Below are 57,671 nucleotides of genomic sequence, written 5' to 3' on the forward strand. Positions count from 1 at the left end.
AACGGTCAAAGTTCGGTTTTTTCGCATGATAAACAGCATTTCCCTTTTCTTCGTTACGGCAGCCAAATCCGTCTAAGATGATAAGTGCCACAGGCGACTTACTCATAGTGACCAGCCTCCAGCAATTGTAAAAATGAATCGGGTTTCAGGCTTGCACCGCCAACCAACGCACCGTCTATATCAGGCTGTGCCATGTACTCTTTAATATTCTCAGGTTTTACACTGCCACCGTACTGAATGCGGATGGCTGCAGCTGCTTCATTTGAAAATTTGTCGGCAACAACTGAGCGGATATGTGCACAAACTTCATTTGCATCTTGAGCAGATGAAGATTTTCCTGTTCCAATCGCCCAAATCGGCTCATAAGCAATAACGGCTTGTTTCAATTGATCGTCAGATAAACCTGCCAGGCCTTTTTCAATCTGGCTGCCTACGAAATCATTCGTTTCGCCAGCTTCCCTTTGCTCAAGTGTTTCACCGCAGCAAACGATCGGGGTCAACTGGTGGGCAAAAGCGGCATGAGCTTTTTTATTAACGGCTTCATCCGTTTCGTTGAACATTTCCCGGCGCTCAGAATGACCAAGTATGACGTAGGATACACCAAGATCAGCCAATGCGATTGGGCTGATTTCTCCTGTGAAAGCACCGCTTTCTTCAAAGTGCATGTTCTGCGCCCCGAGTTTCACATCGGTTCCTTTTGCTGCTTGAACCAGCTGATCCAAAAATAAAGCTGGAGCACATACAACCGTATCAATTACATCTTGCTTCGGAATCAAATTGCTCACTTCTTCTAAAAAGGCAGTCGCTTCAGATAGTGTTTTATTCATTTTCCAGTTTCCTGCAATAATCGGTTTACGCATTTGGTTTCTCATCCCTTCTAAAGTTGAAGTATGTAACGGATTGATCTTATTTATCGTTCAAGGCCACAACGCCAGGCAACTCTTTGCCTTCCATGAACTCAAGAGATGCACCGCCGCCAGTTGAAATATGGGACATCTTTTCTGCCAAGCCAAACTTTTCTGCAGCTGCGGCTGAATCTCCTCCGCCTACAATGCTGTACGTATCTTTTGCTTCCGCCAATGCTTCAGCAACCGTTCTCGTTCCATTCGCAAATTTATCGAACTCGAATACACCCATTGGTCCATTCCAAATGACAAGCTTAGAACTTTTGATTACATCCGCAAATAAATCACTTGTTTTTGGACCGATATCAAGTGCCATTTTATCATTTGGAATAGCATCGATATCGACATTCTCTGTCTCTGCATCAGGTGAAAATTCAGCCGTTACGACTGCATCGATAGGCAAATGAAGTTTTACGCCCTTTTCTTTTGCACTTTCGATGAAAGATTTGGCCAATTCTATTTTGTCTTCTTCCAATAAAGAATTACCGATTTCATGACCTTGCGCTTTAATGAATGTATAACCAAGACCACCACCAATGATCAAGTGATCGACTTTTTCCAAAAGGTTTTCGATGACGCCTATCTTATCCTTTACTTTTGCTCCGCCAATTATCGCTGTAAAAGGACGTTCCGGGTTCGATAGGGCCTTTCCTAGTACAGAAAGCTCTTTTTCCATCAGCAATCCGGCAACGGCTGGGAGATGGTGCGCTATTCCTTCAGTTGAAGCATGTGCACGATGCGCAGCCCCGAATGCATCGTTAACATAAACATCAGCCAGTGCAGCAAATGACTTCGCCAATTCTTGATCGTTCTTCTCTTCTCCTGGATAGAAACGAACGTTTTCCAACAACAGGATTTCGCCATTTTGCATGTTACCAATGATTGATTGCACGGTCTCTCCGTAAGCTTCTTCTGCCTTTTTCACGTCTTTGCCACTAAGTTCGCTTAATCTTTTTGCAACAGGTGCCAGACGTAATTCTTCAACGACTTGTCCTTTAGGACGGCCAAGGTGGCTGGCTAAGATGACTTTAGCTCCCTGTTCCGTCAGATAGGAAATCGTCGGCAGTGCTGCTTTGATTCTAGTATCGTCCGAAATCTTTCCGTCCTGCATCGGCACATTGAAATCAACACGGCAAAATACGCGTTTCCCCTTTAATTCAATATCTTTAATCGACTTTTTATTCATAATCCAAGAACCTCCTTAGATATTGTTATCATATTTTTGATTCTTTTAGCCAAAAAGGGAGAGGGCAAATTTCCCAACTCCCCTTTTCTCTTTTTCATTATAGTCGGTTTGCAGGAAATTATCCAAAAACAAGAAATGTAAACGCTTGACTGATTAATGACTTACTAATAATATCATCTTCTGCCAAGTTTTTTTAGAGGTGTGATAAAAAAAACCTCACCTTGGTGAGGTTTTTTTTATTATTCTAATTACAATCCTTTTTTAGCCAAATAGTCGATCAAATCAACAACACGGCTAGAATATCCAGTTTCATTATCATACCAAGATAACACTTTAACCATGTTCCCTTCCATTACCATTGTGGAAAGGGCATCAATTGTAGATGATGATGGGCTACCGTTATAGTCAGTTGATACTAGCGGAAGTTCGCTGTACTCAAGGATTCCTTTCAATTCGCCTTCAGAAGCCTTTTTGAATGCTGCATTAACTTCTTCAACTGTTGTGTCTTTTTCAAGCTCTGCAACAAGGTCGACAACAGACACGTTTGGAGTAGGTACGCGCATTGCCATACCATTCAATTTCCCTTTAAGTTCAGGAAGGACAAGTGCAACAGCTTTTGCTGCCCCAGTTGTTGTAGGAATGATATTCTCGGCGGCTGCCCGTGCACGACGGTAATCTTTATGAGGCAAATCAAGGATTTGCTGATCATTTGTATAAGAGTGAACAGTAGTCATCATACCGCGTTTGATTCCGAATTGTTCATGAAGCACTTTAGCAAAAGGAGCCAAGCAGTTCGTTGTACAAGAAGCATTAGAGATAACATGGTGGTTTGCTGCATCATATTTGTCTTCATTTACACCCATTACAATCGTGATATCTTCATCAGATGCAGGAGCAGAGATGATTACTTTTTTCGCGCCAGCTTCTAAATGCTTAGCTGCATCCGCACGTTTTGTGAAACGTCCTGTAGATTCTACAACTACTTCTACTCCCAGTTCACCCCATGCTAATTGTGCAGGATCACGTTCGGCCAATACTTTTACTTTGTGACCATCAACAACAAGGTAATCCCCATCAACTGTTACTTTTTCATTAAGAGATCCATGAATTGTATCGTATTGAAGAAGGTGCGCTAACATATTAGCATCCGTTAAGTCGTTAATAGCAACAATCTCTACCCCAGGATTACTCAATGCCGCACGAAATACATTACGTCCAATACGTCCAAAACCATTAATACCAACTTTTACTGCCATGAAAAATTCCTCCTTTTAAGTTCGCAATTATATTAAGGGGTGTAATTCCCCTGAATTAACTCTTGTGCCGCTGCTTCATCCGTGATCAAAACGGTTGATGAAGGTGCGCCTTTCATGTAGGAACGGATAGCCTTTGCTTTAGTTTTGCCACCTGCCACAGTTATCACTCGCTTTTCAGGACTAAGGTCATCTAACTGGATGCCGACTGTCAAAACTTTATGAACAACTTTGCCGTTTTCATCGTAATAATAACCGAATGCCTCTCCTACAGCATTTCCATCTAACAGCTTCTTTAACATTTCTGGCGAAGAATTTCTTCTCTCTGCCATCGCCATGGCATCACCGATTCCATGAATGATCATATCGGCAGATTTAATTTGGGATATCACTTCTTTAATTGCAGGTTCCTTCTGAAACGAAGCATATACCTCACCGCTTAATTGATCGGGTACATATAACACTCTGTATGAGGCCTGTGCCTTCTGTGCCATTTTTTCGACAATCGTATTGGCCTGATTCTGCACCGCTTCACCAATTCCCCCGCGGGCAGGGACAAATATCAATTTCTTCGACGCTTCATCAGGTGACAACGAATTAGCCACTTCCGCCATTGTCGATCCGCCAGTAACCGCAATGATATTCTTTGAGTTCCATTCCCGTTTCATACGGTTTGCACAAGCTTTACCCAATTCTTTTTTCACCCATGGGGTCTCATCACAATTTCCTGAGACAATAATGACCTCATCCACTTGTAACAAATCCTGCAATTGCCGTTCCATTATGTCTATACCCATTACTTCACGCATTATTCCTTCCAACTTATCCAGGATTTCAATCCCTTCATCAGTCAGCGTCATGCCAGAGCTGAATATGTTAACCAGGTTCTGACTTTTCAGAAAATCAACCTCGCCTCTTAGCGTCCGTTCTGTCAAATTAAGGCTCACGGACAGACTGCGCCTTCCAACCGGCTGCATCATTTTGATATAACGCAGGATATCATATCTTTTTTGCATAACCAGAAGGAAATCTGGTAATAATTTTCTTTGTACCTCGAGTAATGTACGCATATTTAAAACTCCTAAAAAGTTAAGTTGGACATTTAATGTCCCGCGTAGTCATTTTCTGTCCCACTTAAAACAAAAAAATATTCCTGCTACATATTTTATTCTAGCAGGAACGGAATGTTTCTTCAAATGATTTGAAAAATTATTTTTCCAAAAGCCTATTTAGAGCTGATTTATCAACATTTCCGTATTGAACGATATCATCTTTCCATTCTACGACAGGAATCATCAGCCCGAATTTCTCTAGCAAATCATCATCCGTATGGATATCGATTTCCTTATAGCCTATGCCCGACTCCGCTTTCACTTCTTCAAGTACCTGCTTGGCCTTATCACATAACGGGCATTTATCCCTACTATATAAAACAAACGCATTTGATTCCAAACCACTCATCCTTTTCAATCATATCTTTTTCGTTTAGATGAAGAAGGGATCCCTAATTGTTCCCGGTATTTGGCAACGGTTCGGCGTGCCAGGATAATTCCATGCTCCTCTTTCAACCGTTCTGCCAGGTCTTGATCCGAAAGCGGCTTTTGTTTATTTTCCCCATTGATGGCTGCCTGCAGGCTCTTTTTTGCTTGCATGCCCGACATATCTTCATCAAGGCCGACTGACTGCAAAGAAGTAGTGAAAAATATCCGCATCTCTATCGTGCCAAATGGTGTCTGCACGTATTTCCCTTTAACCGCCCGGCTAACTGTGGACTCATGTATACCAAGTTCGTCAGCTATTTCTTTCATCGTCATCGGCTTCAAATAGTTCAGGCCATGATGAAAACACGCCGGCTGTTTTTCGACGATGCACTGAATGACCTTCAATATAGTTTCTTTTCTTTGTTGGATCCCTCTGGAGATCCATTGGTATTCCTGCCACTTATCCTGGATAAACCGTTGAACTCCCTGATCCTTATGGCTCTTCATTCGGTTTAAATACCCTTTATCCACATTAAGGTTGGGTGTGTTACCATCATAATTCCCGACAAGCAGCATGCCATCCCGAACTTCCACGACCACATCCGGCACTATATAAGAAGGCTTTTCCTGAAAAAAGAGCGAAGCCGGACGCGGGTTCAACGTCTGGACATAATCAAAGACCTCTTGAATCTCCTTCATTGTAACACCGATTTTCTTACTTAGGTCCTTCCAGCGCTTTTCAGCAAAATCGAGGAAATGATTTTCTATGATCGATTCTGCCAGCAGGTTCCCCCCTTCTGCTATCACTTGAAGCAAAAGGCATTCCTGAAGGTTTCTCGCTCCAATGCCATGCGGCTCGAGCTCCTGTAAAATCGAGAGACTCTCTTCCAGAACGTCCGGAGATATGCCTGGGACGCATATATCATTCAGCTGAGTCCTCAAGTAACCGTTTTCATCAAGGTTATGAATTAATAGCAGCATTGCCTTCTGCTGCTCACCCGAAAACTGCTGGTGATTCACCTGGGACATGATATGCTGTTCAAGCGATAAAGTATCTTCACTGATCTGTTCAATCCAATAGTTGGCATCATACGTATTTTTAAGAGTCCGTTTACCCTTTTTCCGGTCAAAAGTTGGCTGAAATAAAGAAGATGTTGGCTGATCTATGGACAGTAATGGATTCTCCACCATTTTATTTTCTAAAAAAGCCGATAGCTCCTGCGAGGAGTATTGCAGCAATGTAATAGCTTGCATAAGCTCCTGGGTCATTGCCATCTTTAATGTTTGCTGTTGAAAAAGTCCTGCTTTCATATTCATACTCATCGATTCATCCCTCCCCCACTCCATTTTACATTATCAGGAGAAAATTCTACACAAAAACCCATGAAAACGCTTACGATTTTTTTCTGAATAGTTTATTTGTTTTAAATACTATATGTTAGAAATGCAAATTTAACAACTACTTTTATTGAAAAATCACCATTTTTCAATAGTGTGGGCCAATATTTTCAAGATAGGAAATGCATTACAGGATTCGATGGAATATTACGGAAATCGAGTGAATTCACCAAAAATCTTAGGGAATCGCTTAAAAATGCCCAATAAAAAATCCCCCACTTTATTAAGCAGAAGATTGGTAATGCCCTCGGCAGGAATCGAACCTGCATTTCAAGCTTCGGAGGCTTGCGTTCTATCCGTTGCACTACGAGGGCGTGATAGAAAATATTTTTCAACAGACTTCATTATATGATAGAATCCCCTTCTTTGCAAGGGGTATCAGGTTTAAAACTTTGTCTTTTGGGTATTATGGGTAATGTGGAAATTCATCCCTGCGCGGCATAAATATAAACTAATCTATCGGGAAGGAGCCTTAGCCAGAAAATTGTCGAACAAATTATCCAATATAGGGTTTGTTTTGTTTGACCTAAATTGACCAAAAAGTGTATCATACATACATAAAGAATTTAAATGATTCTCTTAATCGAAGGAGGAAATGAACATGAATTTAATTCCTACAGTTATCGAACAAACAAGTCGTGGGGAGCGTGCCTACGATATTTACTCCCGTTTATTAAAAGACCGGATCATTATGCTAGGAAGTGCAATTGACGATAATGTTTCCAATTCCATTGTTGCTCAATTACTATTTTTAGAAGCGGAAAATCCTGAAAAAGATATCACTCTATACATCAACAGCCCTGGCGGAAGCATCACTTCCGGTATGGCCATTTACGATACTATGCAATATATCAAACCTAATGTATCAACAGTATGCATCGGTATGGCCGCTTCCATGGGCGCTTTCCTATTGGCCGCTGGCGAAAAAGGCAAACGTTATGCGTTGCCAAACAGTGAAGTCATGATTCACCAACCGCTTGGAGGAGCTCAAGGTCAAGCTACGGAAATTGAAATTGCTGCCCGCCGTATCCTTCACTTGAAAGATAAACTGAACCAAATCCTGGCAGAACGTACTGGTCAACCTATTGAAGTCCTTCAAAGAGATACGGAACGTGATAACTTCATGACTTCCGAAAGAGCTCTTGAATATGGCTTGATTGACAAAGTCATCACGCGCAGCATCCTTGATGACAAAAAAGACTCTAAATAATTATGCAACAAAAGGCTCCGGAGATCGCCTCAAGCGACTTCCGGAGCCTTTTTTAGATGATAAAAGAAAAGGATGCACTTTTAGGCATCCCTATCATTTAACCCTCTTGCTGAACGAACTCTTCCAATGCCTCTAACGCTTCTTTTTCATCGCGTCCTTCGACGATTAACTTCACGGACACGCCAGAACTGATGGCAAGGCTCATTAACCCCATTATACTTTTTGCATTCACTTTCTTTCCTTCTTTTTCAAGAAAAACATCTGAATGAAAGCGGTTAGCTTCTTGTACAAAAAGAGCCGCCGGCCGCGCTTGCAAACCCGTCTTCAATTTTACCTCAACTTGTTTTTCCACCATCTTGATCTCCCCTGTTAGCTTTATTTTTTCGCAGCAATAGCCTCTCCCCCACGGAGCCTGTCAGCTATTTCATCAATCTTTCGTAATCGGTGATTAATCCCGGACTTACTGATGGTTCCACCGGATACCATTTCCCCAAGTTCCTTTAAGGTTATATCCTGAAACGCTATCCTGAGTTCCGCAATTTCCCGAAGCTTATCCGGTAAAATGCTCAGTCCTACCGTATCCTCGATATAATGGATATTTTCAACCTGGCGCAATGAAGCCCCGATCGTTTTGTTCAAATTGGCTGTTTCACAATTCACAAGCCGATTCACTGAATTACGCATATCACGGACAATCCGTACATCCTCGAACCTTAATAAAGCTGAATGGGCGCCAACTATACTTAAAAACTCGGCAATTTTTTCGGCTTCTTTCAAATAAATGATATACCCTTTCTTGCGTTCAAGCGTCTTGGCCTTCAAGCCAAACTTATTCATTAGCTCACACAGGGCATCATTGTGCTCTTTATAAAGTGAGAAAATCTCGAGGTGATAGGAAGACGTTTCCGGATTATTTACCGAACCCCCCGCAAGAAATGCACCTCTCAGGTAAGAACGCTTACAGCATTTCTTCCCAACTATAGTATCGGATATATCATGGAGAATTTCAAAGCCATCGCCTAAAATTTCCAAATCGGTTAAAACCCGCTGCCCTCCGGATGACATCCTGACAATATATACATTATTCTTTTTAAGCTTCATCTTTTTACGGACCAACAGCTCGACCTGGACCTCATAACTTTTTTTCAGCAGCGTATAGATCCTTCTGGCAATCGCAGCATTCTCAGTTTGAATATCCACAACAAGCTTCCGATTAGAAAATGAAAGGGATCCGTTCATCCGGATAAGCGCACATAATTCCGCTTTTCCGCAGCAATCCTTTCCCTCTAATGTAGTAAGCTCTTTTTTCGTTTCTGAAGCAAAAGACATCCATTTCACCCCCAATCGAACGCAGGTAATCTATTTTTATCAATCAAAAACCGTCCCCGATTATATCTACGGTATTATGGGGCTTTTAGTTTCATTTACAAGCATATTATAAAGCAAATCCGCCACTTTTTTCGTGTCATGGCGTATTACATTCCCCTCATAGCTAAAAATGCGTTCTTGTATGATTTCAAGACCCATCCGTTTTAAACTTTCCACATCATACATGACCGGTTTGGCATATTCAGCTTGATAGCGTTGCTGAATCTCGTTTGGTATTTCCTCATTATTAACAAGTATCCTGTCAATATATGCATTTCCCATATGGTCATATATCGCTTTTATATGATCGCTCGCATTATAATCCAGCGTCTCGCCGGCTTGTGTCATCAAATTGCAAATGTACACCTTCTTAGCCTTGGAACGGGCAACCTCTTCTCCTAGGCCAGGGACAAGTAAGTTAGGCAGAATGCTAGTATATAGGCTTCCCGGACCTATGACAATAAGATCTGCCTGCTTGATTTCCTGGAGAGTTTCACTGAGCGGCTTTATATGATGAGGAGACAGAAAAACTTTTTTTATTTTCTTTCCTGAGAAGGGGATCTTGGATTCTCCTGTAACAATCGTTCCGTCATCCATCTCCGCATGGAGAACCACACTTTGGTTGGCAGCCGGGAGCACTTTACCGCGGACATTAAGGAATTTACTCATTTCCTGGATCGCATGTACGAAATCACCGGTCAACGAGGTCATTGCCGCCAGTATCAAATTCCCCAGCGAATGCCCGGACAGCTCATTTTTACTCTGAAAGCGATGTTGAAACATTTGTTCAACAAGGGGCTCTACATCCGATAACGCAGCCAGCACGTTACGGATATCGCCCGGAGCCGGGATGTCCATATCCTCGCGAAGACGGCCTGAACTGCCACCATCATCGGCTACCGTAACGATTGCCGTAATATCCACTGGATGCTTCTTTAACCCTCTCAACAAAACGGGAAGGCCGGTTCCCCCTCCAACGATCACAACCTTAGGTTGTTTCTTATTATTTAACATCTGCTTTCCCCTTACTTTTTTCGATATCGCGATGTGATACTTGAACCCTGTAATCCTTTTTGAAGTGGTTTGAAATATACTCCGTCAACGCCACTGAACGGTGCTGACCGCCTGTACATCCAATTGCGACAACAAGCTGTGCCTTCCCTTCACGTTTATAATATGGAAGCATGAATGCAAGCAGATCGGTCACTTTTTCCAAGAATTTTTGCGTCTCACTCCATTTTAAAACGTAACTCGAAACTTCTTGTTCCAAGCCAGTCCTTGGCCTCATATGGTCAATATAATATGGATTTGGCAGGAAACGTACATCAAACACAAGGTCGGCATCTATGGGCAGGCCATGCTTGAACCCGAACGACATGACATTGACTGTAAACCCGACACTTTTATCGGCAGAAAATTCCGAAGCGATCTTCTCCCTCAATTCGCGCGGTTTCAGTTGGGAAGTATTAAAGATCAATTGAGCCCTTCCCTTCAATTCGTCCAAAAGTTCCCGTTCCATTTTAATGCCTTCCAATGGCCGGCCTAATGGAGCAAGGGGGTGGGTCCTTCTCGTTTCCTTATATCTGCGTACCAAGGAATCATCATCAGCATCAAGAAAAAGGATTCTTGGTGATACTGCCGCTGTATCCGTTAAATTATCCAGTGCAAGAAATAAGGAATCAAAAAACTCCCTCCCCCTCAAATCCATGACAAGGGCCACTTTATTCATCTTATTCCCGGAGTCCTTCATTAACTCCAAAAACTTTGGCAATAGCGTGGGCGGCAAATTATCGACGCAAAAAAAGCCGAGGTCTTCAAAACTTTGAACCGCCACTGTCTTACCTGCTCCGGACATTCCGGTAATGATGACCAATTGCGTTTCACTCATCTGCCCTGTACTCATAGTTTCTCCGCCCCCATGTATATCTTTTTTTATATTTAAAATTAACCTGGATCCAATCGGTAAGAAAGCAGCTTGAATTCAGGCGTATAGGTAAATGTTCCATAGATGATCCCACTTCCATGAACCATATAGTCCAGAATGTGAAAATCACCTTCAGCCATCAGCAGCTTTTTAACATCTTCAACCGGATGCCAGCTAAGTTCCCCTTCTTCACAAACATCCACATTTACACCATCGGAATCCGTTGCAAAGAAAGTGAACATCATCCATTCTGACAAAACTTTATCCCCGTCCTTCATAATGAAGGTGAAAATACCTTTGATGGAAGGGTTTTTTAAATAAACGCCCGTTTCTTCGCGATATTCCCTAATGCAAGCATCGCGTACAGATTCCCCAGGTTCCATCTTGCCGCCTGGCGCTACCCACCATCCGCGTCTAGGCTTTTTCAATAAGAGGATTTGATTATCTTTTATCAATACACAGTTTGTGACACGTTGCACGTTCTTCACCTCAATTGGCTCTGCTCGACTATAGAAACCTTCCCCCCATGTTGAAGAGATTCAGTTTATATCCTTAAACCGCCGCTAGATATCCATTTGGCGATTTACAAATGCTAATAGTTCAAACAAGTTGTATTTTTCATCTTCTTACCATTATGAATGATTATGTTTAGTATATCTTATCATTATACTATTTTTGAAATGAGCTAACAATAAAGTAAACTTCCTGCATTGGGGGAATATTCATTCGCAAGGAATCACATAGGTAAGCCTTTATCCTGCTTAACTCCTATTCTTCTCCACTTTCGCTGCCTAAATGCAAAGGGCTTGCTTACTTCACATTAAAAACCATTTAAAAATGACCTAAAAATTGGAACCAAAGATATAGTCTCAAAGCAGGAAAACAAAAAAAAGACACAGAAACTCAATCTGTGTCCTAAACGTTTATAATTAAAGGGGGTCAACTTCTACCCATACTATACCCAATTATTATTTCACGCGTGTTACAACGTCGTTAAAACGGAATTACGATTGCATATTCTTGAAATCATGCCTTTGGCTGCAATTTTTCTTGAAGTTCCTCAACAAAATGCTGAGCGGATTGAGCTGCAATGCTTCCATCGCCTGTAGCCGTAACGATTTGGCGCAATGTTTTTTCACGAACGTCACCAGCAGCAAAAATGCCAGGGACGCGTGTTTCCATCCGATCATTCGTTTCAATATATCCTGTGGAATTCAAGATGCCCAAGTTCTCAAATGGTTTTGTTAGCGGAAGCATTCCGATATAAATGAATACACCGTCTGCGTCCATCACTGTCTCTTCTCCGTTTTCAGTGGAAACTAGAGTGACACCGCCGACTTTGCCGCCTTCTTCATTGATTTCCTTCAAAGTATGGTTCCAGATGAAGTTAATTTTCTCATTGGCAAATGCACGATCTTGAAGAATCTTTTGAGCACGAAGTTCGTCACGTCTGTGAACGATCGTCACCTTTGAAGCAAAACGGGTTAAGTACACACCCTCTTCAACAGCAGAGTCTCCGCCGCCGATAACGAACAGTTCTTTTTGCTTGAAGAAAGCACCATCACAAACTGCACAATACGATACACCGCGGCCGCCCAATTCTTTTTCGCCAGGAACGCCGATTTTCTTGTATTCGGCACCAGATGAAATGATGATTGAACGTGCTTTGAATTCCTTGGAACCGGCTTTGATCGTTTTATACTCTTCACCGTCAATGATTTCCTTAACATCCCCATAGGCATACTCCGCACCGAATTTCTTTGCATGGTCAAACATTTTCGTTGAAAGTTCAGGTCCGAGTATAGTGTCGAATCCAGGATAATTTTCTACTTCCTCAGTATTGGCCATTTGCCCGCCCGGTACTCCGCGTTCTAACATCAATGTTGAAAGGTTCGCACGTGATGTATAGACAGCCGCCGTCATCCCTGCAGGACCAGCTCCAATAATAACAACGTCATAAATTTTTTCAGACATGTTTTCACTCCTCCATATTCCATAACAAATGGAACCTTCACTACGGTTAGTGTTCCCTACCTATTATCCTATATAACAAATAATTTTTCGTCCAAATATCTGCTCATCCCAATAAGTTTTGAACCAACTTTACGTACTTCGATAAGGTGGACACCGATATGAAATGTTTGTCTGCGATTGCCTGTTTGCTCGCCTTCTCATTTTTAAGCTGATTCCACACGTACTCCACAGCGGATGCCCAGCCTGCTGGATTATTTAACTTCTGCTCGGATTTCACCGCTTCGATGAAGACGGAAAACCACATTAAATAGAGCCCGGCTTCGTTTAATTGTATCGGTTGGAAATGACGATATAATAACTCAGCTGTGCGATCGGCAAAATCAATCGGTGTTAATTGGCGATCCTTAGCTGGAACTTGAACAAGTTCAGCATAATCACGTTCCAAATCAGTGAAATTCTGATTTAGGTTGAGGACCTGGTTTTTCAATAGCTTCTGTTTATGAACCGAATGTTTCAGAAGGAAAATGGCAAACAGCCTTTCTTCGATGAATTCACTTTCCAGCCTTTTCATAATAGAAGGAAAATGATGTTCAAAACCATCTGAAGTTGTATTCATATCTCCCCAAGGCTCCATGCCTTCCTTTTCCGGGTTCATTTCCACGACCTTTTTCCATGCCTTTTGGGCAGCCTGTTCATGGCCTAAATGGTAAGCGGAAATGGTAAGCCAATAGTAGAAGGTTCCATCTCCCTCGAACCCTTGCTTTTGGAGTCCTTTCAGCCATCTATATGCAGAAGAATAGTTTCCGATCAAAGCGAAGGTCGCTCCAAGCTTGAAACGATGTTCGGATAGCATCGGCCGAATTTTCTCCAGCATCTGTATGAGTTCTTCAACCTTTGCTTCATCCTGTTGATAATGATGAAAAACAACAAGGTTACAAAGCGCATGCAGGTTTCCTGGGCTTTTTTCCAGTACCTCATCAAGTGTTTCAAACGCTTCATCTACCTGACCTAGATAGAAATAGGCAAGTGCCAGGTTATTATAAGCGGACCAGTAATCCTCGTACTCGGCAATCGTTTCTTTCAGGACTTCGATTGCCTTCGGGAAATTGCCTGATTCCAGGTACTCACGGGCTTGTTCCTGTTTGGTAATGAGCCCATCATGCTTAAAGGGGTTTTCTTCTGACTCATCCGACTCAAAAGTTATCAGTTCAAGCAGATCCTCTGCATCATCGCTGAACTCCCCGTCTTCTTCTTTATCAAGATAAGCACTGGCGTGACGATAAGCCTCCTTGAACATGCCTAAGTGGGCATAATTATTCGCCAGGAAGTAATGACATTCCGACATATAGGGATCCATCACATCCAAGATGTTCTCCAATAGGTTGTTTGAATAATTATATTCACCGATTTCCGAGCAGGTGATTGCCAATTGACAGGCTATCATCGGTTCAGCAGGTTCAAGTTCCAGCGCACGCTCCAGGTATTTTTTTGATTTAGGTAATTCTCGTCTATGATAAGCTTTTAAACCCTTGGTGAAATAATACTCACCTGTCGGGTGAAAAGTTAGAATTTTTGCCTGTTGGCCAAATTTAGAGTCTTTACTCATGTAATCCTCCATCTACAAGTTGATTAACCATAGTATTATAACATATTGGAGAAAATTTGCCGAACAATTCAAGAAAATGGAAAACGGTAATTACCATGCTTTCTTTAAGAAAAAATCGAATGACATCCCTAGCCAAATGGGGATTCTCTTTCATACTGATGGGCCCGAACAAAGCAACACCTTCAAATCTCAGGTATGGCTTTCACCAAAATTAGCAGCAGAAGTTGATTGGAGAGGAAGGTGCGAGACTCCTGCGGGAAAAGCGCGTCTAGGGGAGACCCCGCAGGCACAAGCCGAGGAGGCTCCCGAACCGCCCGCGGAAAGCGAGTGCCTGGAGCGGAAATCAACGTCCAAATTGTACAAGCCATAAAAAAACTGAAGACAAACCTGATTTTCATCGAGTTTGTCTTCAGTCTGAGCCCTCCTATTGACGGAGGGCAATCACCATTCATTCGGTTTCTTTCGGTTCGTCCTTATCGGCATGTCTAGCCTTCAATACATCAAGCACTGATTGGAAAGGCAACTCCTGCTCCCGAAGAAGAACGAATAAGTGATAGAGGAGATCGGCACTTTCCATCGAAAGTTCCTCTGCATCACGGTTCTTAGCTGCAATGATCACTTCTGCCGCTTCTTCACCGACTTTTTTCAGGATCTTATCTACGCCCTTATCGAATAGGTAGGTAGTATATGAACCTTCAGGCATTTCCGATTTTCTTTTTTCAATCAACCTTTCCAATTCCGTCAAGAAAGTCACATTCGCCTTCACGTCTTGTCCAGCTTCACTGTTTTGGTAAATCGTTTCACTAAAACAGCTTGTTGCCCCTGTATGGCATGCAGGACCTGCAGGAACGACCCGAACGACTAATGCATCTTGATCACAGTCATACTTCATCTCGATGATTTTCTGGGTATTGCCGCTGGTCGCCCCTTTATGCCATAATTCATTGCGCGAACGGCTGAAGAAGACCGTTTCACCTTTTTCAATCGACAATTGCAGCGATTCTTGGTTCATGTAAGCAAGTGTCAGCACTTCGCCGGTTCCTGCATCTTGAATAATTGCCGGTATCAGGCCTTTTTCGTCGTATTTAATAGTTTCAAGATTCATCGTACAACCACTCCTTGTTGTTTGAGAAACGCTTTGACTTCTTTGACGGATGTTTCTTTATAATGAAAAATCGATGCGGCTAATGCTGCGTCGGCTTTACCTTCTTGGAAGGCTTCCTCGAAATGCTCGGCGTTACCAGCCCCGCCCGAGGCGATGACCGGCACTGAAACGGCTTCAGATACCGCTTTTGTCAAAGCGATATTAAACCCTTTTTTCTCGCCGTCACAATCCATGCTTGTCAATAAAATTTCACCCGCACCGCGGATTACGGTTTCTTTTGCCCACTCGACCACTTCCCATTCAGTCGGTTTCCGACCGCCGTGGGTATATACGCGCCATGACCCAAGCTCTTCATCATATCGGGCGTCTATGGCAACAACGATACATTGGGAACCAAAATAATCAGCACCTTCATTTATTAAATCAGGGCGCAGGATGGCTGCTGTATTTAAGGATACCTTATCGGCACCTGCCCGTAAGATCTTCTTCATATCCGCCAATGAATTAATGCCGCCGCCCACCGTGAACGGGATTGCCAAGCTGCCCGCTACCACTTGAACGACGTCGACTATCGTTTCCCTGCCTTCATGTGATGCGGAAATATCCAGGAAGACAAGCTCATCGGCACCTTCTTGATCGTAAAAGGCTGCAAGTTCGACCGGATCTCCAGCATCCCTAAGGGACACAAATTGTATCCCTTTGACTACGCGACCATCCTTTACATCGAGACATGGAATAATTCGTTTAGTGAGCATTTAACCACGCACCTTTTCTAGTGCTTCTTCTACAGTAAAGCGATTGGTATAAAGTGCCTTGCCAATGATTGCCCCTGCAATGCCGTGGGCTTCATACTCTTTGAGGGTGATAAGGTCTTCGAGGGAACTAATGCCTCCCGAAGCGATCACATTTTTACCAGTTGCCTCCGCCATGGCCAATATGCCTTTCACATTCGGACCTGAAAGCATGCCATCCGTCGCGATATCGGTCACGATAAAGGTCTCTGCACCAGCATCGGCCAGTAATTTGCCAAGATCTATCGCAAGGGTTCCAGAAGTTTGAAGCCAACCATGAGTGGCAACCTTGCCATCTTTCGCATCAATCCCGATTGCGATGTGGCTTCCATATTTCCTTATCATATCTTTAGTGAAATCAGGGTCTGAAACGGCCGTACTGCCTAAAATGACCCGTTCCACTCCATTATCCAGGTAATGGGCTATATCCCGTTCCGTACGGATGCCGCCGCCGATTTGAATGCGGGCCCCTAACTCACTTGCAGCTTTTATTACGTATGAATCATTGATGCGCACTCCCTCTTTGGCTCCGTCAAGGTCGACCATATGTATCCAATCGGCTCCTTGATCCGCAAAGCTTTTAGCCATATCGAAGGGGGAATCGCCATAAACGGTTTCCTGATTGTAATCTCCCTGGATTAAGCGGACGCACTTGCCTCCGCGCATATCAATCGCCGGGTAAATAGTAAAGTTGCTCATGCTTCTTCCTTCCCTTCCACTAATGACAGATAATTTCTCAAGAGTGACATGCCCATCTTCCCGCTTTTTTCCGGATGGAACTGCATGCCGAAAACATTCCCTTTACCGACGATCGCCGGCACTTCCACATCATACGTCGCCGAAGCGGTAACGAATGATTCATCCGTATCGACGTAGTAAGAATGGACGAAATAAACATGGTCCTCTTCCAGTCCCTCATTCACTGGTGACGCCTGTTTAAATTCAAGACAATTCCAGCCCATGTGCGGCACTTTATAAACCTGGTCATCCGCATCCACTCCCTTAAAACGAACGACTTTACCTGGGATGAGGGATAATCCCTTTGCAGGTCCATTTTCCTCACTTTCATCAAAGAGAAGCTGCATACCAAGGCAGATGCCTAAAAGATAACCTCCATCGGCTACATATTCCTTCAGGAATTCATCAAGCTTTTGTTTTTCCAAGAGACTCATGGCATCCCTGAAAGAGCCCACGCCGGGAAGAATGATCCCATTCGACTTTGAAAGTTCTTTTGGGTCATCGGAAATGAAAGAATCGGCACCAAGGCGCTCCAGCCCTTTACTTACGGAAAATAAATTCCCCATGCCATAATCGACGATCCCGATCATTTACAACATTCCTTTCGTCGAAGGGATGCCTTTGACACGCGGATCGATGGTCGTAGCTTCATCCAACGCTCGTCCAAGCGCTTTGAATATCGCTTCGATCATATGGTGTGTGTTGTGTCCGTAATGAACGACTACATGCAGGTTCATCCTGGCTTCAAGAGCGAATTTCCAAAGAAACTCGTGCACCAGTTCAGTATCGAAAGTACCGACCTTTTGCGAAGGAAACTCAGCCCGGAACTCCAGGTGCGGACGATTGCTTAAATCGATGACAACCTGGGCGAGTGCTTCATCCATAGGTACGAAAGCATTTCCGTAACGCTTTATCCCGCGCTTGTCTCCAAGGGCTTCCAATAACGTCTGCCCCAAGCAAATGCCAATATCTTCAGTTGTATGATGATCGTCCACGTCTGTATCCCCGTTTGCTTCTACAGTCAAATCAAACTTCCCGTGTTTCGTGAACAAATCCAGCATATGCGTCATAAACGGAACGCCCGTCTTAATGGAGGAATTACCTTCCCCATCCACACCAAACTTCAAACTTATTTCCGTTTCATTCGTCTTTCGCTCCACACTAGCAAAACGTTCCATTACAACTCCTCCTAAACGGGGTATGACCCCTTTTCCCAAGATGTAAAAGCATGTCAAAATTCTTTATATCAGATTGCACTTATTTTAATAATTCAGGACTTTTTCCGGATTCATTCACAGCACGTGATTCAATGGCACGTGCATGAGCCTCGAGTCCTTCCATCCGGGCAAATGCTGCGATTTTTTCTGCATTTTTGCGGAAGGCCGTTTCACTATACATGATGATGCTCGATTTCTTTTGGAAATCATCCACATTCAGCGGACTGGAAAAACGGGCGGTTCCATTGGTAGGCAACACATGATTGGGACCTGCAAAGTAATCCCCGACGGGCTCCGAACTAAAGCGGCCAATGAAGATTGCCCCGGCATGGCGAATTTTAGCCATGATTTCAAGTCCATCCTTGGCCACAATTTCCAAATGTTCCGGTGCAAGTTCATTAATCGCTTCAACCGCTTCTGCCATATTCCCGCATACAACGATCCGTCCGTAATCCCTTATGGATGCTGCAGCAATATCATGGCGTGGAAGTAACGCCACCTGCTTGGTCACTTCTGCTGCCACTTCCTCTGCCAGAGACGTTGACGTCGTCACCAAAACACTGCATGCTCGGGCATCATGCTCCGCCTGTGATAGCAAGTCTGCCGCAACTTCTGCAGCGATGGCCGATTCGTCCGCCAATATCGCTATTTCACTTGGACCTGCTATCATATCAATGGCAACATCCCCGAAAACTTCGCGCTTCGCTAACGCCACATAAATATTTCCCGGACCCACTATTTTATCCACTTTCTTAATTGTTTCCGTCCCATAAGCGAGAGCAGCTATAGCCTGGGCCCCGCCAACTTTATAGATTTCCTTAACCCCGGCAATTTTGGCAGCTGCCAAAACCGCTGGCGATAATTTCCCATCTTTTCCTGGAGGGGAAACCATGACGATCCGTTCCACCCCCGCGGCCTTCGCAGGCAACACATTCATCAATACTGACGAAGGATATGCCGCTGTGCCACCAGGTACATAAACACCTACAGCATCAAGCGGTGTCAATTTTTGTCCTAGCATCGTTCCTGTATCATCAGTCGTAAACCATGAATTTCGAATTTGTTTCTCGTGAAACATTCGAATATTATTTGCAGCTTCTTGAATAATATCAAGCTGCTCAGCAGTCAAGGCCGCCGTCGCTTCTTCCAATTCCTGTTCCGATACAAGTAATTCCCCTGGACTGACACCATCGAAACGTTCGGTATAGGTATGTAAAGCGGCGTTTCCGCTTTTCCTGACATCATAAATAATATCCTGAACCGCTTTTCTTTGGTCGGCAGTACCTGCCTCAACCGAGCGTTTCAGTGAAATCCCTTCAGCAAACCGTTCTATTTTCATACCTTCACCTCATTAGCGATTCTTTACTATTCAATAATTTCTGCTAGCCGTTCCACGATTTCGGTAATCCTTGCTTCTTTAATTCGATAGCTGACAGGGTTTGCTACCAGCCTCGAAGTCACATTGGCGATTTTTGCATATTCCACAAGCCCGTTTTCCTTCAATGTCCGCCCCGTTGAAACGATATCGACGATTCGTTCAGCTAAACCGATTAACGGTGCTAACTCAATAGACCCATTCAACTTTATAATCTCGACTTGCTCCCCCTGCTCGCGAAAATAACTGGAAGCAACGTTCGGGTATTTACTCGCTATTTTGGGGGCGATGTCACTTATTTTCGTACCAGGCAATCCAGCTACTGCCAAGTAGCAGGCACTGATTTTCAAATCAAGTAACTCATAGACATCACGTTCTTCTTCCAACATGACATCCTTCCCTGCAATGCCAATGTCAGCGACGCCGTGTTCCACATATGTTACGACATCCATCGGTTTTGCTAAAATGAACCGCAGATTCTCCTCTTCCACTTCAAGGATCAATTTCCGGGAATCATCAAACTCGGGAGGGAGACGAAAACCGGCCCTTCTTAACAGCTCTGCCGCTTCTTCAAATATTCTCCCTTTCGGCATGGCAATCGTTAAAAAGCTATTATTCATCTTTTCCATTCCCCCCATTCCCTACGAATAAATGAACTTCAGAAAATGTCCGTGTAAAAGCATCGACATTTTGGACGACCGTAATATCTTGAATCGTTACCAATTTCCCTTCGGAGCGTTTTTTTCTTGCAAATTGAATTGCTTCCAATCTCCGTTCGGGACTGAATAAAATGCATTCTGGCGCGACAGGCTGGATCGGCTCCCCAAGAGCTTCTGCAAGACGATCCACCCGGATTGCAAAACCTGTGGCCGAAGCATTCCAGCCGAACTTCGCAAGCAGATTATCATACCGGCCGCCATTGCCGATTGGCGAACCCACTTGCCCGGCATACACCTCAAATAAAGTTCCCGTGTAATAACTCATATGACTGACCAATGTCAAGTCGAAGCTCACATATTGTTCAACGTCAAATTCTTTCAGCTGCGCAGACAATCCCTTCAGTTCAGCCAAAGAATCTTGCCCTTTATTATTTTCCACCAACCCTAGCGCCTTGCTCAGGGTTCCTTCACTGCCCCTTAATGAGGTAAATTCGATAAGCCGTTGTTTATCAATTGATGAAAGCGGCAGTGATTTAACATGCTCGCGATAACCGACATAATTTTTTTCGTACAAAAACTTCCTTAATATAGAGGCTCTTTCCTCCGTACCTAGAATGCTTAAGAAAAATTCTTGCAGAAATCCGATATGTCCAATGGAAATCTTAAATTCCTGGAGCCCTGCAGCCTTTAGTGCATCCGCAAGCAGGGCAATCATTTCAGCATCGGCACTTATAGACTTATTTCCGATACATTCGATGCCAATCTGTTCGAATTCTGCCGGCCTGCCTCCTTCACGCTGCTGTGCGCGGTATACATTCGCGGAATAGGCCAGGCGAAGCGGAATTTGCTGTTTTAGCAGTTTGGATGCTGCGACCCGTGCAATGGGAGCTGTCATCTCGGGACGGAGTACGAGCGTATGCCCCTGGGAATCAAGAAGTTTAAACAACTGTTGATCCAAGATTGCCGAAGCATCGCCAATTGTTTCATAATATTCCAAAGCAGGCGTTTCAATAAATTGATAGCCCCACTTCTTGATTTCATCACTCATTTTATTTCTTGCCGATACTTTCGTTTCATACAGCACCGGCAATGTATCTCTCATGCCTAACGGTTTTTCAAACATAAATGGCTTTGTCACGACTGCACATCCTTTGGAAATTTTGATTACTATCTATATCCAATCGGTCCGCCTATAGGCAAAAACCGATACACCCATTCCTAATTATGTTTATCCTTTATCTTTCCAAGGTTTCACGCTTAAATCCAAATTTCGGATAACATATAAAAATAGTAACAAATAAACTGACATAATAATATAAATAATCACAATAATCGATCAATACACTTTAGTTCGCTAATATGGTAGTAGGTTGAAGTTATTAATAGTTTACCCCTGCCCCCACCTTACGTCAAGGGAAATATGCCTAATCTCATTACTTCAATACCATGGCGGTCTTGGATATTCTTCATGATCGGTTAAAGTCCAAACGGAAGGAGTTGTACCTTTCCACCCGAATATTCCTTCCTATTTTTAGCCATTCACCGTTATTAATGTATACCTTTTGGTTTAGCTGTTTTATAATGTTTAGGAGTTTGGTAATATTAGAAAATTTTAGGGGGATATGGGAATGAAGAAATATTTTTCGTTTTTTTTGGCATTTATCGTTCTTTTTTCACTGGGTTTAAGCGGAACGAAGGGTTTTGCGGCAACTAAGATCAACCAGGATGAGCTTAATGCATACCTTTCTGAAGTTAGAATGACGCAAGAAGAATTGGAAGAGTATTTATCCTATTACGACTTATCATTGAATGAACTGAAATCGGTAGAAGAGTTGCGTGATACATTGGGACCGGCCGTCACACCTGAGACCATCCAGAATCTACTTAAACAATATGAAATGACAGAAGCTGAACTTACGGAATTATTAATAGAATACGGCGAACTGGAAGAGGGGGATTCGATCATCGATACCTTCCATTTCATTTACGATATTGAGGATATCATCGATTTAGAAATGGATTATGATGAGGAAGAGATGGAATATGATGACGAAGAGATCATCGATTTAATGGATGGTCTCTTTACTGAGATCGGCCTTACTGACGAAGAGCTCGATAGATTCATGAACCACCTTTTGCCTATCGTCGAAGACCCTTCTTTTGAAGCTCGTTTAATGGCGATCTCCGATAGGATGGATCAACTCGAGGATTTTGAAACAATTGATGAATTATCTGCAGAACAAGTGGCAGAATTGCTTTCTATATATAAGGATCTTCAAAGCTTGCTGCAAATTCAATTCAAATTCGCCTTAATTCAGGATGGTGTCACGACAAACCTATCCCTTGAGGCTTTATTCCAACTTAAGGAATTGACGAATGCCAGTTTACTAGTTTCCATTTATGATTTAAACGGCAATTTTTTGCTCGATTTTACATTGACAGGTGAAATGATCGGTTCCGATTTAGTGAAGGAAACCGGTAATGACATTAAACAATCCACTGAGGTCATTTCTAAAGTGGTTGAGGTAAAAAAGGAAAAGAAAAAACCCACAAAACCTGATCATAAAACGGAAAAAGGCGGAGTGCTTCCTAAAACGGCTGGTAATTACTTATTCGGCGCTTTAATCGGTTTAGCGTTAATGGTTATCGCTTTCGGATTAATCAGAAAAGCGAGACTCACTAATTAAGATGAGCAAAAATAGGCAATCCAGGCATAAGAAAAAAACGTTACTTATCACTGCTGTCTGCATTTTAACCTTAGGTTTTTATTTTACAACGACAAATGCCTATACGCTGTTAAAAGGCTATGCCCTATATAAATGGAATAAATCTGACACAACGGAAGCGACGGCTAAGCTACCCGAACCGAAGCCTAAAGCTGATATTCCCGATGGGCTTGAACTATATGAAGAACGACCGGAGACAGGTGATTTGATGGGTGAGCTTTATATTCCGAAAATCGAGGCAACACTCCCAATTTATCACGGAACGGACGAAGATGAACTCGAAAAGGGCGTCGGCCATTATGCGGGGTCCGTCCTCCCCGGTGAAAAGGATAATTCCGTTTTATCCGGTCACCGAGATACAATTTTCAGAGATCTAGGTGATGTCGGCGAGGGTGACTTGCTGATTGCCAAGACAGAAGCCGGTACGTTTACATATAAAGTGAGGAAGGTTCGTATCGTCGATGCAGATGACCGTACCGTGATCGTTCCCAAGCCTAAAGCCACACTTACAGTAACAACCTGCTATCCTTTTTCATATATTGGCAGTGCACCGGAACGATACGTATTGGTTGCCGATTTATTGAAATCGGAGCTAGGTAAATGAGATGCAGGGCTGAAGTTGTTCAGCCCCCTTTCATAAATCTTCAATAGATGATAGGAGGACAAACTCAACATGGAAAAACAGGCACAGCAAAGGTTTTTTCAAATTTTAAAAGAAACGTATGAAGCAACGGTGAACCAGGAAAATGTATCAATCAACGAAGTGATGGAGCATCTTAAGAATGAACTGACTCCGTTATACCCAAAATGCCATTTAAAAGGACTTGCCGCATATATGGGCAAGTCCTTTTTTTCATTCATAGGGAAGTTTGCTGCTCTCTCTCAAGCATTTCCTCTTTGGTATATATGATTTTCATTGGATTTCCCCCGACGAAAGCTCCCTCCGGAACATCCTTATGGACAAGCGTCCCCGCAGAGACAATCGCCCCATTACCAATTGAAAGTCCTGGAAGAATGGTCGAATTGGCTCCAATCAATACTTCATCACCAATGACTACATCTCCTAAACGATATTCATGAATCAAATATTCATGAGCAAGAATCGTCGTATTATAGCCAATGACAGTATTCATTCCAACCGATATTTTTTCCGGAAACATCACATCCGGCATGACCATCAAGGCAAACGAAGTATGCTTTCCTACTTTCATATGTAAAAAAGTCCTGTATAGCCAATTCTTCATGCCCAGAAAAGGCGTATAACGCGCTAGCTGTATCACAACAAAATTCTTTACGACTTTCCAGAATGGAACGGTCTTATATACATGCCATAGTGAATTTGCCCCTTCAACTGGATGGCGGGACGTGCGTCTCATTTTCTAGCCTCCGTGAGTTTTTCAACCTCAACGATATTCAATAAATCCGCCATCTGCTCAAGCATATAATCAGGGTGAAAACTTTCCAAGAATTCACGGCCTTTAATGGACCATGAGACCCCTGCCGTTTTTGTGCCTGTATTTTTACCGCCCATGATATCATGATAACTGTCGCCAATCATGATCGCTTCTTCAGGAACCGAACCGAGTTGATTTAAAGCTTTTACCAAAGGCTCTGGGTCCGGCTTCGCCTTTTCCACTTCATCCAGTGTGACCACCACTTCAAAGAATTGATCCAGTTTGCTTAAACACAGGCCCTTTTCAACGACATCACGCTTCTTTGTCGTAACGACTGCCAATTTATAACCGCTCTGCTTCAACGTTTGAACGGTTTCGAACACCCCGTCAAATTGTGTGACAAGCAAATCATGATTCCTCCAATTATGCTCCCGATAGTAAGCGATCATATCATCCACACGTTTTGGATCAATGGAGGAGAAAGTATCGACCAAAGTCGGTCCGATAAATGGAATGATATCTTCCCGTTTGAACTTTCCAGGACAAAAGTGGTTTAAAGTTTCAGTAAAAGAGGCAATGATCAATTCATTTGTATTGATCAACGTCCCATCAAGATCAAATAATAATGTAGTTATGTTACTGTTCATATACAGCTTCCTTTCTCTGTACCCTGTCAGTCCGATTCCATATATACGCAACGGCCATCGTTAAAACAATGGCAGTGAGTAGCCGAATAAGCAACAATGGCAAGACCGGAATCCCCAGCGGAATAAAAATCAGTGTGTCTTCTACAACAGCATGGCAGGCAACTAAAAAGATGAACGCAATCGTCATATCCTTCTTCGATACATTATCTTCTTTAGCGGCTTGGATCATTACGCCTGCCCCATATGCCAAACCGAGAGTCAGACCTGTAACGAAAGGCATGGAAGCATTCGGCTTCATCCCCAGGACCTTCATGAAGGGAGCAAGGGCTTTCGAGAAGGCTTCCAGCCATTTTAAATCTTTCATGATTTGAACCGCCACCATGAGCGGAATAACGATGACCGCCAGCTGACCGATTCCGGAAAGTGCCTGGATGACCCCATGTAAAAGGATTGCACCCGCTCCGTTAATCTCTGCAGCCTCCCCGATAGCCGCTCCTTGGGCCATTTCAGATCCGCCCTGCCAAACAAGATTGATGACGATAGCTGATAAAAGTGCAAGTCCGATCCGTACCGTTAGGATGATCCACAGCTTGACACCGGTTTTCATTGCCACACCTGACTCGATCAATAAATTATGTGAAAAAGATAGCATCATAGCGATAATAAAAACTTCTTTCACAGTCAAATCAAGTGTTAATATGCCAGCGATCGCCGCGTATAAATTCAGGAAATTCCCTAACACAAGCGGAATTGCCGCATCCCCTGGAAGGCCGATGAGATTCATCAAAGGCGCTATCAAGTTAATGATGAATGGCAATACAGGCGTATATTGAAGCACAGTGACGATCAAAGTGACTGGAAATATCACTTTCCCCAAAGACCAAGTTGTATTCAAGCCTGAAAGAAGTCCCTTTTTAATCGAATCTACTATCACTATGCCCTCTCCCTTTACACATATTCCCTATGCATCTAAATACCGTTTGTTTGCATGCCCGCTGACCCTTCTATAGACCACCAAAGCAATGGCTACAACTACCAACACAATCGAGATCACTTGTGCGATACGCAGTGACTCCGTCAGCATCAAACTATCCGTCCGCAATCCTTCAATGTAAAAACGGCCGATGGAATACCATAATACATAGGTTAAAAATAGTTCCCCCCTGCGCAAGTTCACTTTCCGTAAAATTAAGAGGATGATGACACCGGCGATGTTCCAAATCGATTCATACAAAAAGGTCGGGTGATAATACGTACCGTTTATGTACATTTGATTTATGATGAATTCAGGCAAATGCATATTTTCCAGGAATGACCTTGTTATTTCTCCCCCATGCGCTTCCTGATTCATGAAATTACCCCAACGGCCAATCGCCTGCCCCAACAATAAGCTCGGTGCAGCAATGTCCGCGAGCTTCCAAAATGACACTTTCTTGACCTTGGCAAAAACGATGGCAGTCAGCACCGATCCAATCAACGCACCATGTATGGCAATTCCGCCATTCCATATTTTTATGATATCCCCCGGGTTTTGTGAATAGTACTCCCATTGAAAGATCACATAATAAATACGGGCACAAATGATTGCGATCGGGACAGCAAACAAAATCATATCAGTAAATATTTCCTTATCTAGGCCTCTCCGCTCAGATTCCCTCAAAGCAATAATAAGACCCAATAACACACCGAAACCGATAATAAGTCCATACCAATGTACCTGGATGGGACCAAGATCTATCGCGATTGGATTCAGCGGCTGTATTCCTTGTTCCATTTTGTCCCCTCTTTTCCTATAACCTATTAAAATTCATCATGTTCCGGATCTGCAATGGCATGGTTCAAGCGATCTGAAAACTGTTCTGCAGCATTTACTCCCATTCGTTTCAGGCGGTAATTCATGGCTGCCACTTCAATGATAACAGCTAAATTTCGCCCTGGACGGACAGGTACGGTAATTTTCGTCACTTCCGTATCGATGATTTTCATTTTTTCCTCATCAAGACCAACCCGGTCATACTGCTTGTTTTTTTCCCATAGTTCCAGATTGATGACGATTGAGATCTTTTTGTTGCTCCGGACTGCACCAGCCCCAAAAAGCGTCATTACATTAATGATTCCCAATCCTCTTATTTCAAGAAGATGTTCGATTAAATCCGGGGCATTCCCTACTAGCGTATCTTGGTCTTCCTGCCTGATTTCGACGCAGTCATCGGCTACGAGACGATGCCCCCGTTTCACTAACTCCAGGGCTGTCTCACTTTTACCGACTCCGCTTTTCCCGGTGATCAACACCCCTAACCCATAGATGTCCACCAATACACCATGAACAGCAGTAGTTGGTGCCAACCTGCTTTCAAGGAAATTGGTCAGACGGCTGTATAACCTTGTTGTCTTCATATTAGATCTCATCACAGGAACGGATTCCCGCTCAGAAGCTTCGATCAATTCTATCGGTACTTCCTGACCACGCGTAATGATGATGCCTGGAGTAAAGTCCCTGCACAACTCTTCCATCCTCTGTATTCGCTCCGGTTCATTCAACCGATTAAAAAAGGACATCTCCGTCATACCTAAAAGCTGTACTCGATCCGCGGGATAATAATCAAAAAAACCGGCTATTTCAAGTCCGGGACGAGATAAATCACTCGTGACTATTGGTCGGTTAATTCCTTCTTCCCCACTGATAAGTTCTAGACCGAACGCTTCTACTATATCCTTTGTACGGACTTTTGCCATATATCTTTCCTCCTTTTGGAGCGTTGCTATTTTTCGAGATACTTTTTCTATTTTAGCATTTTTCTGTTAATAACCAAACAAAGCATTATCGATTTACTGTTTTTTTATTCATTGCAACAGGATGATGACAGCGGTAAGGTCCCGGGAACAGGAAAGAGATGGGATGAAACTGCATGAATCCTAAGAAAACCCCAAATTTATATTGGCGGGATCACTTTGTAGCCAAAAGGGATCACAAAACGTATTTTTCATCAAATGATGTTCCCAAATCAACTCCTTAGATATGGTTTCTATCCAAATTTAATACCAAAGTTGATTGAAGAGCAAGTGTGCGAGACTCCTGCGAAAGTGCATCAAGGGAAGACCCCGCATGCGGAAAGCGAGCTTCGGGAGCGGAAATCAACATCCAAATTGGACAAGCCATAAAAAAATGTAGGCATACCCGATTTTTGCCGAGTTTGCCTACATTCTGAGCCCGCCAGCTATATCAGTGCGCTTTCTTTTTCTTCAGAAAACCGTTATCGCTGCAGTCTTGGTTTCTGCAAAAACATGAAGCACAGGAACCTCTTCCTTAACCGTCTTAAACTTAAGGACCTTCTGAACCACATCACTTTTCTCTTCGATGATGGTCATCCCTTCCAAAGTTACATTAAAGCTTCCTAAATTGGATTTCAGCTCTCCTTCGATCGCCTTACCTGGTGGCAGGGTCAGCAGGACTTTTCCAGTGACTGACTTAGCATGGATCGAATCGCAATCCATCCCTGAATTCGTACAGATGATTTCCCCATTGAAAGTTTGGACATCCAATTTCTTGAAGTATCCATCGGCATTAATCGCTCCATTCAGGGTCTCGGCTTCCAAGTCATTAAAGTTGGTATCCGAAATGGTGATCATCCCGTTAGCTGTTTCAAGCTCACACGAATCACCCGTACCCTGCATGATATGAATGGCACCATTCGCCGTCTTCGCTTTAAGGTTCTCTGATTTCAATGATTCAGTCGTGATAGCGCCATTGAACATCCTTACATGGATATCCTCATATTCCTTCCTTGGAATGTACATGATCGTATCAACCTTTATGGATTTTTCACGAACCTTGAACCTCAATTTTCCATTTTCAATCGTGAAATCGACTTCTTCTAAGAAGTTCTTCCTGGCTTCTTCTATATCTTCCACACGGTATACCTTAGCTTCACACTCTACCCGGACATCATTATGGTCCCATGCGGCGATTTTTATTTTCCCATTTGCTATATCCACATCAACTTCATTCAGGAAATCATGATCATGCTGGAAAATATGACTGAACTCTACAGATTTCCCAAAATTGAAATCAAGGTCCGTTTCTTTGATTTTCTTAAAAGCACTTTCAACGAAATCCATAATCTTTTCTTTCGATGACTGGATATTCTTCTTAAACGTATCCTGGGTGCTTCCCTCGCTTTTCTTATCCACGACAACCGTCGATAATTCATTTTGCAATTTTTGCTCTTTAGCTTCACTTTCCTGACTGGCTTTATCTAATTCTTCCAATAAGCCCATGGCTTCTTCCGCTGATAACTTTCCATCCTGAATCATTTCTAAGATTTTCTTTCTTTCCTCCTGCATGAACATTCCTCGCTTTCTTCTATCATTTTATTCATACATACGCCCAGATATTTAAAAAGTTTCATAAATACCGTTTTTCCTATCATTCGACAAAGGAAAATGACAATTTCCGAAACGGGAGATTTATGATTTCCCCGGAAATATCTTGTTTTCCCATTCTTTAATCAAATGATTGATTAAATGCCCACCGTCATTTTTCTACATAAAAAAAGCCTGATGGCTTGTTCCAGACTGCAGACAAATTGAACGTTGATTTCCTCTCAAGGCACTCGCTTTCCGCGGGCGGTCCGGGAGCCTCGCTTTTCCCGCAGGAGTCTCGCACCTTCCGTTCCAATCAACTTTGATTTAACTTTTAGAGACCCTTTTACCTAAAGTCTTCATTGTTCTAAAATAGAATGAATAAAACTTGAGGTGATAAAGATGCTTTCTAAACATGCTTCTATTCAACGAAATCATCTGGTGCCAGCGAACCATTTGGTTCGTAAAATCGAGGCTGCCATTAACCCCTCTCTTTCATTTATGATTTGGTGAAAGAAATGTATTCAGAGGTAGGACGCCCAAGTATTGATCCAGTTATTTAGATTCCACACAAATGTCAAAAGGGTTCGGAATTTTTTAATTCCGAACCCTTTTGTCTACAAACTGAACAAGCCTGATGGCTTGTTCTTTTATGCATGTTCATGCTGGGTTTGTTTTTCTTCAATCCAATTTTCCATGCGAATTTGATCACGGGTAAGTACAGGTTTTAAGTATTTTCCCGTATACGATTCGGAAACTTCACATATTTTTTCAGGTGTTCCATAAGTGACGATCGTTCCGCCCTTATCTCCGCCTTCCGGGCCCAGGTCAATAATATGGTCCGCCGTCTTGATGACATCCAGATTATGCTCGATCACCAGAACTGTATCCCCATTGTCAACCAGCCGCTGCAGAACCTGTAGCAGCCTTGCTATATCGTGGACATGAAGTCCGGTAGTTGGTTCATCCAAGATATAAAAGGAGCGCCCAGTGGAACGGCGATGCAATTCAGAAGCAAGCTTCACCCTTTGCGCTTCACCGCCTGATAAAGTGGTAGCAGGCTGTCCAAGCTTGATATAACCCAATCCAACATCATAAATCGTTTGTAGCTTCCGTTTGATTTTCGGGATATTTTCAAAGAAACCAACACCTTCCTCAACTGTCATATCGAGGATGTCGGAAATGTTTTTCCCTTTATATTTCACTTCAAGAGTTTCCCGGTTATAACGTTTCCCATGACAGATTTCACATGGGACATAGACATCCGGAAGGAAATGCATTTCAATCTTGATAATGCCATCACCACGGCATGCTTCACAGCGGCCGCCCTTCACATTAAAACTGAACCTTCCTTTTTTATAACCGCGGATCTTCGCTTCATTAGTCGAGGCAAATACGTCACGAACATCATCGAATACACCCGTATAGGTAGCTGGATTCGATCGTGGGGTTCTGCCGATCGGTGATTGGTCGATATCAATGACTTTATCTAAATGCTCAATTCCCTTGATCTCACGGAAATCACCTGGTCTGGCTTTTGCCCGATTCAGCTTTTGAGCCAACGATTTATGGAGGATTTCATTGACTAATGTACTTTTCCCGGATCCAGAGACTCCTGTAACGGCAGTAAAGACCCCTAGCGGGAATTTCACATTAACGTTTTTCAAATTATTTTCCTTGGCACCTTTTATCTCAATGACACGGCCATCATTTTTTCGGCGTTCCAATGGCAATGGAATGAATTTCTTCCCTGCCAGATATTGGCCCGTTAAGGATTTAGGATTATTCATGACCTCTTCCGGAGTACCAGCGGCCACTATTTCCCCTCCATGTGCTCCTGCTCCAGGACCGACATCGATCAAATAATCCGCAGCAATCATCGTATCTTCATCATGCTCGACGACAATCAGGGTGTTCCCGATTTCGCGCATATTCTTCAATGTATCGATCAATCGATCGTTATCCCTCTGGTGCAGCCCTATTGAAGGTTCATCCAAAATATAGAGTACTCCCGTCAATCGGGAACCGATCTGCGTAGCCAAACGTATCCGCTGTGCTTCACCGCCTGATAATGTTCCCGCTGCCCTGCTCAACGTCAAATATTCCAAACCTACATTAGCCAGGAAACCGAGCCGCTCACGAATTTCACGTAAAATCAATCTCGCAATTGCAGCTTCCTTTTCAGTCAAATCAAGCTCATCGAAAAATACTAAAGCATCTTCCACTGATAAGGCTGTCGTTTCACTTATATGGACCCCTTGAATGAGCACGGAAAGACTCTCTTTTTTCAATCGGTGACCCTTACAGGCCGGACAGTGATGTTCCGACATATATTTCTGCATTTGCTCACGAATATAGTCTGAACTCGTCTCCTTGAAGCGCCTTTCGATGTTTCTTAAAACTCCTTCAAAAGGAATATATCCTTCTTGCACTCTTCCAAAATCATTTTTATAACGGAAATATATCTTATCTTTACCTGAACCAAGCAAGACCTTATCCATCTTCTCTTGCGGTAAATCTTTAACGGGCACATCCATATCTATCCCATAATGGTTGGCCACCGCTTCAAGGAGCTGCGGATAATATTGGGAGCTCGTCGGTTCCCATGGCGCAATCGCATGTTGACGGAGGCTTAATTCATTATTCGGGATGACCAGATCACGGTCCACCTCAAGCCTCGCCCCCAAGCCATCACAATCCGGGCATGCCCCAAACGGGCTATTGAAAGAGAACATTCTCGGCTCTAGCTCTTCAATCGAAAATCCGCAGTATGGACAAGCATGATGTTCACTGAACAGCAGCTCTTCCTCGCCCATGACGTCAATGATGACTTTGCCTTCGCCAAGCTGCAAAGCACTTTCCAATGAATCTGCGAGCCGTGCCATGATACCCTCTTTAATGACGATCCGGTCTATGATGACCTCGATTGAATGCTTTTTATTTTTTTCGAGAGTGATCTCCTCACTAAGATCATGCATTTCCCCATTCACACGAATGCGGACATATCCTTGTTTCTTAACTTCCTCCAAAACTTTTGCATGTGTCCCTTTTCTGCCTGAGACAAGCGGTGCCAATACCTGAAGCTTGGTTCGCTCAGGGTAATCAAGAATGCGGTCCACCATTTGCTCAATCGTTTGTGAGGTGATTTCAATATTATGGATCGGACAGGTCGGTCTGCCGACACGTGCAAATAACAGCCTTAAATAATCATAGATCTCCGTAACAGTCCCTACGGTTGAACGAGGGTTTCGACTGGTCGTTTTCTGGTCTATGGAAATGGCTGGTGACAAGCCTTCGATCGCATCGACATCCGGTTTATCCACTTGTCCTAAGAATTGACGAGCATAAGCGGACAGTGATTCTACATAACGTCTTTGCCCTTCTGCATAAATCGTATCAAAAGCCAAGGAAGACTTTCCAGATCCGGATAATCCGGTCAGCACAACAAGTTTGTCTCTCGGTATCGTGATATCAATATTCTTTAAATTGTTGGCCCTGGCGCCTTTTATCACAATTTTATCCATTGCCATGTTTCGTCACCCTTCCGCTTTCAACTCTAGTAATAAATCACGCAGCTCGGCAGCTCGCTCGAAATCCAGTGCCTTTGCCGCTTCCTTCATTTCTTTTTCCATGCTCTCCATCACTTTTAAACGCTCTTTTTTAGGGAGCTTCGCGAGGCTTGGTGCAAGGTCTTCTTTATACTCTTCGCCTTCTTCGGCTACATGGGTCGCCCTTATGGAGTCCCGGATATCCTTTTGGATGGTTTGAGGCAATATTCCATGCTCTTTATTATAATTCTCCTGAATTTCACGGCGCCGCCTCGTTTCATTGATGGCAAGTTCCATCGAATTCGTGATGCGGTCTGCATACATGATGACATGGCCGTTGGCATTACGGGCTGCACGGCCCATCGTTTGAATAAGCGAACGCTCCGAGCGAAGGAACCCTTCCTTATCGGCATCCAGAATGGTCACCAATGACACTTCCGGTATATCCAGGCCTTCCCTTAAAAGATTGATTCCAACGAGTACATCATATTTGCCCATTCGAAGTTCCCGAATGATTTCTATCCTTTCCAAGGTCTTCACTTCCGAATGAAGATATTGGACCTTGATGCCGATTTCCTTTAAATAATCAGTTAAATCCTCAGACATCTTTTTCGTCAAGGTCGTAATGAGCACACGCTCGTTCTTTTTGACGCGCTCCTGTATTTCACCGATCAAGTCATCTATCTGCCCTTCAATCGGCCGCACTTCCACCGTCGGATCCAGCAATCCGGTAGGACGGATGATCTGCTGAACCATTTCTGGCGTATGTTCAAGTTCATATGGTCCCGGAGTTGCCGAAACGAATATGGATTGATGTACCTTTTTTTCAAATTCTTCAAATCTTAGCGGGCGGTTATCTTTTGCAGACGGCAGACGGAAGCCATGATCGACGAGCACTTGCTTCCGCGCCTGATCTCCATTGAACATTCCGCGGATTTGCGAAAGGGTTACGTGTGATTCATCCACGACCAATAGGAAGTCCTCTGGAAAGTAATCCATTAAAGTGTATGGTGTCGCACCTGAGGGGCGAAGGGTTAAATGGCGGGAATAGTTCTCGATCCCTGAACAAAAGCCCATTTCCCGCATCATTTCCAAATCATAACGGGTCCGCTGCTCCAAGCGCTGTGCTTCAAGGAGTTTTTCATCTTCCCTTAATTCCTTCAATCGCTCTTCCAGTTCCGTTTCGATATTTTGAATGGCAATCCGCATTTTCTCTTCGCGGGTTACGAAGTGGGAAGCCGGGAAAATGGCGATATGTTCCCGTTCACCAGTAATTTCGCCAGTCAGGGCATCGACTTCACGGATGCGGTCAATTTCATCCCCGAAAAACTCGACCCGTACACAATGTTCATCACGTGAAGCCGGGAAAATTTCGACCACGTCACCGCGAACGCGGAAAGTCCCTCGTTGGAAAGCAATATCATTCCTCTCATATTGAATATCCACGAGTCTGTGCAGCAAGGCATTCCGGTCTATTTCCATGCCAGTTCGGAGGGAAACGACCATCTCCCGGTACTCTTCAGGGGAACCGAGGCCATATATGCACGAAACACTGGCAATGATGATGACATCTTTCCTCTCGAACAAAGATGAGGTTGCCGAGTGACGCAGTTTATCGATTTCATCATTGATGCTTGCATCCTTTTCGATGAATGTATCCGTGGATGGGACATAAGCCTCTGGCTGGTAGTAATCATAATAGCTCACGAAGTATTCAACGGCATTATTAGGGAAGAACTCTTTGAACTCACTGTAAAGCTGCCCTGCCAACGTTTTATTGTGGGCAATGACAAGAGTCGGTTTATTGATTCTTTGAATCACATTGGAAACGGTGAACGTTTTCCCTGTCCCCGTCGCTCCCAATAACGTCTGCATTTCCTTGCCTTCCTTAATCCCTTCGACCAGCAAGTCAATCGCTGCCGGTTGATCTCCTTGAGGAGAGTATTTTGAGACTAACTCAAACTTATCCTTCACCAAGCATAGCCTCCTATTGAAATATTTTTATATGAAAACGGGACATGCCTATATCCCTTCTATTTATTCCGGTTTAATAAAGCATATATACACATTCTACCACAATAGCCTTAAAACAAACCAGCAATAAGCGAACATCCATTCTATTTTCGTTTTATGGACTTCATGATGTGTTGAGGGGAATGACATGTTTGAGTACAAAAAAAGCACCTTTGGTGTCAGGCGCTCTTGGATGTACGTTTCATCATTCTTTTTGATAACCAGAACCCCACTGTCAGGGATAAGGCATCGACGATGATCAATAAGTTTGTATGCGTATAACCTTTATATGCGGAAGCTGTAATCAAGGCAACAGTTAAAACAAGGCCCACGACATTGTTATAGGTGACTCTTGAAAATAGCATGACAAGTAGACAAGGAAGGAAAAGGGCAGAAAGAAGTTTAATCATTTTTTCATCTCCTTTATAAGAGAAAAATAGAGTAGTTTCAGTTTAAATGATTATCAAGTTTTTTGCCAATCAATTTCCTACTTGATTTTCAAGGAATCGTCGGAAAAGCATTCCACACATCCTCCAATTATGCCCATAAAAAAAAGAGGCAAACCCCTTTAAAGGGAAGTTTGCTTCTTTCCTGCCCAATCAATATGGATCCGCTTCATGTCCTTTTCTAACCGCGTCCTCAGGGTTATCCGTCCCACCCAGAGGTTTTGAAGAGTCCGTATGTTCAGCTGCCGCAGCCAGTCCCTCTTTCAATCTGCGGCCATACTCTTCATCGGCCTCTTCGGCAAGTGCTATCATTTTTTCCTGAATGCGCTTGTCGGCAGGAGCCAATGCCGCCACTAAATTGGAAATTAAATCGTCTTTTTCCCAATCCTCGAATTCACGGAATGTTTCACCAGCCTGTTTCGTATTGTTTTGGCGGTCGATTGTCTCACGAACAAGTTTCCCTTCCACCATGGGTGTATACTCCTTGCCCGTCTGCTTGGCTTCTTTCAAGCCGCCGACAGTTGATGGTTCGTAGTTGATGTGGGGGCTTTGGCTGCCTCTGCCAACTTCATATTGCATCTGTCCGCCAGTCTGATTCGTGGCTGTTGGTTTCTTTGGAGCATTAATCGGCAATTGCAGATAATTCGCGCCGACACGGTGACGCTGTGTATCGGAATAAGAGAATGTACGTCCCTGTAACATCTTGTCATCGGAAAAGTCCAGTCCATCCACTAGGACACCGGTGCCGAATGCAGCCTGTTCGACTTCAGTGAAATAGTCTTCTGGGTTTTTATTCAATACCATCGTACCGACATGAAGCCATGGGAACTCATCTTTCGGCCAGATTTTCGTATCATCCAGCGGATCAAAATCCAACTCGGGGTGATCATCATCACTCATGATCTGTACGTTGAGATCCCACTCAGGATAGTCCCCGCGTTCGATCGCTTCATATAGGTCCTGTGTGGCATGATTGAAATTCGTCGCTTGAATTTCATTTGCCTCTTGCTGTGTCAGGTTCTTGATCCCTTGTTTCGGTTCCCAGTGATACTTGACAAGCACCGCTTTCCCTTCTTCATTCACCCATTTATAAGTATTGACCCCTGACCCTTGCATCATGCGATAGTTAGCCGGGATGCCCCATGGGGAAAACACAAAGGTAACCATATGGAATGTTTCAGGCGAACTCGAGCAAAAATCGAAAATCCTCCTGCCGTCCTGAATATTCGTGACCGGATCGGGTTTGAAGGCATGTATCAAATCCGGGAATTTCATGGCATCACGGATAAAGAAAATTTTCAGGTTATTACCTACAAGATCCCAGTTTCCATCCTCAGTATAAAATTTAACGGCAAATCCCCTGGGATCACGTAATGTTTCCGGGGACGTCCCTCCATGAATAACAGATGAAAATCTCACGAATACCGGGGTTTTTTTACCCTCTTCCTGAAAAACCTTCGCTCTCGTATATTTTGAAATCGGCTCGTCCCCCGCTTTACCGGTCGGAACGAAATAACCATGAGCACCTGCACCACGGGCATGCACAACCCGTTCAGGGATACGCTCCCTATCGAAGTGGCTGATCTTTTCCAGGAAATCATAGTTCTCAAGTGTACTAGGGCCTCTGTTCCCTACAGTTCTAAGACTCTGGTTATTCGTTACCGGGTGCCCTTGCCTGTTCGTTAATGTTTCTTTCGATTCATCATTTGGTTTTTTGGATTTATCAGACAAAAAATCCCTCCTCTGTTAATAAAAGCCACAATACTACTATACTTTCCCCTATTCCCTATATTTCACTCTTTAATCTCCAAATTTAATTGAAATTAGTTAAATAAGTACTTTCCCCCTATATATCGCTGAGCATAGGTTTATGCCATTAACAACTGGTTTAGATCATATAATGATTAGAAAGCTTTTATGCATTTAGTAGAAATAGGGAGTGAGCATACCCATTTTTGTATCTGTCAACAGCGCTCCATTATAATGAACTAAGGATAAAAAATTTTAAAAAACGGGGTGCCTTCATTGGACGAATCAATATTAGGGAAACTTGGCAGGATGATGACTGGAAAAACCAGTCGTTGGGTTGTCATTGCTGTATGGATAATTGCAGCTATCGCATTAACCTTCACATTGCCTGCCGTTAATGATCGAACAGCAAATAATGCCGCAGACTTGCCTGAAGACTCACCTTCTGTCGTGGCTGATGAACTTATTAAAGAAGAGTTTCCAAAATCCTCTGGATTACCTGCCCTCCTTACATGGCATCGGGAAAGTGGACTGACAGAGGCCGACTTGGCTGAAATCCAGTACCTTTCCAAAGAACTGACAGATAACCCATTGACACAGCAATCCTTTTTACCGCCGCTTCATGAAATTCCGTTGCCTGCTCTTCAAGGATCGGTTTCAGAAGACGGAACGACTTTCGTACAGCCGCTTTTCTTTAAAGAAAAGACCGAGACTGAAATTCTCGAAAAAAATCTTGAAAGCATTAATGAAGCTGTATCTGAACGCATTGGATCGGACCCATTCAAAGTCCCGACGGATTCAGGTGATTTATCCCTTCGAGTGACAGGCCCTGTAGGGATATCCGTCGATGCAACGGGTTTATTTTCAGGTGCTGATTTCAAATTGCTGTTAGCGACGGTAATACTAGTACTTGTCGTGTTATTACTCATTTACCGCTCTCCTCTTTTAGCCATCATTCCTCTAATCGGAGTGGGCTTCGCCTATATTGTCACGAGCCCGATTCTAGGATTCATGGCAGATCATGGTTGGATTACAGTCGATTCACAGGCAATTTCAATCATGACCGTATTATTATTCGGTGCCGGAACGGATTACTGTCTATTTTTAATTTCTCACTACAGAAGTGAATTAAGGAATCATGAAAGCAAACGGAAGGCCATGATCGCCGCATTTAAAGATTCATCAGGCGCCATTGCGATGAGCGGCCTTACGATCGTCATCTCCCTGCTAACATTGCTTGTAGCCAAATACGGAGCCTACCACCGTTTCGCTGTACCATTCAGCTTGTCCATTTTTATCATGATGCTCGCAGCTTTAACACTTGTACCGGCATTGCTTTCTGTATTCGGAAGGGCTTCCTTCTTCCCGATCGTTCCGCGTACACCTGAAATGGAAGAAGCACGGGCTAAGAAAAAGGGAAAAGCCGTCAAAAAGCATAAAGAAGGCCGCATCGGTAACTGGATTGGTCATATCGTCACGACCAAGCCATGGACTGTCATTCTTACATGCCTGGTCATCTTCAGTGTTTTAGCTGGATATTCTTCACAAATAAAATATTCATATGATATTCTCTCCTCCTTCCCTGAAGATATGAACTCCCGTGAAGGCTATTCTGTCATTTCCGATTCGTACTCACCTGGCGAACTGGCACCAGCCACAGTGGTCATCGATACGGATGGTGAAGATATCGATTTAGCGCCGGCATTAGAAGGAATGAATATTGTTGAAAGTGTTGCCGATCCAGTCACAAGTAAATCCAATAAAGATTTGCAATCCTATGAGGTCACCTTCAACTTGAACCCATATGCTATCGAGGCCATTGATTCCATTCCGGAAATCCGCAAAATGGCGGAGAGAGAACTGAAGGCCGCCAATATATCTTCCGTTGATGAAAAGGTTTGGATTGGCGGGCAAACTGCGACGCAATTCGATAAAAGGGATACCGTAAAATCCGATGAATTCATGATCATCCCGATCATCATCGTCCTGATTTCCTTGCTCCTTTTAGCGTACTTGCGATCTGTGATAGCCATGGTGTATTTAATGGGGACAGTCATTCTCTCATTCTTTGCCGCTATGGGCTTAGGTTGGTTAATCCTGCACTATTTCATGGGTGTAGATGCCATAGAGGGGACCATTCCACTTTATTCTTTCGTATTCCTGGTTGCACTTGGAGAGGATTATAACATTTTCATGGTTTCAAGCATTTGGCGTAAGAAAGAAACAATGCCAATCAAGCAGGCCATCAGAAAAGGCGTTGCCGAAACTAGCGGAGTCATCACTTCTGCCGGAATAATCTTGGCAGCCACTTTTTCCGTTCTAGCCACACTTCCGATTCAAGTATTGGTTCAATTCGGTCTCATTACTGCTCTTGGTGTCTTAATGGACACATTCATTGTGCGCCCGTTCCTTGTTCCTGCAATCACCGCCCTACTTGGCCGCCGTGCTTTTTGGCCGAGTAAAGTGACCAATCAAGAAGAGAAAGAGCATGCCAATTAATATAGGGAGTCTTCATAAGACAAAAACCCTGTGCCCCATAAATGCACAGGGTTTTTCATGTTTTCAAAATTAAGGAAAACTTTCAGTTGACACTATTGATTTAACCTCTTATAATTACATTAAGTTAAGATATCTCAAATTAAAGATATATAAATTCAAGATTAATAATCAGGAGGAATAAACATGACAAATACAAAATGGACAGTCGACCCTACTCACAGTGCTATAGAATTTTCCGTAAAACATATGATGATCGCTAAAGTAAAAGGAAGTTTTAATAAGTTTGAAGCAAGCATTCTAGCAAACCCATTGGATCTAACGACTGCAGAAATCGATTTTACCGTTGATGTGGCCAGTATCGACACACGCAATGCAGACCGGGATAATCACTTGCGTTCCGCTGACTTCTTTGATGTAGAAAACAATCCTACATTAACATTCAAATCAACAAAAATCGTGAAAACGAGTGAAGATGAATACGATGTAACCGGAAATGTGACTCTTAATGGAATCACACAAGAAGAAACTTTCAGCATCACCTTCGAAGGCCAAGGTAAAGATCCATGGGGAAATGAAAAAGCGGGATTTAGCGGAAAAGGGAAAGTCAAACGCAGTGATTATGGTCTAACCTATAACGCGGCATTAGAAACAGGCGGCGTACTGATCGGCGATCAAATCACGCTTACCATCGAAATCGAAGCAGCTAAAGAAGCTTAATGAAAAAAAAGCGAGCCTGCCTACAGTTTTTTTATGTTTAGTACAATTCGAACGTTGATTTCCACTTCAGGCACTCGCTTTCCACGGGCGGTCCGAGGGGAAAAAAAGAATATGGGCTATGGTTCTAATGAAAAGTCTGCAATTTCTCTAAATTTGGTAAAAACAACAGAAGGGGTTTAGGAAGGCCAATCCAAACCCCTTTTGTCTACAAACTGAAGAAGCAGCCATCCTCTAGGGATGGCTGCTTCTTTCTGCATTTTCCGGATTTACGAATTCCTCGTTTTATATAGTAAATAAATGAAGTATGGTGCCCCGATGCTCGCTGTGAAGACACCAGCCGGTATTTCCAAAGGTGAGAATAAGGTCCGTCCAATCAAATCCGCCACCATAACCAGGATGGCCCCAAGCAAAGCTGAAGTGGGCAGTAACACACCAAAACTCGAACCAACCAATCTTCTGGCCATGTGGGGTGCCATTAATCCCACAAATCCTATTCCGCCGGCAAAGGCCGTGGATCCACCAATCAAGGCCGTACTGATCATCAATAATGCAAACCGCTGTTTTTGGACATGGCCCCCAAGCCCCGTTGCAAGGTCATCGCCAAGCTCCTGTAAATTAATATTCCTGGCATACAGGAAGGCGATTAACAGGAATATAATCGTCCATGGTGCCAGTACAGCGATATTATTCCAGGTGGAGTTTGACACTGACCCCGTGATCCAAAGGTTGGCCTGGCTCGCTTGATAGACTGGGCCAAGAATCATCATCATCGTAGTGAATGCCTTCATTAAAGCCATCACCCCAATCCCGATCAACACAAGCCTTATCGGGGGAACTCCATTTTTCCAGGCTAATGAATAAACAAGAAAGGCCACGACCGTCGCCCCAATGAATGCAGCTAACGGCATCCAATTGATGCTCACCGTTAAAGAATGATTCTTATCGCTAAAAATGGCCAGGAATCCAACGACCGCTACAGTCGCTCCTCCTGTTATCCCCAAGATATCCGGGGAAGCAAGTGGATTTCGAATCATCCCTTGAAGGATCCCTCCAGCTACGGCAAGGCCCATCCCTACCAGCAGGGCAACAATTATTCTGGGCAGGCGGAAAGATTGGATGATAAGCCGATCGCTCTCCGTCCCCCCTCCGATAAAGACCTGGAGGACACTTAACGGATTTATATTCATTTCACCCACTCCAGTACTGATCACAAACACTAGTGAAGTGGCTAAAAATAATATGAAAATCACGATCATCGCTTTTTTATCCATCAAGAATGATATTTTTTCATTAAACAAACGAAAACTCTTATATGGCTTCATCGACCGCTGAACCCCTTTCTAGCAATATAAATAAAGAATGGGGTCCCGATTATGGCTGTCATGACTCCAACCGGAACTTCTCGAGGCATCAGGATATACCTGGACATGACATCGGCCGCAATCAAAAGCACCGCCCCGAAAAGTCCAGAGAAGGGAATCAACCAGCGATGATCGATGCCTACTATAGCACGGGTAAGATGCGGAACGACGATTCCTATAAAGCCAATCGGACCCGCAACCGCCACTGATCCGCCAGCGAGCAGTATGATTGCCAGTCCCAGGACCAGCTTAAGGAAAACTATATTCAGTCCAAGGCCTTTTGCAACATCTTCACCCATTGATAACACATTCATTTTACCGGACATGATCAAGGCAATGCCCCATCCTACGATAAGATAAGGCAGGACGGCAACTAAATTGTCCAGACTTCTACCGGAAACCGATCCGGCAAGCCAGAATAGGACTTGATCTAAAAGAGCCTCATTGGAAACAAGAAGACCTTGGGTAAGTGAAGCTACCATGGCCGTCATGGCTGCACCAGCCAATGTCAGCTTCATCGGTGTCAAGCCGCCGCGTCCCATGCTTCCAATCATATATATGCTTATCGCGGCTATGGCCGCCCCCATGAATGACAGCCATGTGAATACTTGAAGATTGCTTATCCCAAACACGGTGACCCCAGTGACAACCGCCAACCCCGCCCCAGCGTTGACCCCGAAGATATCTGGAGAGGCCAGTGGGTTTTTAGTTAGCGTTTGCATCAAAACCCCCGAGATGGCTAAACTTGCACCAATTGCCGAAGCAATCAGGGCACGCGGAAGTCTGACTGATTGAATGACGATGTGTTCATTCGTCCCATTGAAATGGGTAAAAGCATCGATGGCCATTTTCCATGTCGTATCTGTATAACCGTATACAATGCTTGAGCACAGTAAAAACAGCAGCAAAAGAATGGTAATGAACAGCCCCATCCATTTCTGCCATGCATATTTTAATAACATATCAAGTTACCTTTCCAATCACGTTTGTATAGTAATATTTTACTGGTGGCAACGGGATGATGTCAATGAATTTGAGAATCATTTTCATTTATATATTGACAGAAAAGTATATTCATTTTATGATGATGCTGTTAAGTGCGAATGATTATCATTTGCTGAAAAATTGGGAGGGATACATAGATGTTTAGATTTAAGTCATTATTAACGATTTTTACAATATTTGCAGTCTTTCTTCTGGCAGCTTGCGGGAATTCGGATGATAAAGCCGATGGAAATAAAGCTGAAGACAAGAAAGAGGAGAAAAGCTACACAATTGAGCATGCCATGGGCACTGCCGAGTTGAAAGAAACGCCTAAAAGAGTGGTCGTTCTGACAAATGAAGGTACTGAAGCATTGCTTGCTTTAGGAATTAAACCTGTTGGTGCCGTTCAATCATGGCTTGGTGACCCTTGGTACGACCATATTAAAGATGATATGGATGGGGTCGAAGTTGTTGGTGTTGAACATGAAGTTAACTTAGAAAAAATCGCATCACTGAAGCCTGACTTGATTATCGGAAGCAAGATACGCCAAGAGGCTGTTTATGATAAATTAAATGCGATCGCCCCTACCGTTTTCTCGGAAACGCTAAGAGGAGATTGGAAAGAAAACTTTAAACTATATGCAAAAGCCTTGAACCTTGAAGAAAAAGGTAACGAAGTAATTGCAGAATTCGATAAAAACACAGAAGATCTTAAAGCTAAATTGGGTGATAAAGTAAATCAAGAAGTTTCCATTGTTCGTTTCATGGCTGGAACTACTCGTATTTATTACACAGATTCATTCTCTGGAGTGATTTTCGATCAATTAGGATTTAAACGTGCAGAACAACAGAAGGAACTATTCACTGCAGACAATAAATTAGGTAACCTTGCCATTGAGGTAGGGAAAGAAGTCATCCCTAAAATGGATGGAGATATTCTCTTCTACTTCACTTACGCTCCTGAAGGGGACAAACAGGCCCTAAGCACAGCAAAAGAATGGACTAATGATCCACTTTGGAAAAACCTTGATGCAGTCAAAAGCGGAAATGCCCATGAGGTTAGCGACGCAACTTGGAATACAGCTGGCGGAGTAATAGCAGCTAATAAAATGCTGGACGATATAGAAAAGATCATGCTTGAAAAGTAATATTTTGAAAAAGGCCTTTCTCGATCTATTCGAGAAAGGCCTTTTATTTTATATTAATGTATCATTAACCCACTTGTCCGCTTTCCTTTAATTGATCGTCTACGAACAAGATGCCCAATTCGTAATGCTCCCCGTCAAAAAGAGCTCTTTGCACAAAACGGATCTGTTCATTATTATCGATGACCTCAAGCTTGCAATGTGCCCGGTTTATTTGGAGCGCCCTGTATAACTCTTCTTCCTCCCTGACGACGACCCCATTTATTTTCGAAATGACCTCGCCTTTTTGCAACCCCATTTTATCTGCCGGAGATTGAGGGATAACGCCCAAGATCTGGACACCCAGCTTACTTTTCGAAAAATAAAAAGGAAGCTTTTGATCCATTGCCTTTTGGGTATAGTGCAGGAGTTCACGACCAAGGATCGCTAAAACAGCCGTTATGATTGCCAATGGAGGGTACCAGTAACCCACTGCCGCCAATAGCGTAATCACGATTCCCAATGCCCCTACCTTTTTACCTTGCGCCCTAATGGCCAGTTCCGGAAGCGTCCCATGAACTTTTTGCTTAAAGCCGATTAACATGGGCAGTACGATCGGCGATAGGGACATATCCCCGATTGAAAAAACCGGGTACCATTCGAAAGGCACTGGAAGTTGTCCTCCAGGTATCATGACGAACATGGGAATTAGCCAGATTCGCTGTGAAACATACACACCTATCGGCTGCCCCCTCTTGGATACCTCCAACTGAGGAGAGACCTTTTCACTTCCATTGCCAGCAATCAAAAACCCTTCAGCAATCAGTAACAAACCTATCAAAATAACAAGTGTCGGATATACGGACCGATCCAGCTGATTAAAGGCATCCTGTAATAAAGTCAGCTGGATATCACTATCATATAAAAAGAAAAGGATAAAGAAGGTGAGTCCCACTGTATAAACGGGGGAAACAAACCTCTTTTTCATGGATAGCATGGACAAAACCGTAACAACTGCCATGATGAACAGAGCCGCTAAAGGAATGGCTAGTCCAGCAGCCAGCGTGAGGAAGGAAAGGATCAATCCCCATACCAAGCCTTGAGGTAACATGGAACGAAGCTCCATGGAAAAACCGTAAATCTTCGTATTGAAATCATGGCGTTCCCGTTTAACGCGAAGATAGCCGATGAATAAACAATAGGCAATCGAAACATAAAGCAAAGGATGAAGGAAGAGTTTTCCTAATCCCATTAAGCATGCAATCAGCCAATCCGTTGTCAATTTCTTTCCACCATCCTCAAAAGTAATCAAAATTTTGTCAAATTTCGTTCTGGTCAGTTACCTCCTATTCTATCAAAAATGTAACCTTCATGCCTATTAAGATGCAGAAAAAGTAGCTTTATCTTAAGTTTCCCCTATACTGCCTTCATGTTCGCAGGCGGGGCTCGATCAAATGCAAAGGCTCTTTTCATAAAGATTGTTGTTTTTAAAACGAAACAATTTAAGGTTGATTGGAGCGCAAGTGCGAGACTCCTGCGGGAGCAGCGGGACAGGTGAGACCCCATAGGCGTTTACGCCGAGGAGGCTCACCGTCCGCCCCGCGGAAAGCGAGCATCTGGAGGGGAAATCAACCACACCGCTTTACTTGGTAAATAGCAACAAAGTAAGCGAAAACAGCCAATACAAAAGAGGCACCGCTCCAAGGGGAACGGTGCCAGCAATTTATTTCACTAAATAATTCAAAGCCGTACGTAACTGAATATCATTATCTTCATCCTGGATCTTATCCAGAATGGCGGATTCCAGATGTGCTGCGGTTTTAGCGTCCAGTTCACCCGTAACTTCCAGTCCAAATTGTTTTTGGAATGCCTTTACTGCAATTTCTGTACTCCAATCATAATATCCATCCTCACGCCCCGGTTCAAACCCGAGTCCTTTCAGAATGCTTTGGGCATACTGGATTTGTTCATCATTCATATCCCGCTGCAGCACCTTCTCGATTGCCAGCTGATGTGCATCAAAATACTCCGGTTGTTTCACTTTGATTGTCGGTTCGATCCCTTTTTTATGGATCCAGTTCCCTGAAGGCGTCAGCCACTTATATAACGTAAGTTTAATCTTACTGCCATCACCCATTGGTACAGCTTGCTGTACAGTGCCTTTCCCGAAGGTCTTCTCACCGACCAATGGATAGCCTCCCGCCTCTTGCATCGCTCCAGCTAGGATTTCCGAGGCTGAGGCACTGCCTTTATCCGTCAACACGGCAATGGGATAAGCTTTCGCTTTCTTAAGGCTTGTAAAAAACGATTGTGTTTCTCCCGTCCTTTCCGCAATTTGCAAATAGGGTTTGTCTTTTGTGATAAATTCGCCAAGAATCGTTTCCACACTGGAAAGAAGGCCGCCTGGATTGCCGCGTACATCTATGACCAAGCCCTTGATTCCCTGCTTTTCCAGCTCCTTCAACTGCTTTTTGAAATCAGTCGCAGTATTTTCCGAGAATGTGGTCAACTCGATATAACCGATTTGTTCTCCGGCGACTTCCTTAATTGATGAAAATACGGTATCCAACGGGATTTCGGCACGCACCATATTGAATTCTAGAGGATTGTCCACCCCAGCCCGCTTTATTTCCATTTTGACGGGTGAACCTTTTTCGCCACGGATTTTCAGGCGTGTTTCATACAGATCCAAACCTTCGACACTCTCGCCATTCACCTTAAGGATTTGATCTTTCGGCTTTAATCCCGCTTTTTCGGCAGGTGAATCTTTGTAAGGAGAAACAATGATGACCTTACCATCTTCCATTCCGATTTCAGTCCCAATCCCTTCAAAGGATGAGTCCAGGGTTTCATTGAATTGCTTAGCGGTCTCCTTGTCCATATATACGGAATAAGGATCCTTCAACGCTGACAGCATGCCTTGGATGGCACCCTCGACCAGTTTGGAACCTTCCACCTGTTCTACATACTGACTTACGATCAAACCGTAAGCTTGTTCAACTTTTGCCCATTCTCTATCCTTCGATATTGCTTGGCTTTCATCCTTTACTTCATTCTTGGCCGAGAAGCTTGTCCAATATATGCCCCCCACTGCTCCAATGGCTAGTGACATGATGATTGCTAGAGGAAGTACCCATTTTTTGACCATATTTATCCCCATTTCTGACCTGATATGTATTTCACTATATGAGGGGAGTGGAAATAATATGCTTATAGATAAAATTGACACCACAAAAAAACAGACAAGGAATTTAATCCTGGTCTGTTTTCTCATTGATATATTGGGTATTAATTAGGTATATAGTCTAATGGATTAACAGCATTTGACTTGCTATAATTCCATGGGCCTTTATGTAGCTCAAAGTGTAAATGCTGACCGAAGGAATGTCCTGTGTTACCCATGATGCCAACTTGTTGACCTTTGGCAACTACAGCACCTTCGCCTACCTGTCTAGAACTTAAGTGTGCATACACAGTAGTCCATTGCTGGCCGCCGATTGAATGGGTAACGAAGACGACGTTACCGTATGAACTGGAGAAGTAAGAACGGCTTACGACCCCGTCGGCTGCCGCTACAACTGGAACCGTTCCGCTAGCAGCGATATCGATGCCGGCATGCTGTTTATTCCAGCGTTCACCCATTGTTGAAGATACATATCCTGCACTTGGTCTAGTGAATGTACCAGATGATACAGCTGGCGCTTGACTTACATTAGACGAAGATTGTGAAGATGGTGATGAGCTGTTGCTTTTTGCACTATATCCTGAAGAAGTGGATTGCTTTTTAGTTTCGGATGCTTGTGATGCTTGAGAAGCTGCTTGTGCTGCCGCTTGCGCTGCTTCTTGCTCTGCACGTTTTTTCGCTTCGGCTGCCGCTTTTTTACGGGCTGCTTCCAATTCGGCAAGACGTTGATGCTCTAAGCTGATGGCAGATTTGATTGCTTTTTCTTGAGCGGCAAGATTCGCTTTCTCTTCCTCTAGACCCATCTTCTCGTCTTCATGCTTTTTAGTTTGTTGCTTTAATTTCTTAACCAAAGCATCCTTTTCTTGCTTCTGCTGTTTTTGCTGCTTTTGAATTTCCAATAATTCAGCTTTTGCCACTTCTAAACTGGCTAGCTTCGTTTCTACTGCTTTTTGCTTTTCTTCTAGATCCTTTTTATCCAGCTCATGCTGCTTTAAAATATCGCGGTCGGCTTCAGCGATTGTCGCTACAGCTCCGACACGGTCAACTAAATCCCCAAAACTGGATGATCCGAATAATACTTCAAGGTAGTTCACGTCCCCGCCAGTCTCCTGGAAAGAAAGGGCCCTTTCCTTCAATACTTCATTACGTTTGGCGATCCGCTCTTTTAATACTTTAATCTCTTCTTTCAATGCCTCGATTTCTTTTTTCGTTTGTGTAATTTCAGCATTTTTGGCATCGATCTTTTTTGCGGACTCGGCAATTTTCGCTTCAAGGGCAGCGATTTGATCTTCTGCTGTCATTTGCTTATCCTGCAGGTTATCGATTTTCTTTTCCGTTTCGGAAATATTCGATTCAACACCGGAACGTTTTTCCTGGATGGATTCTTTCTGTTTTTCTAAATTCGAAATCGACTCAGCATAAACCGAAGGTGCCGCTAGAATGCTTCCCAACCCGATCATGATGGAGGCATTCATGGCAATGATATTTTTTTTCAACGTTTCATTTCCCCTTTCAACCCGTTACATCCTTGCCTTGTAACGTCTCTCTATTTATGTCTGGCTTCTTTTGGCTTTCGAGTAAAGATTCACTTTTATACTTTCAAGAACTTCCTGACGGACATCAAGCTGCCCCATATCCCGATAACGGCACCAATTACGATGAGGATGGCCGAAACTTGATAAATAAATGGATTTGCAGGCAGGAAATCTATGAATTTGAACGTGATTTGCGGTGCTGCATATTTATATAGATTGTAGTAGAGTACTGCTATCAGACCTATCGGAATGATGGAACCAAGGACTCCCAACCAGAGACCCTCCAAGAAGAATGGCCAACGGATGAACGTATTCGTCGCTCCTACCAACCTCATGATCTCAATTTCTTTTCTTCTGGCTACAATGGTAATTTTAATCGTATTCGAAATCAGGAACATTGCAGTAAATAGTAAGCCTACAATAAGAACGATCCCTATGTTTCTAGCAATATTAACAAAGCTGAATAGTTTCTCGACGTAGCCTTGTCCATATTTAACACTTTGGATATACTCCAAACCTTCGATCTTTTTTGCCACCTTGATGACATCTTGCGGGGATTTCGTTTTGATAACATAAACGTCCCTTAATGGATTATCCTGTTCAAATGGTTTAAACGCATCACCATTATCTCCCAAATCATCTATTAAATTGGTAAGCTCTTCATCTTTTGGAGAGAAAATCACTGATTCTATGCCGTTCATCTCCGTAATTTGCTTACCAATAGCTTTTATATCGTCATCATTCGCCGCATTATCAATATGTGCCCGAACTTCGACATCTTTCTCCACATTTCCCGCGATATGATTTAAATTCATCATGAGCACTAAAAAGACGCCAACCAATGTTAGAGTGACCGTTACTGCACTGACTGAAGCAAACGTCATCCATCCATTACGGCCAATATTTTTAAAACTTTCACGGAAGTGACGGAGCAATGTTCTAAATTTCATATCCGTAATCACCTCGATGTTCATCGCGAACTATTTTTCCACTTTCAATGGCAATGACACGTCGTTTAATATTGTTGACGATGTCCCTATTATGAGTGGCCATGACAAGCGTAGTTCCGCGTTTATTAATTTCTTCAAATATGTTCATGATTTCCCATGATGTTTCGGGATCAAGATTACCTGTAGGCTCGTCGGCTATGACTACCTTAGGGTCATTGACGATCGAACGGGCTATTGCAACCCTTTGCTGCTCCCCACCGGATAACTCGGAAGGCAGCATCCTCGCTTTATGTTTAATGCCAACCAGATCGAGAACTTCCATGACTCTCTTTTTGATTTCTTCTGGTTCCTTTTCAATAACTTCCATGGCAAAAGCTACATTTTCATATGCAGTGAATGTTTGAAGGAGTTTAAAATCTTGGAATACCATACCGATATTACGGCGGAATAGAGGAACTTTCGAATTGCGGATACTTGGAAGGCTGAGGCCATTGACCAAGATATTACCGCTTGTAGGCTTTTCTTCCCTATACATCATTTTGATGAAGGTCGATTTTCCGGCACCGCTCGGACCCACTACATAAACGAACTCGCCTGCCTTTATTTTCACATTGATTCCATTAATGGCAATTACGCCATTTGGATATGTCTTTTTCACATCTATCATTTCTATCATTCTAAAACCACCTAATTTGCTTGGATTATCACTATGTACCAACAGCTTTTTCGACAATTTTCACTGAAATCTGACAAGAATCTCTCTTACTTGAGCACAGAAACATTATAACATCATATTTTGTCAAATTAAGCATAAATAATATTACAGTTTCATTTCAGTTAGACATATATCAACATCTATGTAATAATTCCAGGATTTGATTGCTTGATAAGGGATTAAATGTGAGTTGTTCCGAGGTTTTAAAGGAGTCTAAATGAAACGTCCTGCTGAAGCAGGACGTTTGTCGATCATTACTTATGTCCAGCAAGCCATTCTGCGACCATGCTCGCTTCTTTGCCCTGGATTATACCTTTTGGCATTCCACCTTGGCCATTCGCAATGACTTTTTCGATGTCTTCTTTCGAAAGCTTGGAACCGACCTTCGTTAAATTCGGCCCCACGCCGCCTTCAAGATTCACCGCGTGACAGCTTGAACATTTGTTTTCATAAATTTTAGCGGCATCACCGGCACCTGCCGTAGTCGTTTCATTATTTTCACTTGCAGGCTCTTTATCTGCAGCATCATCGTTCCCACCGCATGCAGCCAAGGTCAAAGAAGTACCCAGAACTAAGGCTAACCATTTCACTTTCATTGAATTTACCCCCTCTGATTTATACCAGCACAAGAACATTATACCAATTTCAATCCAGTTTAAAACCCTCCCCGAGTACCTCCGATGCGTCCATTACAATTACAAACGCTTTAGGGTCAACGGGTTTCACCAATTGTTTCAATTTGGTGAATTCCGACTGGTCTATTACGCACATCAAAATCGGACGAGTATCATCCGTATAGCCGCCATACCCGGATATGCCTGTTACACCCCGGTCCAGCTCATGTATGATAGCATCCCTTACTTCCATTTCTTTATTCGTGATAATTAATGACATCTTCGACCGGTTCAATCCAATCTGGATGAGGTCGATCGTCTTGCTTGTCACATATAGCCCTATTAAAGCATAAAGCCCTTTTTCAATATCAAAGACGATGGCAGCACTTAAAACGATGATTCCATCAATGACAGCAACACATGTCCCCAATGACAGATGGGTATACTTATGGAAGATCTGTGCCGCCAAATCGGTCCCCCCTGTGGAACCCTTCCCGCGAAAGACGATCCCCAGCCCAAGTCCGACCATCATCCCCCCGCAAATCGAACCAAGCAATGCATCGTTCGTCCATGCATCCCAATCCTTTGTCAGAAATACCACTAAAGGCAAAAACAAGGTTCCAATCAGGCTTTTGGCTCCGAAATGTCTTCCAAGGATAATAAGCCCCGCAATGAACAAAGGGATATTAAAACCCCAAAGTACATAAGCCGGCTCCCAACCGAGAGTTGAATCGAGAATCGTGCTAATCCCGCTGACCCCTCCGGATGCAACCTGGTTAGGCAGTAAGAAAACATTAAAACCAATGGCAATTATGGCCGAACCGACAATCACCAATCCATACTCCATTAACTTTTGAATTAAAGGGTGCTTCTGCTCCCGGTACCTTTTCTTCATTTTGCATATGTCTCCTCGAACCATCATTATTAACTAGTATTGGCCGAACGAGGTAGAGCATCCCTTTTCCATCCTGTAAATGTCAGCCAGGAAATCATAAAAAAAGCCGGACCGGGGAAACCGGTCCGACTGGCTGATTTTATAATTTTGAACGCAAGTACGCATCAATGAACATATCGATATCCCCATCCATGACTGCTCCCAAGTTTCCGGTCTCCGCACTAGTACGGTGATCCTTAACCATGGAATACGGGTGGAATACATAAGAACGAATTTGGCTTCCCCAGCCAATTTCCTTTTGCTCACCACGGATTTCATCCAATTCCGCTTGTTGCTGTTCAATTTCACGTTGATACAATTTGGCTTTCAGCATATTCATGGCCTGGGCCTTGTTTTTGATTTGAGATCTCTCGTTTTGGCATGTTACCACGGTGTTCGTAGGTATATGGGTGATCCGGACTGCGGAGTCCGTTGTATTGATATGCTGACCACCTGCACCACTTGCCCGGTACGTATCGATTTTCAAATCTTCCGTGCGTACTTCTATATTGATCGTCTCATCGAATTCCGGCATGACTTCACATGAAACGAATGAAGTATGGCGTCTCCCTGAGGAATCGAAAGGAGAAATCCGGACAAGACGGTGTACCCCTTTTTCCGCTTTCAAATAACCATAGGCATTATGTCCTTTGAAAATTAAAGTGACACTCTTGATTCCAGCTTCATCACCTGGAAGGTAATCAAGGGTTTCCACTTTGAAACCTCTTTTTTCACCCCATCTTGTATACATGCGAAGCAGCATGGAACCCCAATCCTGGGACTCCGTTCCGCCTGCACCTGGATGCAGTTCGAGAATGGCATTTTTCGAATCATATTCTTCACTTAGTAAAAGTTGAAGTTCAAAGTCATTCATCTTTTGCGAAAGAATCGTGATTTCTTCTTCCAGCTCAGCCAAAAGTTCTTGATCATTCTCCTCTTTCACTAATTCATATGTCAAATCCAGATTTTCATATGATTCATTCAGTTCGGACAATTGATTGACTTGCTCTTTCAAAGCATTCGTTTCATTGATGACATTTTGTGCTTTTTGCTGATCATTCCAAAAATCGGGATGTGTCATCTCATTTTCAAGCTGTGCGATTCGTGCCTCTTTTTCATCTAAGTCAAAGAGACCCCCTAAAGTCCGTTAATCGTTGCGCTGTCCGTTCAAGTTCATTTCTTATTTCTGCTAATTCCATTTCTCTTCACCTCATTAAGTATGTTAAAAAAAATCCCTGAAGAGGGATTCGTTTCATTACAAATAAACCTCTTCAAACTATATGCAAATATATGGCTTTATGCAAACTAAACATGAAAAGAGGCGGCAAGCCTTACACTTAACCGTCCCATATTCATTATACACCTAACTTTAGCCTAAATTGCCATGGCAATTCTTATATTTTTTACCGCTGCCGCATGGGCATAACGCGTTTCGGCCAACGTCTTCCTTTTTACGGGCAGGGGCTTTTTTCACTTTCCCCCCGTCTTCTTCCTTCGGATTGACCGCTTGACCTTGTATGACTTCCTTACGCTCCAAATTGTTGCGGATTTCTGCCTTCATGATGTATTTGGCGACTTCATCTTCCATTGAAGCAATCATGGCTTCAAACATTGCGAAACCTTCAGATTGATATTCACGTAACGGATCGATCTGGCCATAAGCACGAAGGTGGATCCCTTGGCGCAATTGCTCCATTGCATCAATATGGTCCATCCACTTACTATCGACTGCACGAAGAACGATTACTTTTTCGAATTCACGCATTTGTTCTTCAGATAGCTCTTCTTCTTTTTGGTCATAGCTTTCTTTCACTTTCGCTAAAATGAACTCAACCAACTCCGATTCATTTTTTCCTTCCAATTCAGCTACAGTGATTGAACCTTCATTAAATAGGTTACCATTCAGGTAATCCACAAGGCCTTGTAAATTCCAGCCTTCCTCATCACCCATCGGTGCAAACGCGACAACATTTCGCTCGATGGATGCCGTAATCATCGTTTCGACGATCTCACGTAAGTTTTCACTTTCCATGACATCGAAACGCTGTTTATATATAATTTCCCGTTGTTGACGGAGAACATCATCATACTGCAGTAATTGCTTACGTGAATCGAAGTTATTGCCCTCGACCCGTTTCTGTGCGGATTCAACGGCCCTTGTCACCATTTTACTCTGAATTGGCTGGGAATCATCCATTCCAAGGCGTGCCATCATGTTTTTCATGTTATCCGAACCGAAGCGGCGCATCAATTCATCTTCCATTGATAAATAGAATTGAGTGACCCCCGGGTCTCCCTGACGGCCTGACCGACCACGCAGCTGGTTATCTATACGCCTGCTTTCATGACGTTCCGTGCCGATGACGGCAAGGCCTCCAAGCTCCTTGACACCTTCACCAAGCTTGATATCCGTACCGCGCCCTGCCATGTTCGTAGCAATCGTAACTGAGCCCTGATTACCTGCATTCGCAATGATTTCCGCTTCACGCTCATGGTTCTTGGCATTCAAAACATCGTGAGGGATTCCTTTTTTGGATAAATAGGCGGAAATGACTTCAGATGTTTCGATGGCAACCGTACCGACAAGCACTGGCTGACCCTTTTGATGACGCTCGGCGATATCTTCCACAACAGCCTTGAATTTCCCATCAGTCGTCGCGTATATAAGATCTGCCCTGTCATCCCTGATGATATTCCTGTTTGTCGGGATCGCAATGACATTCATATTATAAATATTGCGGAATTCCTCTTCTTCCGTTTTGGCTGTACCGGTCATACCTGAAAGTTTTTCATACATCCTGAAATAGTTCTGGAATGTAATCGTCGCAAGAGTCATGCTTTCATTTTGAATTTCAAGTCCTTCTTTCGCTTCGATCGCCTGGTGGAGACCTTCACTGTAACGGCGGCCTTTCATCAAACGGCCAGTGAATTGGTCAACGATGACTATCTCGCCTTCCTGGACCACATAATCCACATCCAAATGCATGGAAACATGCGCCTTTAACGCCTGATTTATATGATGATTCAAAGTAACGTGATTAATATCGAACAAATTATCGATATTAAACGCTTTTTCAGCCCGATTCATCCCATCTTCCGTCAGCTGTACACCTTTTGTCTTTTCATCATATGTGTAGTCCGTTTCTTTTTTTAAGGTTCTCACAAACGCATTGGCCTGGATATAAAGCTGAGCCGATTTTTGTGCGGAACCGGAAATGATCAATGGCGTTCTCGCCTCATCGATCAAAATCGAATCGACCTCATCAATGACAGCAAAGTGCAGCGGGCGCTGTACCATCTGTTCTTTATATAACACCATATTGTCACGAAGATAATCAAAACCTAACTCATTATTCGTACTGTACGTAATATCCGCATTGTAAGCCGCCTGCTTTTCTTCTTTAGAATGACTGTTCAAATTCAATCCGACGGTCAAACCAAGGAAATCATACAATACACCCATCTCGGTGGCATCACGGTGTGCCAAGTATTCATTGACAGTAACGACATGTACACCTTTACCGGTAAGCGCGTTTAAATAAACAGGCATGGTCGATGTTAAGGTTTTACCTTCCCCTGTTTTCATTTCGGAGATATTTCCATCATGAAGGGATGCCCCACCCATGATTTGAACACGGTAAGGATATAAGCCCAGAGCACGCTTTGCACCTTCACGCGCAACCGCAAAAGCCTCGACAAGCAAATCATCAACGGTTTCCCCATTTTGATAGCGCTCTTTAAACTCATCCGTTTTGGCACGCAACTGTTCATCCGATAGTGCAGCCGTCCCATCAGCCAGTGCTTCGACCTGATCGGCGATTTTTTCTAAACGTTTGATTTCTCGCTTGTTCGGATCAAAAACTTTATTTAATATATTAAGCATTCAATAACGCTCCTCTATTATGGTAATGATCGTTCAATGACTAAATTCATATAAGTAAGAAGAAACACATCTTCTATTATTACTAATGCACGCTTAATTTTACCACTTCTATTCTAGAGGTACAACTTCATGTCACTTGCCTGGTATAGACCTGAATTCAATTCTTGCGAAAAACAATGGATAAATGAGGAGCAAAACTGTTAAAATAGAAGGAAGTATATAAAATATGTTGCAAACTCCCCACTATTCCATGTGCAAATGAGAATTATCCATAACCTTCCATCACTAGATGCTGTGTCCTCTCTAGCGATAGCATGTCAAGGTAATCCAACCTTACAGGCGTCATGTTTTGAATGATAAGGTGGGCTACTGAAACTTAATAGCGGAAGATAAATAGAACATGTTTCGAGGTGGTATTGATGATTGGTGAACGTGTAAAAAAACTGCGAGAAGAAAAGAAAATGTCGATGACTGAACTTGCCGATAAAGCGGGTGTGGCAAAGTCTTATTTAAGTTCGCTCGAGCGGAACTTACAAACGAATCCTTCTATTCAATTTCTTGAAAAAATCTCCGCCGTACTTAACATTCCTGTCGATGCCCTGCTTTATGATGCACCAAATAAGGAAACTTTGGACAATGACTGGATGAAAATCGTTGAGGAAGCCATGAATTCAGGTGTTTCAAAACAACAATTCAGGGAATTCATCGAGTTTAATAAATGGAGAAAAGATAAAGAAGAGTAGAGTGGTAGTGTACTAGTTTACCTACATAATCCAAGTTTGAATAAACCCTATAAACAGCTAGTGAATCGAACCACTGTTTATAGGGATGTTCTCGATCTTGTTCGGAACCTATTTTCCATCGTTCTCCTCAAATGTTACCTCAAGGCTTTCCTTTTTCAAAAAAGCACTGATTTCCTCTTTTTTGAAACCCAAGCTCCTTGCTTCTGAAATCAATTTCACCCATTCTTGATCCATTGCCACATTAGCCACCTCTTCTACCTCCTAAAATACTCTTGTATTTCAGGCAGACCAGCCATCATAGTCACAAGGACCTTAGACCTGTGCCTTTGCGTCCCAATCTTTCAATAAGTTTGCCTTTGTCGTGGTATTTATTACCATATAGTGCTTATAATCATATTATAACGGATATACACTCCATATATTGCTATTTTATGTCGGTAATCTGCATAAAAGCAAAAACTTTTATCCGACAAAATATTACAATATCAAGAAAATTCATGGTGCAGGTAAATTATGATGGACTAATTCAATTTCGTTTTTTTGTATAATAGTGAATATTGCTCTTCTTAATAGTTGGTTGGGGTATATTGATTCTCTCAATTATAAGTGCATCGAGGGCCTTTTGCGCAGTTAAATCCTCATCGCATTTCGGGCAAAGCCACTTTCCATATTCCGCACTGCTAAAAGATGCCCAATGGCATGTATGGCAATTCTTTTGATACAAGTTATCCAACCCCTCTGCACCTTGATCAAATTGTTTTTTTATAAATTACTATACGTTCTTTTTAAAGAACCGACAATTCGAGTATAGTGCAAAAGATAGGGGTAATTGGTAAATCCAAAGTAAACGAACCCTATCAAAAAAGCACAACCCAGAGGCCTGGGTTGTGCTTTTGGTCTTAGATTAATAGTTAACTAGGTTCAATCAACCCATAGCGTCCATCTTTTCGGCGGTACACTACGTTCGTTGTATTCGTATCCGCATTCGTGTAAACGAAGAAACTGTGACCAAGCATATTCATTTGTAAAATAGCCTCTTCACTGTCCATCGGCTTTAAATCAAAGCGCTTATTGCGGACCACTTCAATATCATTATCGTCTTCGAATTCATCCACCACTTCGTCAACATCCGTATTGAAGGCGAATGCATCGGGTGTAGTCGATAGATTGTTCCGGAACTTACGATTGACCTTCGTTTTATGTTTACGAATTTGGCGCTCAAGCTTATCATTGATCAAATCAATGGCAGCATACATATCCGCATTTTCCTCTTCAGCGCGAAGAACCAAATTCTGCATGGGAATCGTCACTTCGACCTTAGATGTATTATTGTTCACTTTTAAATTCACTAAC

At 43.2% G+C, this 57,671-nt stretch carries 53 protein-coding genes, 1 tRNA gene, 1 pseudogene and 1 riboswitch (2 of these 56 running past the window's edge); of the genes and pseudogenes, 9 read left to right on the forward strand and 46 right to left on the reverse strand.

Annotated elements, in window-relative coordinates; genetic code table 11:
• The 8 genes from gpmI to QNH43_RS26045 all read right to left on the reverse strand — a co-directional run.
• Nucleotides 1-106 carry the 5' end (the start) of a 2,3-bisphosphoglycerate-independent phosphoglycerate mutase gene (gene gpmI, locus QNH43_RS26010; RefSeq protein WP_283916251.1) on the reverse strand. 1,430 nt of this gene lie to the left of the window's left edge, so 106 of the gene's 1,536 nt are visible here — the first part of the coding sequence; the start codon lies at nucleotides 104-106; its stop codon lies beyond the left edge, outside the window.
• Nucleotides 99-860, reverse strand: coding sequence for a triose-phosphate isomerase (gene tpiA, locus QNH43_RS26015; RefSeq protein ID WP_283916252.1), 762 nt, complete (start codon nucleotides 858-860; stop codon nucleotides 99-101). Before tpiA ends, gpmI begins: the two co-directional genes overlap by 8 nt.
• Before the next feature lie 46 nt (nucleotides 861-906).
• Entirely contained in the window at nucleotides 907-2,091 is a 1,185-nt protein-coding gene (locus tag QNH43_RS26020; protein ID WP_283916253.1) for a phosphoglycerate kinase, read from the reverse strand.
• Nucleotides 2,092-2,339: 248 nt separating this feature from the next.
• A complete protein-coding gene (gap, locus tag QNH43_RS26025) occupies nucleotides 2,340-3,347 on the reverse strand; it encodes a type I glyceraldehyde-3-phosphate dehydrogenase (protein ID WP_283916254.1) in 1,008 nt (335 codons plus the stop codon).
• Nucleotides 3,348-3,379: 32 nt separating this feature from the next.
• Nucleotides 3,380-4,414, reverse strand: coding sequence for a sugar-binding transcriptional regulator (locus QNH43_RS26030; RefSeq protein WP_098371545.1), 1,035 nt, complete (start codon nucleotides 4,412-4,414; stop codon nucleotides 3,380-3,382).
• A gap of 139 nt (nucleotides 4,415-4,553) precedes the next feature.
• Nucleotides 4,554-4,796, reverse strand: coding sequence for a glutaredoxin family protein (locus tag QNH43_RS26035; RefSeq protein ID WP_260320840.1), 243 nt, complete (start codon nucleotides 4,794-4,796; stop codon nucleotides 4,554-4,556).
• A gap of 14 nt (nucleotides 4,797-4,810) precedes the next feature.
• The gene (gene rpoN / locus QNH43_RS26040) at nucleotides 4,811-6,148 is read right to left on the reverse strand and encodes an RNA polymerase factor sigma-54 (protein WP_349654791.1); all 1,338 of its coding nucleotides are present in this window, start codon (nucleotides 6,146-6,148) and stop codon (nucleotides 4,811-4,813) included.
• 317 nt (nucleotides 6,149-6,465) lie between these two features.
• A tRNA-Arg gene (locus tag QNH43_RS26045) sits at nucleotides 6,466-6,537 on the reverse strand.
• Nucleotides 6,538-6,824: 287 nt separating this feature from the next.
• On the opposite strand from QNH43_RS26045, the gene clpP reads away from it, so the two are divergent.
• Nucleotides 6,825-7,433, forward strand: coding sequence for an ATP-dependent Clp endopeptidase proteolytic subunit ClpP (gene clpP / locus QNH43_RS26050; RefSeq protein ID WP_063233960.1), 609 nt, complete (start codon nucleotides 6,825-6,827; stop codon nucleotides 7,431-7,433).
• Nucleotides 7,434-7,530: 97 nt separating this feature from the next.
• Here clpP and QNH43_RS26055 read toward each other — a convergent pair whose 3' ends face one another.
• The 15 genes from QNH43_RS26055 to QNH43_RS26125 form a co-directional block, all read right to left on the reverse strand.
• Nucleotides 7,531-7,788 carry an HPr family phosphocarrier protein gene (locus tag QNH43_RS26055; protein WP_048688029.1) on the reverse strand — a complete coding sequence of 86 codons (258 nt, stop codon included), beginning with the start codon at nucleotides 7,786-7,788 and terminating at the stop codon, nucleotides 7,531-7,533.
• Nucleotides 7,789-7,808: 20 nt separating this feature from the next.
• A complete protein-coding gene (gene whiA, locus QNH43_RS26060; RefSeq protein WP_034309971.1) occupies nucleotides 7,809-8,762 on the reverse strand; it encodes a DNA-binding protein WhiA in 954 nt (317 codons plus the stop codon).
• A gap of 66 nt (nucleotides 8,763-8,828) precedes the next feature.
• On the reverse strand, nucleotides 8,829-9,815 hold the full coding sequence (locus tag QNH43_RS26065; protein WP_283916255.1) for a gluconeogenesis factor YvcK family protein: 987 nt from the start codon (nucleotides 9,813-9,815) through the stop codon (nucleotides 8,829-8,831).
• Nucleotides 9,805-10,704: an RNase adapter RapZ gene (rapZ, locus tag QNH43_RS26070; protein WP_076368244.1), complete on the reverse strand. Its 900-nt coding sequence runs from the start codon at nucleotides 10,702-10,704 to the stop codon at nucleotides 9,805-9,807. Before rapZ ends, QNH43_RS26065 begins: the two co-directional genes overlap by 11 nt.
• A gap of 41 nt (nucleotides 10,705-10,745) precedes the next feature.
• Nucleotides 10,746-11,204, reverse strand: a complete 459-nt coding sequence (locus QNH43_RS26075; protein ID WP_141992820.1) for an NUDIX hydrolase — start codon at nucleotides 11,202-11,204, stop codon at nucleotides 10,746-10,748.
• Nucleotides 11,205-11,751: 547 nt separating this feature from the next.
• Nucleotides 11,752-12,699 (reverse strand): thioredoxin-disulfide reductase, encoded by a 948-nt coding sequence (trxB, locus tag QNH43_RS26080; protein WP_283916256.1) that lies wholly within the window; start codon nucleotides 12,697-12,699, stop codon nucleotides 11,752-11,754.
• A 103-nt stretch (nucleotides 12,700-12,802) separates the two neighbouring features.
• Nucleotides 12,803-14,305 (reverse strand): tetratricopeptide repeat protein, encoded by a 1,503-nt coding sequence (locus tag QNH43_RS26085; protein ID WP_283916257.1) that lies wholly within the window; start codon nucleotides 14,303-14,305, stop codon nucleotides 12,803-12,805.
• Between the two features lie 448 nt (nucleotides 14,306-14,753).
• On the reverse strand, nucleotides 14,754-15,410 hold the full coding sequence (hisIE, locus tag QNH43_RS26090; RefSeq protein ID WP_283916258.1) for a bifunctional phosphoribosyl-AMP cyclohydrolase/phosphoribosyl-ATP diphosphatase HisIE: 657 nt from the start codon (nucleotides 15,408-15,410) through the stop codon (nucleotides 14,754-14,756).
• Nucleotides 15,407-16,165 carry an imidazole glycerol phosphate synthase subunit HisF gene (gene hisF, locus QNH43_RS26095; protein ID WP_283916259.1) on the reverse strand — a complete coding sequence of 253 codons (759 nt, stop codon included), beginning with the start codon at nucleotides 16,163-16,165 and terminating at the stop codon, nucleotides 15,407-15,409. Before hisF ends, hisIE begins: the two co-directional genes overlap by 4 nt.
• The gene (gene hisA, locus QNH43_RS26100; RefSeq protein WP_283916260.1) at nucleotides 16,166-16,900 is read right to left on the reverse strand and encodes a 1-(5-phosphoribosyl)-5-[(5-phosphoribosylamino)methylideneamino]imidazole-4-carboxamide isomerase; all 735 of its coding nucleotides are present in this window, start codon (nucleotides 16,898-16,900) and stop codon (nucleotides 16,166-16,168) included. It lies immediately after the preceding gene.
• Nucleotides 16,897-17,529, reverse strand: coding sequence for an imidazole glycerol phosphate synthase subunit HisH (hisH, locus tag QNH43_RS26105; RefSeq protein ID WP_076368252.1), 633 nt, complete (start codon nucleotides 17,527-17,529; stop codon nucleotides 16,897-16,899). The genes hisA and hisH overlap by 4 nt, the downstream gene beginning before the upstream one ends.
• Nucleotides 17,530-18,117: an imidazoleglycerol-phosphate dehydratase HisB gene (gene hisB, locus QNH43_RS26110; RefSeq protein ID WP_283916261.1), complete on the reverse strand. Its 588-nt coding sequence runs from the start codon at nucleotides 18,115-18,117 to the stop codon at nucleotides 17,530-17,532.
• A 79-nt stretch (nucleotides 18,118-18,196) separates the two neighbouring features.
• Nucleotides 18,197-19,495 carry a histidinol dehydrogenase gene (hisD, locus tag QNH43_RS26115; protein ID WP_283916262.1) on the reverse strand — a complete coding sequence of 433 codons (1,299 nt, stop codon included), beginning with the start codon at nucleotides 19,493-19,495 and terminating at the stop codon, nucleotides 18,197-18,199.
• A gap of 26 nt (nucleotides 19,496-19,521) precedes the next feature.
• Complete coding sequence (gene hisG / locus QNH43_RS26120; RefSeq protein ID WP_034311625.1) at nucleotides 19,522-20,151, reverse strand: ATP phosphoribosyltransferase; 630 nt, start codon at nucleotides 20,149-20,151, stop codon at nucleotides 19,522-19,524.
• Nucleotides 20,144-21,328: an ATP phosphoribosyltransferase regulatory subunit gene (locus QNH43_RS26125; RefSeq protein WP_283916263.1), complete on the reverse strand. Its 1,185-nt coding sequence runs from the start codon at nucleotides 21,326-21,328 to the stop codon at nucleotides 20,144-20,146. The genes hisG and QNH43_RS26125 overlap by 8 nt, the downstream gene beginning before the upstream one ends.
• Nucleotides 21,329-21,818: 490 nt before the next feature.
• Between QNH43_RS26125 and QNH43_RS26130 the strand changes: the two genes are divergently transcribed.
• Nucleotides 21,819-22,877 carry a processed acidic surface protein gene (locus QNH43_RS26130; protein WP_283916264.1) on the forward strand — a complete coding sequence of 353 codons (1,059 nt, stop codon included), beginning with the start codon at nucleotides 21,819-21,821 and terminating at the stop codon, nucleotides 22,875-22,877.
• Nucleotide 22,878: 1 nt separating this feature from the next.
• Complete coding sequence (locus tag QNH43_RS26135) at nucleotides 22,879-23,520, forward strand: class D sortase (RefSeq protein ID WP_283916265.1); 642 nt, start codon at nucleotides 22,879-22,881, stop codon at nucleotides 23,518-23,520.
• Between the two features lie 253 nt (nucleotides 23,521-23,773).
• On the opposite strand, the gene QNH43_RS26140 is transcribed toward QNH43_RS26135, so the two are convergent.
• The 6 genes from QNH43_RS26140 to QNH43_RS26165 all read right to left on the reverse strand — a co-directional run bounded on the left by QNH43_RS26140 (nucleotide 23,774) and on the right by QNH43_RS26165 (nucleotide 29,301).
• A complete protein-coding gene (locus QNH43_RS26140) occupies nucleotides 23,774-24,292 on the reverse strand; it encodes an acyltransferase (RefSeq protein ID WP_283916266.1) in 519 nt (172 codons plus the stop codon).
• A complete protein-coding gene (ppaX, locus tag QNH43_RS26145) occupies nucleotides 24,289-24,957 on the reverse strand; it encodes a pyrophosphatase PpaX (protein ID WP_283916267.1) in 669 nt (222 codons plus the stop codon). Before ppaX ends, QNH43_RS26140 begins: the two co-directional genes overlap by 4 nt.
• Complete coding sequence (locus tag QNH43_RS26150; protein WP_076368258.1) at nucleotides 24,947-25,891, reverse strand: nucleoside recognition domain-containing protein; 945 nt, start codon at nucleotides 25,889-25,891, stop codon at nucleotides 24,947-24,949. The genes ppaX and QNH43_RS26150 overlap by 11 nt, the downstream gene beginning before the upstream one ends.
• A gap of 27 nt (nucleotides 25,892-25,918) precedes the next feature.
• Nucleotides 25,919-26,731, reverse strand: coding sequence for a prolipoprotein diacylglyceryl transferase (lgt, locus tag QNH43_RS26155; RefSeq protein ID WP_283916268.1), 813 nt, complete (start codon nucleotides 26,729-26,731; stop codon nucleotides 25,919-25,921).
• 26 nt (nucleotides 26,732-26,757) lie between these two features.
• Nucleotides 26,758-27,693: an HPr(Ser) kinase/phosphatase gene (gene hprK, locus QNH43_RS26160; RefSeq protein ID WP_076368260.1), complete on the reverse strand. Its 936-nt coding sequence runs from the start codon at nucleotides 27,691-27,693 to the stop codon at nucleotides 26,758-26,760.
• A gap of 507 nt (nucleotides 27,694-28,200) precedes the next feature.
• Complete coding sequence (locus QNH43_RS26165; RefSeq protein WP_283916269.1) at nucleotides 28,201-29,301, reverse strand: DUF4097 family beta strand repeat-containing protein; 1,101 nt, start codon at nucleotides 29,299-29,301, stop codon at nucleotides 28,201-28,203.
• Nucleotides 29,302-29,721: 420 nt separating this feature from the next.
• On the opposite strand from QNH43_RS26165, the pseudogene QNH43_RS27905 reads away from it, so the two are divergent.
• A pseudogene (locus QNH43_RS27905) lies at nucleotides 29,722-29,879 on the forward strand (IS5/IS1182 family transposase); the annotation flags it as partial.
• Nucleotides 29,880-29,969: 90 nt separating this feature from the next.
• On the opposite strand, the gene uvrA reads toward QNH43_RS27905, so the two are convergent.
• The 4 genes from uvrA to QNH43_RS26185 form a co-directional block, all read right to left on the reverse strand.
• Nucleotides 29,970-32,849 carry an excinuclease ABC subunit UvrA gene (uvrA, locus tag QNH43_RS26170; RefSeq protein ID WP_283916270.1) on the reverse strand — a complete coding sequence of 960 codons (2,880 nt, stop codon included), beginning with the start codon at nucleotides 32,847-32,849 and terminating at the stop codon, nucleotides 29,970-29,972.
• 6 nt (nucleotides 32,850-32,855) lie between these two features.
• A complete protein-coding gene (gene uvrB, locus QNH43_RS26175) occupies nucleotides 32,856-34,841 on the reverse strand; it encodes an excinuclease ABC subunit UvrB (RefSeq protein ID WP_283916271.1) in 1,986 nt (661 codons plus the stop codon).
• A gap of 218 nt (nucleotides 34,842-35,059) precedes the next feature.
• Complete coding sequence (locus QNH43_RS26180) at nucleotides 35,060-35,290, reverse strand: CsbA family protein (protein WP_192207123.1); 231 nt, start codon at nucleotides 35,288-35,290, stop codon at nucleotides 35,060-35,062.
• Nucleotides 35,291-35,479: 189 nt separating this feature from the next.
• Complete coding sequence (locus tag QNH43_RS26185; RefSeq protein ID WP_283916272.1) at nucleotides 35,480-37,057, reverse strand: catalase; 1,578 nt, start codon at nucleotides 37,055-37,057, stop codon at nucleotides 35,480-35,482.
• A gap of 294 nt (nucleotides 37,058-37,351) precedes the next feature.
• Between QNH43_RS26185 and QNH43_RS26190 the strand changes: the two genes are divergently transcribed.
• Nucleotides 37,352-39,574: an MMPL family transporter gene (locus QNH43_RS26190; RefSeq protein WP_434060145.1), complete on the forward strand. Its 2,223-nt coding sequence runs from the start codon at nucleotides 37,352-37,354 to the stop codon at nucleotides 39,572-39,574.
• A gap of 183 nt (nucleotides 39,575-39,757) precedes the next feature.
• Nucleotides 39,758-40,291 carry a YceI family protein gene (locus QNH43_RS26195; protein ID WP_076368266.1) on the forward strand — a complete coding sequence of 178 codons (534 nt, stop codon included), beginning with the start codon at nucleotides 39,758-39,760 and terminating at the stop codon, nucleotides 40,289-40,291.
• A gap of 266 nt (nucleotides 40,292-40,557) precedes the next feature.
• Here QNH43_RS26195 and QNH43_RS26200 read toward each other — a convergent pair whose 3' ends face one another.
• A complete protein-coding gene (locus QNH43_RS26200) occupies nucleotides 40,558-41,613 on the reverse strand; it encodes a FecCD family ABC transporter permease (protein ID WP_283916273.1) in 1,056 nt (351 codons plus the stop codon).
• Nucleotides 41,610-42,614 carry a FecCD family ABC transporter permease gene (locus QNH43_RS26205; RefSeq protein ID WP_283916274.1) on the reverse strand — a complete coding sequence of 335 codons (1,005 nt, stop codon included), beginning with the start codon at nucleotides 42,612-42,614 and terminating at the stop codon, nucleotides 41,610-41,612. The genes QNH43_RS26200 and QNH43_RS26205 overlap by 4 nt, the downstream gene beginning before the upstream one ends.
• 65 nt (nucleotides 42,615-42,679) lie before the next feature.
• On the opposite strand from QNH43_RS26205, the gene QNH43_RS26210 reads away from it, so the two are divergent.
• Entirely contained in the window at nucleotides 42,680-42,802 is a 123-nt protein-coding gene (locus QNH43_RS26210) for a hypothetical protein (RefSeq protein WP_283916275.1), read from the forward strand.
• Nucleotides 42,795-43,784, forward strand: a complete 990-nt coding sequence (locus QNH43_RS26215; RefSeq protein WP_283916276.1) for an ABC transporter substrate-binding protein — start codon at nucleotides 42,795-42,797, stop codon at nucleotides 43,782-43,784. Before QNH43_RS26210 ends, QNH43_RS26215 begins: the two co-directional genes overlap by 8 nt.
• A 64-nt stretch (nucleotides 43,785-43,848) precedes the next feature.
• Here the strand turns inward: QNH43_RS26215 and QNH43_RS26220 are convergent, their stop codons facing one another.
• From QNH43_RS26220 to secA, 9 genes are all read right to left on the reverse strand, one after another.
• Entirely contained in the window at nucleotides 43,849-45,042 is a 1,194-nt protein-coding gene (locus QNH43_RS26220; protein WP_283916277.1) for a PDZ domain-containing protein, read from the reverse strand.
• A gap of 441 nt (nucleotides 45,043-45,483) precedes the next feature.
• A complete protein-coding gene (locus QNH43_RS26225) occupies nucleotides 45,484-46,908 on the reverse strand; it encodes a S41 family peptidase (RefSeq protein ID WP_283916278.1) in 1,425 nt (474 codons plus the stop codon).
• Nucleotides 46,909-47,048: 140 nt separating this feature from the next.
• Nucleotides 47,049-48,440 carry a murein hydrolase activator EnvC family protein gene (locus QNH43_RS26230; protein WP_283916279.1) on the reverse strand — a complete coding sequence of 464 codons (1,392 nt, stop codon included), beginning with the start codon at nucleotides 48,438-48,440 and terminating at the stop codon, nucleotides 47,049-47,051.
• A 95-nt stretch (nucleotides 48,441-48,535) separates the two neighbouring features.
• The gene (ftsX, locus tag QNH43_RS26235; RefSeq protein WP_283916280.1) at nucleotides 48,536-49,429 is read right to left on the reverse strand and encodes a permease-like cell division protein FtsX; all 894 of its coding nucleotides are present in this window, start codon (nucleotides 49,427-49,429) and stop codon (nucleotides 48,536-48,538) included.
• A complete protein-coding gene (gene ftsE, locus QNH43_RS26240) occupies nucleotides 49,419-50,105 on the reverse strand; it encodes a cell division ATP-binding protein FtsE (protein ID WP_076368273.1) in 687 nt (228 codons plus the stop codon). The genes ftsX and ftsE overlap by 11 nt, the downstream gene beginning before the upstream one ends.
• Before the next feature lie 293 nt (nucleotides 50,106-50,398).
• Nucleotides 50,399-50,740 carry a cytochrome c551 gene (gene cccB / locus QNH43_RS26245; RefSeq protein WP_283916281.1) on the reverse strand — a complete coding sequence of 114 codons (342 nt, stop codon included), beginning with the start codon at nucleotides 50,738-50,740 and terminating at the stop codon, nucleotides 50,399-50,401.
• A 49-nt stretch (nucleotides 50,741-50,789) separates the two neighbouring features.
• Nucleotides 50,790-51,605: a YitT family protein gene (locus QNH43_RS26250; RefSeq protein ID WP_434060217.1), complete on the reverse strand. Its 816-nt coding sequence runs from the start codon at nucleotides 51,603-51,605 to the stop codon at nucleotides 50,790-50,792.
• A 187-nt stretch (nucleotides 51,606-51,792) separates the two neighbouring features.
• Nucleotides 51,793-52,891, reverse strand: a protein-coding gene (gene prfB / locus QNH43_RS26255) for a peptide chain release factor 2 (RefSeq protein ID WP_283916283.1) whose coding sequence is annotated in 2 segments (ribosomal slippage) — nucleotides 51,793-52,827 and nucleotides 52,829-52,891 — 1,098 coding nt in all. Because the reading frame shifts where the segments join, the coding sequence is not laid out codon by codon here.
• A gap of 170 nt (nucleotides 52,892-53,061) precedes the next feature.
• Nucleotides 53,062-55,575: a preprotein translocase subunit SecA gene (secA, locus tag QNH43_RS26260; RefSeq protein ID WP_283916284.1), complete on the reverse strand. Its 2,514-nt coding sequence runs from the start codon at nucleotides 55,573-55,575 to the stop codon at nucleotides 53,062-53,064.
• Nucleotides 55,576-55,994: 419 nt separating this feature from the next.
• On the opposite strand from secA, the gene QNH43_RS26265 reads away from it, so the two are divergent.
• Nucleotides 55,995-56,318, forward strand: coding sequence for a helix-turn-helix domain-containing protein (locus QNH43_RS26265; protein ID WP_061141195.1), 324 nt, complete (start codon nucleotides 55,995-55,997; stop codon nucleotides 56,316-56,318).
• A gap of 108 nt (nucleotides 56,319-56,426) precedes the next feature.
• Here QNH43_RS26265 and QNH43_RS26270 read toward each other — a convergent pair whose 3' ends face one another.
• The gene (locus QNH43_RS26270) at nucleotides 56,427-56,567 is read right to left on the reverse strand and encodes an anti-repressor SinI family protein (RefSeq protein WP_283916285.1); all 141 of its coding nucleotides are present in this window, start codon (nucleotides 56,565-56,567) and stop codon (nucleotides 56,427-56,429) included.
• Between the two features lie 30 nt (nucleotides 56,568-56,597).
• Nucleotides 56,598-56,683: riboswitch (cyclic di-GMP riboswitch) on the reverse strand.
• 546 nt (nucleotides 56,684-57,229) lie between these two features.
• Nucleotides 57,230-57,671 carry the 3' portion of a ribosome hibernation-promoting factor, HPF/YfiA family gene (gene hpf / locus QNH43_RS26275; protein WP_098371577.1) on the reverse strand. Its footprint extends 116 nt past the window's final position, so only the last 442 of its 558 coding nucleotides appear in the window; its start codon lies off the right edge, out of view — the gene reads right to left on this strand; it ends in the stop codon at nucleotides 57,230-57,232.

Origin of the sequence: Peribacillus simplex, from assembly GCF_030123325.1 — a bacterium.
GTDB classification, from domain to species: domain Bacteria; phylum Bacillota; class Bacilli; order Bacillales; family DSM-1321; genus Peribacillus; species Peribacillus simplex_D.

Excerpts from the sequence above, each read along its gene's own strand:
- tpiA (WP_283916252.1), bottom strand. The coding sequence starts at position 860 with ATGCGTAAACCGATTATTGCAGGAAACTGGAAAATGAATAAAACACTA.
- hisB (WP_283916261.1), bottom strand. The coding sequence starts at position 18,117 with ATGGAACGTTTTGCTAGTGTGGAGCGAAAGACGAATGAAACGGAAATA.
- QNH43_RS26180 (WP_192207123.1), bottom strand. The coding sequence starts at position 35,290 with ATGATTAAACTTCTTTCTGCCCTTTTCCTTCCTTGTCTACTTGTCATG.
- hprK (WP_076368260.1), bottom strand. The coding sequence starts at position 27,693 with ATGGCAAAAGTCCGTACAAAGGATATAGTAGAAGCGTTCGGTCTAGAA.
- QNH43_RS26135 (WP_283916265.1), top strand. The coding sequence starts at position 22,879 with ATGAGCAAAAATAGGCAATCCAGGCATAAGAAAAAAACGTTACTTATC.
- hisG (WP_034311625.1), bottom strand. The coding sequence starts at position 20,151 with ATGAATAATAGCTTTTTAACGATTGCCATGCCGAAAGGGAGAATATTT.
- QNH43_RS26195 (WP_076368266.1), top strand. The coding sequence starts at position 39,758 with ATGACAAATACAAAATGGACAGTCGACCCTACTCACAGTGCTATAGAA.
- QNH43_RS26225 (WP_283916278.1), bottom strand. The coding sequence starts at position 46,908 with ATGGTCAAAAAATGGGTACTTCCTCTAGCAATCATCATGTCACTAGCC.
- QNH43_RS26085 (WP_283916257.1), bottom strand. The coding sequence starts at position 14,305 with ATGAGTAAAGACTCTAAATTTGGCCAACAGGCAAAAATTCTAACTTTT.
- QNH43_RS26210 (WP_283916275.1), top strand. The coding sequence starts at position 42,680 with ATGAATTTGAGAATCATTTTCATTTATATATTGACAGAAAAGTATATT.
- hisH (WP_076368252.1), bottom strand. The coding sequence starts at position 17,529 with ATGATCGGGATCGTCGATTATGGCATGGGGAATTTATTTTCCGTAAGT.
- whiA (WP_034309971.1), bottom strand. The coding sequence starts at position 8,762 with ATGTCTTTTGCTTCAGAAACGAAAAAAGAGCTTACTACATTAGAGGGA.
- uvrA (WP_283916270.1), bottom strand. The coding sequence starts at position 32,849 with ATGGCAATGGATAAAATTGTGATAAAAGGCGCCAGGGCCAACAATTTA.
- hisF (WP_283916259.1), bottom strand. The coding sequence starts at position 16,165 with ATGCTCACTAAACGAATTATTCCATGTCTCGATGTAAAGGATGGTCGC.
- trxB (WP_283916256.1), bottom strand. The coding sequence starts at position 12,699 with ATGTCTGAAAAAATTTATGACGTTGTTATTATTGGAGCTGGTCCTGCA.
- ftsE (WP_076368273.1), bottom strand. The coding sequence starts at position 50,105 with ATGATAGAAATGATAGATGTGAAAAAGACATATCCAAATGGCGTAATT.
- QNH43_RS26140 (WP_283916266.1), bottom strand. The coding sequence starts at position 24,292 with ATGAGACGCACGTCCCGCCATCCAGTTGAAGGGGCAAATTCACTATGG.
- secA (WP_283916284.1), bottom strand. The coding sequence starts at position 55,575 with ATGCTTAATATATTAAATAAAGTTTTTGATCCGAACAAGCGAGAAATC.
- ftsX (WP_283916280.1), bottom strand. The coding sequence starts at position 49,429 with ATGAAATTTAGAACATTGCTCCGTCACTTCCGTGAAAGTTTTAAAAAT.
- hisD (WP_283916262.1), bottom strand. The coding sequence starts at position 19,495 with ATGAAAATAGAACGGTTTGCTGAAGGGATTTCACTGAAACGCTCGGTT.
- QNH43_RS26055 (WP_048688029.1), bottom strand. The coding sequence starts at position 7,788 with ATGGTGGAAAAACAAGTTGAGGTAAAATTGAAGACGGGTTTGCAAGCG.
- QNH43_RS26030 (WP_098371545.1), bottom strand. The coding sequence starts at position 4,414 with ATGCGTACATTACTCGAGGTACAAAGAAAATTATTACCAGATTTCCTT.
- gap (WP_283916254.1), bottom strand. The coding sequence starts at position 3,347 with ATGGCAGTAAAAGTTGGTATTAATGGTTTTGGACGTATTGGACGTAAT.
- QNH43_RS26215 (WP_283916276.1), top strand. The coding sequence starts at position 42,795 with ATGTTTAGATTTAAGTCATTATTAACGATTTTTACAATATTTGCAGTC.
- cccB (WP_283916281.1), bottom strand. The coding sequence starts at position 50,740 with ATGAAAGTGAAATGGTTAGCCTTAGTTCTGGGTACTTCTTTGACCTTG.
- rpoN (WP_349654791.1), bottom strand. The coding sequence starts at position 6,148 with ATGAGTATGAATATGAAAGCAGGACTTTTTCAACAGCAAACATTAAAG.
- QNH43_RS26250 (WP_434060217.1), bottom strand. The coding sequence starts at position 51,605 with ATGGAGTATGGATTGGTGATTGTCGGTTCGGCCATAATTGCCATTGGT.
- QNH43_RS26205 (WP_283916274.1), bottom strand. The coding sequence starts at position 42,614 with ATGTTATTAAAATATGCATGGCAGAAATGGATGGGGCTGTTCATTACC.
- ppaX (WP_283916267.1), bottom strand. The coding sequence starts at position 24,957 with ATGAACAGTAACATAACTACATTATTATTTGATCTTGATGGGACGTTG.
- hisA (WP_283916260.1), bottom strand. The coding sequence starts at position 16,900 with ATGAGCAACTTTACTATTTACCCGGCGATTGATATGCGCGGAGGCAAG.
- lgt (WP_283916268.1), bottom strand. The coding sequence starts at position 26,731 with ATGGAACAAGGAATACAGCCGCTGAATCCAATCGCGATAGATCTTGGT.
- QNH43_RS26200 (WP_283916273.1), bottom strand. The coding sequence starts at position 41,613 with ATGAAGCCATATAAGAGTTTTCGTTTGTTTAATGAAAAAATATCATTC.
- clpP (WP_063233960.1), top strand. The coding sequence starts at position 6,825 with ATGAATTTAATTCCTACAGTTATCGAACAAACAAGTCGTGGGGAGCGT.
- rapZ (WP_076368244.1), bottom strand. The coding sequence starts at position 10,704 with ATGAGTACAGGGCAGATGAGTGAAACGCAATTGGTCATCATTACCGGA.
- QNH43_RS26265 (WP_061141195.1), top strand. The coding sequence starts at position 55,995 with ATGATTGGTGAACGTGTAAAAAAACTGCGAGAAGAAAAGAAAATGTCG.
- QNH43_RS26020 (WP_283916253.1), bottom strand. The coding sequence starts at position 2,091 with ATGAATAAAAAGTCGATTAAAGATATTGAATTAAAGGGGAAACGCGTA.
- hisIE (WP_283916258.1), bottom strand. The coding sequence starts at position 15,410 with ATGAATCTTGAAACTATTAAATACGACGAAAAAGGCCTGATACCGGCA.
- QNH43_RS26130 (WP_283916264.1), top strand. The coding sequence starts at position 21,819 with ATGAAGAAATATTTTTCGTTTTTTTTGGCATTTATCGTTCTTTTTTCA.
- QNH43_RS26165 (WP_283916269.1), bottom strand. The coding sequence starts at position 29,301 with ATGCAGGAGGAAAGAAAGAAAATCTTAGAAATGATTCAGGATGGAAAG.
- QNH43_RS26065 (WP_283916255.1), bottom strand. The coding sequence starts at position 9,815 with ATGTTAAATAATAAGAAACAACCTAAGGTTGTGATCGTTGGAGGGGGA.